Consider the following 54,985-nt stretch of genomic DNA (forward strand, 5'->3'; position numbering starts at 1 on the left):
CTTCGTAGCCATCTCGGCAACGGCGTCGGCCAGGAGCCGCTGCTGCCCCTCCCACTGGCCAGGGGAGTTCCAGCGGTCCAGGTCGTACCGGAACAACTCCTGCGTGCGGGCTTGGTCGGCGAGCCAGGCCAGCCAGTTCACTCCGACACGCTTCACGATGCCGAAGGTGGCGTGCAGACTGTAGCCGTTGCCCTGGTCGTCCCGGGTGGCCTGGTGCCAGAAGCCGCGGGGGATGTGCATCACGTCGCCGGGCTCCATGACGCCCTGCCACACGATCTCGTCGCTGGGCTCGGAGTTGGGGGCGGAGTCGCGGTACATCGGAGCCTTGCGCGAGGTGTCGCGGACTTCCCAGCTCTTGCGGCCGGCGAGCTGGACGATCACGACGTCGTGGTCGTCCCAGTGGAGCTTGAAGCCGCTAGCGTCCTGGGTGGTCAGGTAGGCGTTCACCTGCACCAGCTCACGGGCCCACCACTGGAGCGCACGGCAGGTGGCTTCCATGGCCGGGTCGAAGAAGTCGACCTCGTCCAGAACCATGGTGCAGCCCTCGCGCATCAGCGCGCCGACACGGTTCATGTCGGCCATGGGGATGGCTTGTCCCCGCCGAGTGACGGAGGGGTGGATGTAGCGGCCGGGGTGCAGTTCGGCTCCGTCCTGGAAGATGCGGAACTGGGGCGTGGTGACGCTGCGGCGCATCACCAGGTCCAGCAACTTCTTGGGGTTGAGCAGGCGATCGAGTAGATCGAGGTCCTCGATCGTTCCCCGGGCAAAAGCGGCTCCGAGTTCCCTGGGGCCGTCCCAGCCGAGGGCTTTCTCCATCGCGGTGACGAAGTGGTGGTCCACGTGTTCCTCCGGTCTGCGTCATGGGCGTGAGGCCGGGGGCCCGCCGTGGTTGACGAGCCCCCGGTTGGTGCTGTGGCGTGCTGGTGGTGCTACTCCTGCGGGAGGTTCAGGCCGTCACGGTTCTCGCCGTCGTCCCCCGCGGAGGTGCCGGTGGAGTCGGACTCCGCCGCCGCAGCGGTGAAGCGGTCCTGGACCTTGATCAGGCTCTTGACGCCGATCAGCAGGTCTTCCTTCTGCGCTGCCATGTGTGTCTCCGTTTCCTGGAAGTCCAGGGCCGACGGATGCCGGCCCAGCCCCGATGGGGCGTACCTCACCAGCCCTGTTGTTCGGGGCCAGCGAGGAGACGGGGGTGGCGCGAGGCCACGGATCGAGCGAACTCGGGATTCGTGCCGCAAGCCGGTCGCCAGTCAGCGGCCGGGATCACCGGCAATGGCCAGGGTGACCACCAGGACGATGACGGCGGCGGCGTAGAGGAGCACGGCGAGCTGTTGGCGCCAGCCCCGCGGAGCTCGGCCACGTACCCGGGAATCCCGTTCTAAGGGAGCTTTCAACGTCGGAAGGCGGCCACTACGCCGCCCCCGGCGCGATGGATGCCGGCTGAAGGGCACGGACCGACGACGAGGTCCCGCCACAGCGGGGGCACTCGCACGGGGGGTAGCGGCCGGGGTTGGAGAGGATGTCGAACGGGTCGCCTTCCAGGACCCGTGTGCTCGGCGACCACGTCCGGCCCGAGTCCCGCGATACCCGGATGCTCATCAGGACGCGGGGCTCTATGCCCAGGTCAGGGGTTGCCCCGAGGGCCGTTCGCTCTGTGTCAGGAGTGCCCGCCGAATCGTTCAAGGCGGTCGTCCTTGGTCGCTTCGCCATGTCCAGAAGGATCGCGATCAGGACGACGTGCCAGAAAGGCCCAGCGGATTACCCAACTTGGGTAACATCACGGTCGGTTGAGACCTTGAAGCGATCCGTAGTCTTCCTCCGGAGCGTGCCCGATGCCCGAGTCACGTCGCACGAAGGAACTACCGGCAAGTCTGCTCACCGATCCCGAGATGATCGACGCGTGCCGCGAGCGCGACTTCGCAAGGGTCTTTCGCCTGGTCAAGGCACGCGCAGGCATCTACCCATCGATGATCGCGCGCCAGTGTGAGCTGACACCGAGCCGAGTGGGGGAGGTAATCGCGGGCCAGCGGCAGCTGCTCCACATGGACGTGATCGAGCGGATTGCCGACGGGTTGCGCATCCCGGGGCACATGCTCGGGCTTGCCCGACGGGAGTGGGAAACGCCGGTCGCGCTTGCCGTAGAGGAGCGAGAGCCACCGGGGTCGGTGAACCCTCCTGCCGGGCTCAGGCCGCTTGCCGCCTTACCCGGGGTGGATGTGGACAGGATCCTTGCCTTGGCTGCCGGAACCAAGCCGAGCCCTGCCACTCTCCAGGCGCTCCGGTCCTCGATCGAGGACTACTGGCGACGCGACGACGAGCACGGAGGAGAGACCCTTCGACCGGCCGTCGTCGGCCAGCTGCGATACGTCGAAGGGCTGCTGAAGGACCAGCGGCCGACGCTGATACAGAACGGCCTCTACGGCATCGCGGCGGAGCTGGCGCGGCTGACGGGTTGGACGTACTTCGACGCCCGGCAGTACCAGCAGGCCCGCGCGTACTTCTCGGAGGCTCTGCAACTGGCCAGAGAGATTGACGACCATCCGTTCATGGCCAACGTGCTGGCCTGCATGAGCCTGCAAGCGACCTACCAGGACAAGCCGGCGGACGCGCTTGCACTGGTGTCTGCTGCCCAGGACCAAGCCCGTGCCGCCAGCGGGGCGACGCCGAGAGTACGGGCGATGCTGGCCATGCGCGAAGCCTTCGCCCACGCGACCTTGGGGGACCGGAAGGCGACGCATAACGCGATCTCCGAGGCTCACAGTCAGTTCGAGCGCATCCGCGAGGGCGACCCGGACCCGGCATGGGTGACGTACTTCGATGAGCTGAAGCTCATCGTGGACACCGGCATTGCGCACGGCCGTCTTGGGGAAGCTGCGATTGCCGAACCTCTGATCGCGGATGCGTTGGCGCGGGAGGATCCTGCGAACCAGCGCGGCCGGGCGTTCCATGCCTTCTGGCTGGCCCGGACGCAGCTCCAACGGGGCAAGCTCGACCAGGCGTGCCACACGGCGATAGAGGCCCTCGTGCCTGCCGCGGCGGTGTCGTCCGAGCGGGTGGCCGGGCACCTTCGCGAGTTCTACGAGCAGCTTGCGCCCTATCGCGAGATGCCGGCCGCGGTTGCCTTCGAGGCACGTCTACGAGCGATGCTTCCCCCGCAGGGTCAGCGAACCCCTTCGTCCATCAGGATGTAGAGGAGGCCGACCAGGGAGCCGCTGCTGACGATCTCGCGGCGGTCGATCATGCCCCGGATGTTCGCCAGTGGGATCCACTCGACGCGATCCGACTCGTTCTTCTCTGTCGGCGGCCCGTCGTACTTCGCACCGTCGGCGCGGAACAGGTGGTGTTGGGAATCGGTGATGCCGTTCGCCGGTTCGGCATAGATCAGAGGCTTCATCGGACCCGGACGCCAGCCGGTCTCTTCGAGGACTTCGCGGGCGGCAGCCTCGCCGGGGGTCTCGTCCGCCTCCACCAGGCCCATGGGTAGCTCCCACGCCCACGCGTCCGTGATGAAGCGGTGGCGCCACATCATCAGGACCTCTTGGCGGTCGTTGAGCACCGCGGCCACGGCCAGGTGGCGGAGCTTGACGACGTGGTGTTCCCAGCGGTGGCCGTCCGGCGTTTCGATGTCGGTGAGCCACAGGTTCACCCACTTGTTTTCGTAGATCGGACGTTCCCCGTGGATCTTCCACTGCATCGCTGCGGCCCCTCTCGATCGGCCTCCAGCATCGCAGAGTCAGGCTGAAGGACAGTCGGCTTCCGGCAAATTCATGTCACAGTGACGAATACCGCCCAGAGCCCGGGCAGCAGTGAAGCACTGAGTAGGACTGGTGTGTGTGGAGCCGGTGGTTCACGGAGTGCAGGAGCTGGCGGGATCGCGTGCCTAAGGGGTGGATGAATGCCGCTGCAGGGCGGATGGTGGGGTGCTAGCACCCGCTCCCCGCATGTAATCGGATTGTTTTAGAGTCCGGCGCGTCCCCGTGCCACCTCGTGGGCTGCGCGCAGCATCTCGCGTTGATCCTCGTCCAGGCTCTGCGGCTGAGTGGCGTGTGCGCTGATGGCGAAGAAGGAGATGGGCCCGTAGAACGGGCCGTCGTGGCAGTCGAGCAGGCGCAGAATCTCGTCAGCGACGGGATTGGAGCTCTCGGACGAAGCTGTGACCAGCTCTGCCACGTAGGCGTGGACGGAGGATGGGGAGGGCAACCAGATCCGGTCGACGACCCCGGCGCCGGCTGAACCGACCTTGTCACGCATGCCATCGACTGGGGCGGTGTGGAATTGCAGCTCCCCTTCCGGGGTGACCAGGGCGTAGGTGATCGCTGGACCACTCGGCTCTTGTTTACGGCCAGCCCTCAAGTCGTCGAGGAAGGACTCCATGTTGTGGTCGGTCTCGTTGCTCTGGAGGTCGGCCATGTCGCCATCGAATTCGGCGGTCTCCAGTGGCCGAGCTTCGGTGCGCTGCTTCAGGGTAAGAAAGCGGCTGAGTGCCTCGATCTCCGCGTCGTGCTGTTCCAGGAGTCGCAGGGCAGTGCCCAGAGTCGCTGGGCGCGCAACCCAGTTCGGCAGGTCGTACTCGTCGATGCGGCGGTCGTGCAGGAAACCGATACGTCGACCGACGTTGGTGACAGCAGCCGCCGACACGTTGCCGGGCTTCAGCCCGGGCGTGCGCTGACCCCATGCCACCGCTGCGGCCGCAGCGCTCCACGCAATGGCGATGAGCTGTCCGAGCGTGAAGCCCTCTCGCAGTGCTCCCAGAAGCGTCTCGTAGGCGTCAGGCAGACGATGTTCCGGGATGGGCTCCTCCTGATAGGTGCGGATCAGCAAGCCGTCGAGGTAGGTCACAGCCAAACCGGCCTGAAGTTTGTGCACCTGGTGCCGCACTTCGTCTGCCCGGCTGATCAACATGCGGCCCAGCAGGGACGTGATCTCACGGCGCGCCGCTGTCTTGCTGCCCAGGGCGGGCGCCAGACACCAAGGGATCTGCTTGATGTACACGCCGCGGACGGTGCCGTCGTCGTCAAACGCGAAGTCCCCAGTCGTAGCCGGCAGGGTCGGACAGATCCACCGCTCCTGGTGCAGGCTGCGGAATACCTCCACGTCGACCTCCGCAGACGCCGCCAGTGAGTAGTCCAAGCTCTGCAGCGGCCCGATCGTCTCGGTGTCCTTCCGCTGCATGATGTCCACCATGGAAACCAGTGTCAGTGCGTCCACGACGCTCGGATAACTACTGGGGAAGTCTCGTCCTGCCTGCTCCTGCAACCACGACGAGGCCGCATCGACACGTGCCTGGTTCTGCTGCCGATGCTCTTCTGCAACCCGCTGCGCTTCCTGGGCCGCATGCTCTGCCGCAGCTGTCTGACAGTCGTGGCATGAGCCGCCCGTGACGGTCTCCTCGCTCGGGAACACGTCCGGCGCCCACTTCCGAGTCGCGACCATGTCCGAGCGGCTGTGAATCCTCTTCGGTCCGGCGCAGTCGGGGCAGACGATGGTGAGCAGATCCGCGTGGCAGGACGCCTTCACCGTCCGCAGGATTGCAGTAGTGGCCCCGATCTCAGCGACCTTGTACGACCAGGTTCCGGGTTGGAAGAACGACCAGTAGTCCAGGCACACGGCCTTGTCTTCGTCGGACACGTCGGGCTTGAACACGACCTCGAGTAGCGGGTGATCCGTACTCGGGATGAGATGCCGGAGCTGTGACTGCTGCTTGGCGATGGTCTTGGGCTGCTTCTGCTGACGATTGCGTCGGCGCTGACGCTTCCCCATGGCGTCCCCTCCCTGGTGGATCGTCAGAATACGGCGGCCAATGACACCAGGAGACGAAATCCGGCACACCCGACCGCGACCCGGTTGGTCAGGTCTTTCTAGGGCCGTTCGGCTGGGCTCCCCAGAACGGTGCCGGGTGCGGCAGTCAGTGGACCAGGGGTGGACCGCAGGCACAACAGAACAGCCCAGGAACCCGTGAACGTGCAGGTCAGGCGTGAAGGAGTCGCCTCAACCAGGACTCTCTTGAAAACCGTCGTGGCGCGAGTCACCGTGGGTTCAAATCCCACACCCACCGCGGGAAGTAGCAGGTCAGAGGGCGGGTACCCGAACCGGGTACCCGCCCTCTGCACTCGTTTCCCGCTGTTGACCAGCGCGTATGGGCCATCTGTGGGCCAGGATCACGGCGCTAGACCTGCGCACTCCTGGCGTCGCGCCGCCGCGCCACGTAGCGCAACAGGGCCCAGATCGCCGCAGCGTTGACCAGGGCGCTGACCAGGACCGCGCCGTAGAAGCCGAATTCGGACCACATGTCGAGCTTGCTGTCGATGGATGTGTCCGGTGCCACCCAGTCCGCGGGGAGTGGGTCCGACTCCGAGGGGTAGTCCGTGGGCAGCTTCGTGGGCGGCTGAGAGCCGTACTGGGGATGGGGATCCATGGACGGGGCCGAGTCCGGGGCGGGTATGGAGGCGCTCAGCAGGAGGAGGCTGACCGGCGCGGTGGCGAGGATCGGCCAGACTCCGAAGAACCCGATGTCGCCTGTCCGGCTGCCGACCGCGACGTAGACCAGCATCGCGACCACCAGCGCCAGGTATCCACCGGGCACCCACATCTCAGGCTTCGACCAGCGCCGCACCATGACGATCCCCGTTCCGTTCCGCTTCGTTCGACCTGCGCCCAGTCTCGAAGCTGCCGAGGACCGCCACCTGAGTACGCCTACTCATCGTGCTCGGCCCTGAGTACCTGCTCAGAGTCGTGCACGGCAAGCACGCCGGGGACACCGCGCAACGTATCCCCCCATCTCCGGCACACGGCGCCAGAGGATTCCGCGACCAGCCGCCGCCCGGACCTGCTTCGGCGTTCATACGTCTTTCCGGGTGGTGTTTGTCGGAACATCGGCGCGGAGGGTGGGGGTGGTGCGGTTGCGAACACATCATGACGAATGTATGCAGATCCGCCCGTCGGAACATCGCGAATCGAGGCACCCGTCATGGCCCACCGCAGCGCCCTCTCGTCGATCTGGACCTCCCTCCTCACCGCCCTTGTGGCCCTCCTCAGCTCCCTCGGCCTCGGCGGGAAGGCGGCTCTGGCCGGCGCCACCGCCCCGGCCGCCGAAGCTCCGGCTGCCGGCCTTCCGGCCTCCGCGGCCGCGGTCCGCGTAGCCCGACCGGCCGTTGCGGCCCGGCGGACCTGGCGGGCGATGATGCGGGGCGGTTCGCTCCCGCCGACCATCAAGCAGCGGATCCGCGCCGAGGCCCACGGCAAGACCCCTTCCGTTCGCCGCTCGACCACTGCCGCGGCCATGGGTGCCGGACCGGGAACCGGAACCGCCGATCGGGTCCTGACCTCGGTCGCATCCCCTGCCGGAGTCGGAGTCGGAGTCGGAGCCGGAGTTCGAGTGGGCGCCCCCGCGGTCCCCGCCCGAGGAGCGCTCGCGCTCGCCGCGTGACCCCGTACCCGAACCGCAGTCCCAGAAGCAGCCGCAGTCGTAGGCGTAGAAGTAGACGTAGTCGTACGGCGCTGGAGCCCGGTCCGTCGTGACCGTGGATCGCGCCGCGTGGCGCCCCCGGAGCGGGGCGCTGATGGATCACCCCGGCGTGCGCCGGGGGTGTGCAGGGGCGTGGAGCTTGGCATTGCAGGGCCGCAGGCCCGGGAGACGGTGGGGTTCCCGGACGGCGCGGCCCTTTTCGGCATGTCCGGGACCAGGCGGTCTGGCGGAACGCTTCCTCTCTTGTGCGTCGCGGGCTGCGGCCGGTCCCAGGGTGCTGACCTGGGGCTTCGGGGGCGCGAATGAGGTTTATCCGATGTTGGTCATACTTGCGGGGGAATCGGGGACTCCGGGGTGGTTCGCCGGGGATTCGGTGGGCAACTCTGGTCTCGCGACGTCGTCACCACACGGAACGACCGAGGTGGTCGGCCAACTGCCTTGGAGCAAGTCCCACTTCGGTTTTCTGGAGGATAAAGACATGGCAAGCATCCGTACCGCCCGCGTCATCGCCGCCGTCGCCGCTCTCCCCCTCGCCGTCGCGCTCTTCGGCGGTGTGGCATCGGCCGACAACGGCTCCTTCGCGAACGACGGATCGAATGCGAGCGTCGCCAGCATCATCGGCAGCGGCGTGGGTGGCTCCAACAGCGGCAACTCGTCCACCTCGCAGCAGGTGGCCACCGGTTCCGGTGCCTCCAACCAGAACAACACCGCGCAGGTCAACGGCTCGGCTTTTACGGCGATTCACCAGGCCAACTCGAACGTAGAGGTCAATTTCTTCCCCTGGTCGTAGCCGCAGCCTGAGCCGCTCCGCAACCTGAGGGCGCCCGTGCGACCGGACCGGCTGGGGTCCGGTAGCGCGGGCGCCCTCGCGCGTGCCCGCGCTCTCCGGGGGCGTCCTGTGCCCTCACCTCCCTTCCCGACCTTGACACCACGGGTGAATCTGACGGACAGTCAGGTTCCCTCGATGATGTGATGCCGGGAGGCCAGCGCCGTGCACCTCGCCCCGACCGAAGGCCAGTTGCGGCTCCGTGCCGAACTGCGGGAGTACTTCCAGGATCTGCTGCCGGACGGAGCCCCCGAGGACCCGGTCCGCCAGCGCGCACTGCTGCGCCGCATCGGTGCCGACGGACTGCTCGGCCTCGGCTGGCCCGTCGAGTACGGCGGCCAGGGCCGCGGCGCCGAGGAACAGTTCGTCTTCTTCGACGAGGCCTACCGGGCCGGCGCCCCGGTCTCCATGGTCACGCTCAACACCGTTGGCCCGACCCTGATGAAGTACGGGACCCAGGAGCAGAAGGACTACTTCCTGCCCCGGATCCTCGCGGGTGACCTCGTCTTCGCCATCGGCTACTCGGAGCCCGAGGCCGGCACCGACCTGGCCTCCCTGCGCACCCGCGCGGTCCGGGACGGCGCGGACTGGCGGATCGACGGGCAGAAGATCTTCACATCCAACGCCCAGAACGCGGACTGGATCTGGCTCGCCTGCCGCACCGACCCCGAGGCCCCCAAGCACAAGGGCATATCGATCATCCTCGTGCCCACCGACGACCCCGGCTTCGCGTGGACCCCGATCGAGACGGTCGGCGGCCTCACGACCACCGCGACGTACTACGACTCCGTCCGCGTGCCCGCCGGCAACCTCGTCGGCCCCGAGCACGGCGGCTGGGGCCTGATCACCAACCAGCTCAACCACGAGCGCGTGGCGCTCGCCGCCATCGGCATGCAGGCCGAGGATTTCTACGGGTACGCGCTCGGCCACGCCCTGACCCCCGACCCGGTCACAGGCGACCGGCCCGCCGACCTCCCCTGGGTGCAGTCCCGGCTCGCCGAGGCGCACGCGCGACTGGCCGCCGTACGCCTCCTCAACTGGCGCCTCGTCCAGGACGTGGGCGGCGGCAGCCTGGCCCCGGGTGACGCCAGTGGCGTGAAGTTCCTCGGCACCGAGTCCACCGTCGAGGTGTACCGGATGTGCCAGGAGGTGGTGGGCGAGGAGGCCCTGATCCGGGGGCCGGGGCCCGGCGTCTTCGCGGGCGGCGAGCTGGAGCGGATGAACCGGGCCGCGCAGATCAACACCTTCGGCGGCGGGGTCAGCGAGGTCCAGCGGGAGATCGTCGCCATGATGCGGCTCGGCATGAAGGGGAGAAAGCGATGACGGCGGACGCCACGGGCACCCGTACGGGCCGCGACACCGGCACGGACGCGGGCTCCAGCACCAGTACCGGCACGGTCGAGGACGCAGCCCGGTTCCACGCGCTGCTGACGGCCTTCGAAGGCCGCCCGGCCGCCACCGGCGGCCGGGGCAAGGACCCGGTCAACGAGCCGATGATCCGCCACTGGTGCGAGGCGATGGGCGACGCCAACCCCGCCTACACCGGGCCGGACGCCATCGCTCCGCCCACCATGCTCCAGGCCTGGACGATGGGCGGGCTCTCCGGCCACTCCGACCGCTCCTCCGCCTACGACGAACTGTTCGCGCTCCTCGACGGCGCCGGCTTCACCTCCGTGGTCGCCACCGACTGCGAGCAGGAGTACCTCCGCCCGCTGCGCCCCGGCGACGCGATCACCTTCGACGCCGTGATCGAATCCGTGTCACCGCGCAAGACGACCAAGCTGGGCACCGGCCACTTCGTGACCACCCGCATGGACGTCCAGGCGGACGGGGAGCTCGCCGGCACCCACCGCTTCCGGATCCTCAAGTACGCCCCCGCGGTCAGACGGGAGAAGAAGCCCGAGGCCCGGCGCCCCCGCCCGGTGGTCAACCGCGACAACCAGGGCTTTTGGGACGGGGTGCGGGAGCACAAGCTGCTGATCCAGCGCTGCACCTCCTGCGCCACCCTGCGCTTCCCGTGGCTGCCCGGATGCAACGCCTGCGCGAGCCCCGACTGGGACACCGTCGAGGCCTGCGGAGCCGGCACGGTGTTCAGCTACGTCGTCATGCACCACCCGCCCTTCCCGGCGTTCGACCCGCCGTACGCCGTCGCACTCGTCGAACTCGCCGAGGGGGTCCGGATGATCAGCAACATCACCGGCGTGCCGTACGACAAGGTGCGCATCGGCCTGCCCGTCCAGCTGGAGTTCCTGCGCGTCGACGACGACCTCGAACTCCCCGTCTTCCGCGGGAGCGACGGCTGATGGACTTCCACCCCACCGAGGAGCAGGCCGCCGCGGCCGGTCTCGCCGCCCGGATCTTCGCCGATCTCGCCACCCACGAACGCCTCGCCGCCGCCGGCACCGGCAGCGACGCCGAGCTGTGGAAGGCCCTCACCGCGGCCGGACTGATCGCCGCCGTCGAGGAGATCGGCCTGCTCGGGCTGGTCCTGCTGCTGGAGGAACAGGGCCGCACCACCGCGCAGGTCCCCTACGCCGCCACCTGCGCGTACGGGATCCTCCCCGTGGCCGCGCACGGCAGTTTCGAGCAGCGCGCCCGGCTGCTGCCGGCCCTCGGCTCGGGCGAAGCCGTCGCCACCGGGGCCTTCCCGGCGCGCGGCCGGATCACCGCCTCGTCCGAAGGCCGCCTCACCGGCACCGCCCCCGCCGTGCCCTGGCTGCGCGACGCCACGCACGTACTGGTCCCGGACGCGGACCGGGCGCTGTGGCTCGTACGGACGGATGCACCCGGAGTGGAGACGGCGGCGGTGGAGACCACCGCCCCCTGGGCGGCGGGCCGGCTGACCCTGAGCGGAGTCGAGGCCGAGCGCATCGGGAGCGACGGCGCCTACGAGGACACCCTCGCCGCCGCCCGGACCGCCTTCGCCGGGCTCCAGGCGGGCGTCTGCGCGGGCTCGCTCGCCCGGGCCGTGGAACACACCTCCACCCGTGAACAGTTCGGCCGGCCGCTCTCCACCAACCAGGGCGTCATGCTCCGCGCGGCCGACGCCTACATGGACACCGAGGCGATCCGGGTGACCGCGTACGAGGCGGCCTGGCGCATCGACCAGGGCCTGCCGGCCCGCGAGCACGCGCTGACGACGGCCTGGTGGGCCTCGGAAGCGGGCAAGCGGGTCGTGCACGCGGGCCAGCACCTGCACGGCGGCATGGGCGCCGACCTGGACCATCCCGTCCACCGGCACTTCCTGTGGGGGCGCCAGCTGGACGCGTACCTGGGCTGCGGCAGCGAGCTGCTGGCCGAACTGGGAGCTTCGATCGCTTCGACAGCCGAGGGAGAACACGCATGAACATCGGCGACACGCTGCCGCCGCTGGAGATACCGGTCACCCGCACGCTGATCGTCGCGGGCGCGATCGCCTCCCGCGACTACCAGGACGTGCACCACGACGCGGCGCTCGCGCAGGAGAAGGGCTCCCCGGACGTCTTCATGAACATCCTGACCACGAACGGCCTGGTCGGCCGGTACGTCACCGACCACCTGGGGCCGCGGGCCGTCCTGCGCAAGGTGGCCATCCGCCTCGGCGCCCCCAACTACCCGGGCGACACGATGACCCTCACCGGGACGGTCACCGCCGTGGCCGGCAACACCGTGGAAATCCGGGTCGTCGGCGCCAACGGCATCGGCCACCACGTGTCGGGGACGGTCACCGCGGAGGTGCCGGCATGAGCGTCCGCACCCGGGACGAGCTCGGCGGCCGGGCCGCCATCGCCGGCATCGGCGCGACCGAGTTCTCCAAGAACTCCGGCCGCAGCGAGCTCAAGCTGGCCGTCGAGGCCGTGCACACCGCCCTCGACGACGCCGGGCTCACCCCCGCCGACGTCGACGGCATGGTCACCTTCACGATGGACGCCAACCCCGAGATCACCGTCGCCCAGGCGGCTGGCATCGGGGACCTGTCGTTCTTCTCCCGCATCCACTACGGCGGCGGCGCGGCCTGTGCCACCGTCCAGCAGGCCGCCCTCGCCGTCGCCACCGGGGTCGCGGAGGTCGTGGTCTGCTACCGGGCCTTCAACGAGCGCTCCGGGCGCCGCTTCGGCTCCGGCGTCCAGCAGCGGGAGCCCTCGGCGGAGGGGGCGGCGCTCGGCTGGTCGCTGCCCTGGGGGCTGCTGACCCCCGCCTCCTGGGTGGCCATGACCGCCCAGCGCTACCTGCACACCTACCACCTCACCCCCGAGGCCTTCGGGCACGTCGCGGTCACCGACCGCCGGCACGCCGCGAACAATCCGGCCGCCTACTTCCACGGCAAGCCCATCACCCTCGCCGACCACGCCGCCTCACGCTGGATCGTGGAGCCGCTGCGGCTGCTGGACTGCTGCCAGGAGACCGACGGCGGCCAGGCCCTCGTCGTCACCACGGCCGAGCGGGCCCGGGACCTGCGGCACGCGCCCGCCGTGATCACCGCGGCCGCGCAGGGCGCCGGCCGCCGACAGGAGGGCATGACCTCCTTCTACCGCGACGACCTCACCGGGCTGCCCGAGATGGACGTGGTCGCGCGCCAGCTCTGGCGCACCAGCGGGCTGCGGCCCTCGGACATCGACGTGGGCATCCTCTACGACCACTTCACCCCCTTCGTGCTGATGCAGCTGGAGGAGTTCGGCTTCTGCAAGCCCGGCGAGGCCGCCGATTTCGTCGCCGCGGACGCACTGCCGATCAACACCCACGGGGGCCAGCTCGGGGAGGCGTACCTGCACGGCATGAACGGCATCGCCGAGGCCGTCCGCCAGCTGCGCGGCACCTCCGTCAACCAGGTGGAGGGCGCGTCACACGCCCTCGTCACGGCGGGGACCGGGGTGCCGACCTCCGGGCTGATCCTCGGCGCCGACGGCTGAGACCCGTCCTCAGGGCCCCCACTCCCTCCACCTTCAGGGGGTGGGGCCTGCCCCACTCCTACAACCTGAGGTGGATCCACCATCGGCACCTGCGGCCGATCCCAGGACGGGCGGGCGCTCCTAGCGTGGAGACATGACCACGCCTGTGTGCACGCTCGCCTCGAATCCGACGCCGTACCCGTCGTTCTCGGCGTACGTACGGACCCGCGGCACGGTCCTGATGCGCACCGCGCGCTCCCTCACCGCCAACCCGTGCGATGCGGAGGACCTGCTCCAGACGGCCCTCGCCAAGACGTACGTGGCCTGGGACCGCATCGAGGACCACCGCGCCCTGGACGGCTACGTCCGGCGGACCCTCGTCAACACGCGCACCTCCCAGTGGCGCAAGCGCAAGGTCGACGAGTTCGCCTGCGACGAGCTCCCGGAGACCGAGGAGGTGCCGGCCTCCGACCCCGCCGAGACTCAGGCCCTGCGCGACGCGATGTGGCGCGCCGTGACCCGGCTGCCGGACCGGCAGCGGGCCATGGTCGTCCTGCGCTACTACGAGGACCTGAGCGAGGCGCAGACCGCGGAGCTGCTGGGCGTCTCGATCGGCACGGTCAAGAGCGCCGTCTCCCGCGCGCTGGGCAAGCTCCGCGAGGACCCGGAGCTCACCCCGGTCCGATGAGGCAGGGGATGTTTCACGTGAAACGAGAGGATGTTTCACGTGAAACACGAACTGGTTTCTACCCCCGGGTAGTGACATGCCGAGTGGTATGTGCGCAGAATCGGCAGCATCCGTAGCCGCCGCAGCGCCGCAGCGCTCATCGGGAGGACGCTTTGCTCAGCACCATGCAGGACGTACCGCTCCTCGTCACCCGCATACTCCGTCACGGGATGACCATCCACGGGAAGTCCCAGGTCACCACCTGGACCGGGGAAGCCGAGCCGCACCGCCGCAGTTTCGCCGAGATCGGCACCCGCGCCACCCGCCTCGCGAGCGCCCTGCGCGACGAGCTCGGAGTGCAGCAGGACGACCGGGTCGCCACCCTCATGTGGAACAACGCCGAGCACGTCGAGGCGTACTTCGCGATCCCCTCCATGGGCGCGGTCCTGCACACCCTCAACCTGCGGCTCCCTCCCGAGCAGCTGGTCTTCATCGTCAACCACGCGGCCGACCGGGTCGTGCTGGTCAACGGCACCCTGCTGCCGCTGCTCGCGCCCCTGCTGCCGCACCTGCCGACCATCGAGCACGTGGTCGTCTCCGGCATCGGCGACCGCTCGGCGCTCGACGGTCTGAACGTCCGCGTGCACGAGTACGAGGAGCTCCTGGAGGGCCGCCCCGACAGCTACGACTGGCCCGAGCTGGACGAGCGGCAGGCCGCCGCCATGTGCTACACCTCCGGCACCACCGGGGACCCCAAGGGCGTCGTCTTCTCCCACCGCTCGCTCTACCTGCACTCCATGCAGGTCAACATGACCGAGTCGATGGGGCTGACCGGCCGGGACACCTCCCTCGTCGTGGTCCCGCAGTTCCACGTGAACGCGTGGGGGCTGCCGCACGCCACCTTCATGACCGGCGTCAACATGCTGATGCCGGACCGCTTCCTGCAGCCCGCCCCCCTCGCCGAGATGATCGAGCGGGAGAAGCCCACGCACGCCGCGGCCGTCCCCACCATCTGGCAGGGTCTGCTGGCCGAGGTCACCGCCAACCCGCGCGACCTGACCTCGATGAAGAACGTCACCATCGGCGGATCGGCCTGTCCGCCCTCCCTGATGGAGGCCTACGACAAGCTCGGAGTCCGCCTCTGCCACGCCTGGGGCATGACCGAGACCTCCCCGCTGGGCACGATGGCCCACCCGCCGGCCGGACTGACCGCCGAGGAGGAGTGGCCCTACCGGATCACCCAGGGCCGCTTCCCCGCAGGCGTCGAGGCCCGGCTGGTCGGCCCCGGCGGCGGTGACTTCCTGCCCTGGGACGGCGAGTCGGCCGGCGAGCTGGAGGTGCGCGGCAACTGGATCGCGAGCTCCTACTACGGCGGCGTGTCCGGCGAACCCATCCGGCCCGAGGACAAGTTCAGCGCCGACGGCTGGCTCAAGACCGGGGACGTCGGCGTCATAAGCCCCGACGGCTTCCTCACCCTCACCGACCGCGCCAAGGACGTCATCAAGTCCGGCGGTGAGTGGATCTCCAGCGTGGAGCTGGAGAACGCGCTGATGGCGCACCCCGAGGTCGCCGAGGCCGCCGTCGTCGCCGTCCCGGACGAGAAGTGGGGCGAGCGTCCGCTGGCCACCGTCGTCCTCAGGGAGGGCGCGACCGTGAACTACACGGGCCTGCGGGAGTTCCTCGCGCAGTCCATCGCCAAGTGGCAGCTGCCGGAGCGCTGGACGCTCGTCGAGGCCGTGCCGAAGACCAGCGTCGGCAAGTTCGACAAGAAGGTGATCCGCCAGCGGTACGCGGAAGGCGCGCTGGACGTCACCAAGCTCGACTGACGCGACGACCCGACCCGACGTGACGGCCTGATGCGCCGACCCGACGTGACGACCGGGGCTAGCCCCGGGTGAGCCACGGCCGCAGCAGCCTGCTGACGGCGGGCATGGCCACGTAGGTCATTAGGGTGCTGAAGACGACGGCGAAGGCGGCCGTCCGCAGCACGAAGTGCAGATCCACCAGGTACGGCCCGAGCAGCGCGTTGCCGACGAGCGAGATCGGGAAGATGGCCAGCCCCGAGCTGATCGCCATCTTCCACCGCGGCGGCGCGGGCCGGGTCGTACCCGGTTTGGCGAACCAGGTCTCCATGCCGTGCAGTTCCCGGCGGGCTATCTCCGTGTGGTGGTGGCCGAGGCAGTTGGAGAACCACTGGGCCCGCTCCGGGGAGTCCTGCCAGCGCTGGAACGCCGCCTGGTTGCGGAACCGGTGGACCAGGAACCACGGCCCGCCTTCCGTCGCCGGCCGGAAGAGCCCATACCCGAGGTGGTCCGGGAAGCCGGCCGCCGTCTCCAGGATCCCGTGGGCCCAGGCCTCGAAGGTCTCCTCGTGCCCCGGGTCCACCTGGCGCGCGATGAGCAGGTTCACCTCCCCGTTGTCGGCGGGGACGGTGTGCTCGCTCGTGTGGGTGGTGGCCATCGGGCCAGGATGACTAGTTGGTGCCGATCTTGGCCAGCAGGTCCACGATGCGGCCCTGTACGTCCGCCGTGGTGGCCCGCTCGGCGAGGAAGAGCACGCTCTCGCCGGACGCCAGCCTCGGCAGGTCCGCCGGGTCGACGCCCGTCGTCGTGTAGACGACCAGCGGGGTGCGGTTCAGCTGCCCGTTGGCACGCAGCCAGTCCACGATCCCCGCCCGGCGGCGGCGCACCTGCATCAGGTCCATCACCACCAGGTTGGGACGCATCCGCGTCGCCAGCTCCACGGCGTCGGTGTCGGCGCCCGCCCGGGCGACCTGCAGGCCGCGCCTTTCCAGGGCCGCCGTCAGCGCGGTCGCGATCTCGTCGTGCTCCTCGATCAGCAGGACCCGGGAGGGGTGCTGTTCGCTGTCGCGCGGCGCCAGCGCCTTGAGCAGGACCGCCGGATCGGCGCCGTACGCCGCTTCGCGCGTGGCGTGCCCCAGCCCGGCCGTGACCAGCACGGGCACCTCGGCGGCCACCGCGGCCTGGCGCAGCGACTGCAGGGCGGTCCGGGTGATCGGCCCGGTCAGCGGGTCGACGAACAGCGCGGCGGGGAACGCGGCGATCTGCGCGTCCACCTCCTCGCGGGAGTGCACGATCACCGGGCGGTAGCCGCGGTCGCTGAGGGCCTGCTGCGTCTGCACATCGGGTGCGGGCCACACCAGCAGCCGGCGCGGGTTGTCCAGGGGCTCCGGCGGAAGTTCGTCGTCCACGGGCCGGGGTACGGGCCGGTTGACCACCTCGACGGCGCCGCCCGGGCCGTCGAGCGGCTCGGGGCCCTCGTCGGAGCCCGCTTCGGGGGCCCCTATGGCGAAGGCCCGTCCCTGCGCGGCGGGCTCGGCGAGCCGGCGGCGGCGGCCGGATCCGGAGGTGGCACCCGGGCCGGAGGCGGCGGGGTCCACGGAGATGCCCTGGCCGAGGGTGCCGAGGGCGCGCACGCTGATCGGCTGCGCGGCCTGACCCTCCGCCGGGGTGTCCTGCGGCCGGCGGGCTCCGGGCACGGCGGCCGGGCCGGGGGCCTCGTCGTCCTCGGAAGCGGTACGGGCCGCCGGCACCGGCCAGGCCGGGGTGCCGGGAAGCGCCCGGCGCCGCCCGGTCGGATTCTCGGCGGGCTCGGCGGGCTCGGCGGGCTGTGCGGCGGGTACTTCGGGCTCGGCGGCGGGAGCGCCCAGCACACGGCGGCCGCGCCGCCCGGCGGGAGCGTCGGCGTCCCCCTCGGCGGGAGCGGGGGCCGGGCCGGCCATCGCGGGGGCCTGCGGAGCGGAGGGAGCCGGGGTCGGCCCGGCGGGCAGTGCGAAGCCGCCCTCGGGGGCGATGGGCCGGGCGGGCGCGGGCGTCGGCCCGAGCCCGGTCGCCGGAACCGGGCTGCCGGGCTGCGCCGGACCGGCCGGACCCAGCGCCCGCCGTCGCCCGGCGGGATGCTCGGTCAGCGGAACCGGGGGCACCGCGGGCACGGGCGGGAGCGCGGGCACGGCGGTGCCCTGCGGGGGCACGGGCCGCCCGGGCCCGCTCTGGCCACCCGGTCCGCCGGGGCCTTCGGGACCGCCCGGTCCGCCGCTGCCGCCCGGGCCACCGGGGGCTCCCGGTCCACCGGTGCCGTCGGTCTCGCCGCTGCCGTCACCGGCCCGGCCGCGCCTGCGCCCGGTACCGAGTCCGGCCGGGTTCACCGGGGACTGGGCGAGCTCCGGGCCCGCGTCGGGAACGCCGGCCTCGCCCGCCCGCCGCCGTCCGGACGGCAGCGCCAGAGCGCTCCCGCCCTGGCCGGCCGGCGCGGGGGCCGGACCCGGGGCATCGTCGTCCAGGAAGGCGTCCACTCCGCGCCGGGCCCGCCGGCCGCCGGAGACCTTGCCGGCGGCGCCGGGAGCCGTTCCGGAGCCGTCCGTGGTCGGACCGGCCGGGGGCTCCTCCGCCGGCTCCGGCAAGGTGACCGTCCCGGCACCCGCGCCGAGCGGGAGCTCCAGCACGTACGCCCCGCCGGGCGCGCCCGGAACCTCGACCGTCTGCAGCACGCCTCCGTGCGCGGCCACGATCCCGCGCACGATCGGCTCGTGGACCGGGTTCCCGCCTTCGTAGGGCCCGCGCACCTCGATCCGTACGACATCGCCGCGCTGGGCGGCCGCCACCACGATCGTCGAGTCGCCGTACCCGCTGCCCTGGGCGGTCTTGCCGGTGGCGTCCACCCCGGCGACGTCCGCGACGAGGTGGGCGAGCGCGGTCGCGATCCGGGCCGAGTCCACCTCGGCCTCGATCGTCGGCGCGTGGACGGCGAACTGCGCGCGGCCCGGACCGATCAGTTCGACCGCGCCGTCGACGCCCGCCGAGACGACGGTGTTGATCAGGACCTTCTTCTTCGCGAGCCGGTCGCTGCCGGAGTCCAGGCGCTGGAAGCCGAGCACGTTGTCCACCAGCGTGGTCATCCGCGAGTACCCGGCGGCCAGGTGGTGCAGCAGCTGGTTGGCCTCGGGCCACAGCTGACCGGCGTCGTCTGCGGCCAGGGTGGCCAGCTCACCGCGCAGCTCGTCCAGCGGCCCGCGCAGCGAGTCCCCGAGGACGGCCAGCAGCTGCGCGTGCCGCGCGGCCAGGGCGTCGTAGGGCCGCCGGTCGGTGAAGGTCATGACGGCGCCGACGAGCTGCTCCCCGTCCCGTACGGGCGAGGTCGTCAGGTCGACGGCGACGGGCTGTCCGGCCTTGTTCCACAGCACCTGTCCGCGTACGCGGTGCTTGCGTCCGCTGCGCAGGGTGTCGGCGAGCGGGGACTCCTCGAAGGGGAAGGGCGAGCCGTCGGCGCGGGAGTGCTGGACGAGGCCGTGCAGTTCGCGGTTGCCGAGGTCGGTGGCGCGGTAGCCGAGGATCTGGGCGGCGGCCGGATTGACCAGCACCACCCGTCCGTCGGTGTCGGTGCCCACGACGCCCTCGGCGGCGGCGCGCAGGATCATCTCGGTCTGCCGCTGAGAGCGGGCCAGCTCGGCCTCGGTGTCCACGGTCTGCGAGAGGTCCCGGACCACGAGCATCAGCAGCTCGTCACCGGTGTACGAGGGTTGCGGCTCGCGGTAGGCGTCGCGGCCGTCGAGATGGGCGCTGGTGATCTCTACGGGGAACTCGGAGCCGTCGGTGCGGCGCGCGATCATCCGCTTCGGCTTGGTGCGGCCGCCTTCGTCCTCGCCGGGCCGGCGCATGGAGCCGGGGATCAGCTTGGAGTCGAACTCGGGCAGGAGGTCGAGCACGCCGCGGCCGACGAGCCCCGTGCCGGGGCTCTCCATGACCTCGAGCGCGATCGAATTGGCGTTGACGACCGTGCCGTTGGCGTTGACGAGCAACAGCGCGTCCGGAAGAGCGTCGAGTATTGCTGCGAGGCGAGCAGCGCCTCGGGATGGCCTGCTGCTCACGACGAGCTTCCTCCCTGACCACAACTACCGGCAAGTCACGGGAGGAGTCTAAGGCCACAGCCCCGCGGCGGGGTGGCCGAAGTGTGGTGGATACCGCCCATCCTGCGCATCCTCCCAGGTCAGGAACGCCCACTCGGAAGCAGAGGTTCCAACTCGTCCCAGCGGCTGATTTCGCATCCGTTCGTCCGCCGAAACGTGGCGTCCACCTTGTGGCCGTTCCAGGTTCCGGTGATCCGGGCGGTCGCGGGGCCGCCGTGCTGCATGGTGCAGATCTGCCGCTTGGAGACGGGAGCGAAGGGGTCCTTGCCCTCCTTGGCGAGCCGGTCCAGCCGGGCGCAGGCACCCGCGGCCTGGGGGTGGTCGCCGCCGACGGGGTCGCATTCGAGCCGGTACTCCCGGTCCAACTGTCGGTTCCCGGTGTCGGCCATGGTGATGGTGAGGCGGTCGGGCGGCGCCAGCAGCCCGCCCAGCGGCTCGGGCAGCGGGGGGAGGGGCCCGGCGGCCGCGGCGGCCAGGGCGGAGGTGACGGCGAAGGCGGCGAGACGCAGCATGGGGCACTCCAGGTCGTCCGTACGTCGTACGCCTGACCAACGACGGGGGCCCGCCGACGTTGCGTGCCGCGGCCGCTTTAAGGCTTTGCCCTCCGCCCGTCCCTCCTAGTACCGTGGGAGCGGATTGGTGAGGGGCCCTGCGCCTGTGTCATCATCTGCACGCACCCTCGTACGCGGGGGTGTGCTGGAGGCGTCGCCTAGTCCGGTCTATGGCGCCGCACTGCTAATGCGGTTTGGGGCTTACCCCCCATCGAGGGTTCAAATCCCTCCGCCTCCGCACCTCATCGAAGCCCCGGTCCTGACGGACCGGGGCTTCGATGCTTTCCGGGTCAATCCGGTCCGCTCCGACCTCTGTGCGAACCCATCCGGACGATCTTCGTCCGGGCTGTTTTCGCAGGTCAGCAGGGGTTTGGGTAATGGATTTCGCGTCCCGGCGAGGTCCATGTATTGTTGTTCTCGCAAGGCCAACGGGGCGCAAAACCCCGGGAAGCCCAAGCACTCGTAGCTTAACGGATAGAGCATCTGACTACGGATCAGAAGGTTGCAGGTTCGAATCCTGCCGAGTGCACAGCAGGACGAAGGCCCCCAGGAGAAATTCTGGGGGCCTTCGTCGTATGTCCCTGGCGGGGCGTCTCCTCCTTGATGGGGAGGGGGTCCCCCGGAGGTTGTCAGGGGTGGGATGGCTCTGGCGGGTGACGCCGACTACCCGCCGGCCTCGGTACGGTTTTTGAAGATCGTCCGAAGTCGGAAAACGGGGGCACTCAATGGGACTGTTCGGGAATGCGCACACCGTCGACCCCGTGTCGGCGCAGCGGGACTACGCGCGACTGCTGGGGCAGGGGGAGCAGGTGCACGCCGCCTTCCTGCTGATCAGGGACACGATCCTGTTCACTGACCGGCGGCTGGTGCTCGTCGACAAGCAGGGGCTCACGGGGAAGAAGGTGGAGTACCACTCGATCCCGTACCGGAGCATCACGCACTTCTCCGTGGAGACCGCCGGTCACTTCGATCTCGACGCCGAGCTCAAGATCTGGATATCCGGGAACCCGGCGCCGATCGAGAAGACCTTCACCAAGGGGGTCGACATCTACGAGGTGCAGGCGATCCTGACGCAGTTCGTCGCCCGGTAGCCCTCACCGGTAGCACTCAGAGGACGCGGGGGAGGCCGGTCACCGACATCACCAGGGAGTAGAGGGAGGTGGTGGCGGTGATGAAGAGGCGGTTGTTCTTGGCCCCGCCGAAGGTGATGTTCGAGACCGGCTCGGGGACGCGGACGCGGCCGATCAGGGTGCCGTCCGGGGCGTAGCAGTGGACGCCGTTCTCCATCGCGGCCGCCCACAGCCGGCCCTCGTCGTCGAAGCGGATGTTGTCGACCCCGGGGCAGGCGGTGAAGACCCGGCCGTCGGTGAGGGCGCCGTCGTCGGTGACCTTGAAGGCGCGGATGTGGCCCGCGCGGGTGTCCGCGGCGTACAGCTCGCTCTCGTCGGGGGAGAAGACGAGGCCGTTGGGGCCGAGGAAGCCGTCGGCGGCCAAGCGGACCTCGCCGGTCGAGGGGTCGGCCCGGTAGAGGTTGCAGGCGCCGATCTCGCCGGGGGCGCGGTGGCCCTCGTAGTCGCTGGTGATGCCGAAGTCCGGGTCGGAGAACCAGATGGAGCCGTCGGAGCGGACCACCGCGTCGTTCGGGCTGTTGAGCCGCTTGCCGTCGTAGCGGTCGGCGATGACGGTGAGGCTGCCGTCCGGTTCGGTGCGGGTGACGCGCCGGTTGCCCTGCTCACAGGTGATCAGGCGGCCTTCGCGGTCCAGGGTGTTGCCGTTGGGATGGCCGGCCGGGGATCGGAAGACCGAGACCGCACCGGTCTCCTCGTCCCAGCGGAGCATCCGGTCGTTGGGGATGTCGCTCCACACCAGCTGCCTCCAGGCGGGGAGGTACAGCGGGCCCTCCGCCCAGCGGCAGTCGTCGTAGAGGCGTTCCAGCCGGGCGTCGCCGTTGGTGCAGCGGCCGGTCCGGAAGCGCTCGTCCAGGATCTCGTACAAGGTGAGGTCGGCTATGGCAGACATGATTCCCCCCCGAGAGAGTTTCGCCGAATGATGTTCGGTCTGATGGTGAGATTGCAGGATCAGGTACCGTCTTCGCAAGGGTCGACAGGCCCAAGAGAGGAAGATTGCGTGGACGACATCGACCGTGCGCTCGTCCTGCGCCTGCAGCAGGACGCCGGCCAGTCGTACGCCGCTCTCGGCACGGCCGTCGGGCTCTCGGCCGGGGCCACCCACGAGCGCGTACGCAAACTGCGCGAGCGCGGGGTGATCCGGCGGACCACCATCGACGTCGACCCGGCCGCCGTCGGCAGTGGGGTCCTCGCCTACGTGATGGTCGACTCCAACGCCTGGATGGGCGAGTCCGGCGCCGACTTCGCCGCGATCCCCGAGATCCAGGAGGCGCACATCATCGCGGGCAGCGCTTCCGTGCTGGTCAAGGTGCGCACGCCCTCGACCGAGCAGCTGCAGGACGTGCTGCGCCGCCTCTACGCCATCGAAGGCGTCAGCGGTACGCATGCCACGGTCGTGCTGGACACCTTCTTCGAACGGCCGCTGCCGCTGTGACCTGGTGGTGCACCGGGATCCGGTGGAAGGACGGCCGACCGGTCATCGGGTGGTACGGGGAGGGGCGCGGCGAGCGGACGAGCGTGCTGGCGTACGGGCAGCGGCTGGCCTTCGCCGCGAGCGGCGAGCGGCACTGCCTCGGCGTGCGGCGCGCAGGGAAGCGGACGCCGTGTCCGACCGCCGCCCTCGTGCCCGCCCGCGCCGGGAACGCGCAGTGCCCCGAATGCGCCCGCCTCGACCGGTCGTTCTCCGTGGCGGCCGACACCAACGCCGCAGATCCGCGCACCTATCGGGTCTACCTGGCCTGGTTCGGGCCCGGCATGGTCAAGGTCGGGATCACCGCCGAGGAGCGCGGCTCCGCCCGGCTGCTGGAGCAGGGCGCGGTGACCTGGGCCTGGCTGGGCCGCGGTCCGCTGATGGCCACCCGGCGCGCCGAGGAGCTGCTGCGGGCGGCGCTCGGGGTGCCCGACCGGATCGCGTACGCCCGCAAGCGCGCCGTACGGGCCCAGCTGCCGCCGGGGCCGGACCGGGCCCGGGAGGTCGCCGAGCTGCACGCCCGGGCCGCGGCGCTGCCCGGGTGGCCGGAGTCGCTGGAGCGGGTGGGGTGCGAAGTCACCGACCATGCCGGGGCGTTCGGACTGGACGGGTTGCCGGAGCCCGCGCGGGTGCTCACCGGGATGGTCCCCGGCGGGGCCGTCGTGGGGAGGCTGGTGGGCGCGGCCGGTCCCGATCTGCACTTCGCGGACGGGCTCGTCGTGGACACCCGGCTGCTGGCCGGCTGGGAGCTCACCGCCCCGGGGGACGAGGCGGTGACGTCGGTCCCGGTGGCGGAGGTGCCGTCGGCCGCACCCGCGCCGGCGGAGCAGGACGGGCTGTTCTGAGGAGTGCACTCGGGACCCCGGTCAGCCCAGGTCGGCCCGGGGCGGCCCCGGTGAGCCCCTCGTCGGTCAAGGTCAAAACTTGGATCCCTTTGGCCTTCCGGGGCCGTTATCGGTGGACACGCCGGGGCGGTCCGCAGAGGCTGGAGGGCATGAGCATCCAGCCGGTGGCGGCCTTCGAACCGCCTTATGTCATGGCCGTTTTCAGCAATGTCCGGACCGACGACGACAGTGGATATCCCGAGACCCTCGCCCGGATGAAGGAGATCGTCCGGACGAATCCGGGGTACCTCGGGTACGAGTTCGCCCGCACCCCCGGCGGTCTCGGCATCACCGTCGCCTACTTCCGCGACCACGAGTCCCTCAGCGCGTGGCGGGAGGACCTGGAGCACCAGGCGGCCATGAAGCAGGGCCGCAACGACTGGTACGAGAGCTACACCCTGCACGTCGCGACCGTCGAGCGGAGCCACGGCTTTGTCCGCAACGGCTGAGGCGGTCCGCGCCTTCCGGGAGCGGCTAGGGCTGCCGGGACTGGTCGACGTCCACACGCACTTCATGCCCGAGCGGGTCCTGGACAAGGTCTGGGAGTACTTCGACGCGGTCGGCCCGCTGACCGGCGTCGAGTGGCCGATCACCTACCGGCACGAGGAGGAGCAGCGGGTCGCGCTGCTGCGGGAGTTCGGGGTCCGGGCCTTCACCGCCATGCTCTACCCGCACAAACCGGAGATGGCCGCCTGGCTCAACTCCTGGTCCGCCGATTTCGCCGCCCGCACCCCCGACTGCCTGCACACCGCGACCTTCTTCCCGGAGGAGAGCGCCGCCGCGTACGTCCGCCGGGCCGTCGACTCCGGGGCGCGGATCTTCAAGGCACACCTCCAGGTCGGCGGCTACGACCCCAATGACGACCGGCTGGATCCGGTGTGGGGGCTGCTCGCCGAGGCCGGCATCCCGATCGTGATCCACTGCGGGTCGGGTCCCGTCCCGGCCAAGTACACCGGACCCGAGCCGGTCGGCCGGCTGCTGGCCCGCCACCCGCGGCTGCCGCTGGTCATCGCGCACATGGGCATGCCCGAGTACGCCGACTTCCTCGACCTCGCCGACCGGTACGCCGCGGTGCGCCTGGACACCACCATGGTCTTCACCGACTTCTCCGAGCGGCTCAGCGGCTTCCCGCCCGGTGAGTTCGGACGGCTCGCGGACCTCGGCGACCGGATCCTGCTCGGCACCGACTTCCCGAACATCCCCTACCCCTACGAGCACCAGCTGGTCGCCCTCGAACGGCTCGGCCTCGGCGACGACTGGCTCCGCGCGGTCTGCCACGACAACGGGGCCCGGCTGTTCCGGCTCGACGGCTGAGGGCCGTTTCCCGTTTCTCAGGAAATTCACAGGCAGGCACAAGAACGCTCTCAGAGGTCCCGGAGAGCGTGTCCGGTATGACTGCGACGACCACCTCCCATGCGTCCACGTCCACCAGCAACCACACGGCCCTCGTGCGGCCCGACGGCGGGCCCTGCCGGGTGCTCGTCGTCGACGACGAGGCCGCGCTCTCCGAGCTGCTGTCCATGGCCCTGCGGTACGAGGGCTGCGAGGTCCGCAGCGCCGGCGACGGGGCCGGTGCGGTGCGGGCGGCGCGGGAGTTCCGGCCGGACGTGGTGATCCTCGACATCATGCTTCCCGACATGGACGGCCTCGCGGTTCTCGGGCGGCTGCGCCGGGAGATCCCCCAGGTCCCCGTGCTGTTCCTGACCGCCCGGGACTCCGTGGAGGACCGGATCGCCGGCCTCACGGCGGGCGGCGACGACTACGTCACCAAGCCCTTCAGCCTGGAGGAGGTCGTGGCCCGGCTGCGCGGCCTGGTCCGGCGCTCGGGAGCGGCGCAGGCCGCCCGCGGAGGTTCGGTGCTGGCCGTCGGCGATCTGCGGCTCGACGAGGACAGCCACGAGGTGGTGCGGGGCGACCGGGAGATCCACCTGACCGCGACCGAGTTCGAGCTGCTGCGCTACCTCATGCGCAACCCGCGGCGCGTGCTGAGCAAGGCGCAGATCCTGGACCGGGTGTGGTCGTACGACTTCGGCGGCCAGGCCAATGTGGTCGAGCTCTACATCTCCTACCTGCGCAGGAAGCTGGAGAGCGGCCCCGGGCTGGCTCCGATGATCCACACCCGGCGCGGCGCCGGATACCTGATCAAGCCGGCCGAGTAGTGCGCTTCCGCTTCCCCGCCCGCGGGGGACCGCGACCGCGACCGCGTGGCCGCCGGCCCTGGTCGCTGCGGACCCGGCTCGTCGTCTCGGCGGTGGCGCTGATCGCCGTGGTGGGCGCGGCCATCGGAACCGTCACCACCCTCGCCCTGCGTTCGTACCTGGTCGGTCAGCTCGACGAGCAGCTGACCACCTCCGTCGGCATGGCCGTCCGGATACCCGCCGGGAAGCCGGCCCGGCAGAACAGCACCGGCTTCGTCACGGCCCCCGGCAGTCCGCTGGACGCCACCGGGGTACGCCTGGATCCCGCCGGCACGGTGCTCGGGACCGCCCGCAACGTCCGCGTCGAGGGGGTTCCCGAGGACGCCCCGCCCCTCACCGAGCCCCAGAGCCGGGTCCTCGCCGCAGCCGCCCGGAAGGCGGCACAGGCGGCACAGGCCGCGCAGGCAGCACAGGCCGCGGCGGGCGGACAGGGCGGACAGGGCGCGCCGGGCACGCGGGCCCAGCCCCGGCCGGTTGACGCCGACCTCCCGGGCCTCGGCGCCTACCGGGTGCTGGCCGCGCCCGACGGGAGCCTGGCCCTCGCCTTCCCCCTGAGCGAGGTCGACTCCATCGTGCGCACCCTGGTCGGGGTCGAGGTCTGCGTCACCCTCGCCGGGCTGATCGCGGCCTCCCTCGCCGGGCAGGCCCTGGTCGGGGTCGCCCTGCGCCCGCTGCGCCGGGTGGCCGCCACCGCCACCCGGGTCTCCGAGCTCCCCCTGCACAAGGGCGAGCCCGCCCTCCACGAGCGGGTCCCCGACGCCGAGGCCGACCCCCGCACCGAAGTGGGCCAGGTCGGCGCGGCCATCAACCGGATGCTGGGCCACGTCTCCTCCGCCCTCACGGCCCGCCAGCAGAGCGAGATGCGCGTCCGGCAGTTCGTCGCCGACGCCAGCCACGAACTGCGCACCCCCCTGGCCTCCATCCGCGGCTATGCCGAACTGACCCGCCGGGGACGGGAGGAGCCCGGTCCCGACACCCGGCACGCCCTCGGCCGGATCGAGTCCGAGGCCACCCGGATGACCGGCCTCGTCGAGGACCTGCTGCTGCTCGCCCGGCTCGACGCGGGCCGCCCGCTCTCCAGCGCCGACACCGAGACCGACCTGGCCCCGCTCGTCGTCGACGCCGTCAGCGACGCCAGGGCCGCAGGGCCCGGGCACCACTGGCGCCTGAGTCTGCCCGAGGAGCCCGCGCCCGTCCGCGCGGACCCGGCCCGGATCCAGCAGGTCCTGGTGAACCTGCTCGCCAACGCCCGTACGCACACCCCGCCCGGCACCACCGTCACCGCGCATGTTTCACGTGAAACATCCGCCGTCCGGCTGATGGTCGAGGACGACGGGCCCGGCATTCCGCCCGAGCTGCTCCCCCGCGTCTTCGAGCGCTTCGCCCGCGGCGACGCCTCCCGCTCCCGCACGGCCGGCTCCACCGGGCTCGGGCTCGCCATCGTCCAGGCCGTGGTCACCGCGCACGGCGGGCGGGTCGGCGTACGGAGCGAGCCCGGGCGGACCCGGTTCGAGGTCGTGCTGCCGCTCGCCCGGCCGGCGGCCACGGAGCCGGAATCACAGACAGGGCACAGGCTCACCACACAGCGGTGACAGGCCGCTCCACGAGGGTCGGAGCATGCCAACCGACACCTCTCCCGGGGCCCTTCCGGTACGGGCGCCCCTCGCGCCCGTACCGGGTGAGCCCGTCCTCGACGTGGTGATCCCGGTCTTCAACGAGGAGAAGGACCTCGGCCCGTGCGTACGCCGGCTGCACGAGCACCTCACCCGGACCTTCCCCTACCCCTTCCGGATCACGGTCGCCGACAACGCGAGCACCGACCGCACCCCCGAGGTCGCGGCCGGGCTCGCCGCCGCACTGGACGGCGTACGCAGCACCCGGCTGGAGGAGAAGGGCCGGGGCAGGGCGCTGCGCACCGTCTGGTCCGACTCCGAAGCCCCCGTCCTCGCCTACATGGACGTGGACCTCTCCACCGACCTCAATGCCCTGCTGCCGCTGGTCGCACCGCTGATCTCCGGTCACTCCGACCTGGCGATCGGCACCCGGCTGGCGCGTTCCTCACGGGTGGTGCGGGGAGCCAAGCGGGAGTTCGTCTCCCGCGCCTACAACCTCCTGCTGCGGTCCTCGCTCGCCGCTCGGTTCAGCGATGCCCAGTGCGGTTTCAAGGCCATCCGGCGCGAGGTCGCCGAGCGGCTGCTGCCGCTGGTGGAGGACACGGGCTGGTTCTTCGACACCGAACTGCTCGTGCTCGCCGAGCGGGCCGGGCTGCGGATCCACGAGGTGCCGGTGGACTGGGTCGACGACCCCGACTCCACCGTCCACATCGTCCGGACCGCCACCGAGGACCTGAAGGGGATGTGGCGCGTGGGCCGGGCGCTGGCCGTCGGAGCGCTTCCGCTGGACCGGCTCGCCCGCCCCTTCGGCGACGATCCGCGCGATCGCACCGCGCTGCCCGGCGTGGAAGGGGGACTGGCCCGCCAGCTCCTCGGCTTCTGCGCCGTCGGAGCCCTGTCCACCCTGCTCTACCTGGTGCTGTACTCCGCCTTCCGCGGCGGGACCGGCCCGCAGACGGCCAACGGCGCCGCCCTGCTGCTCTCCGCCGTCGCGAACACCGCGGCCAACCGGCGGCTCACCTTCGGCGTCCGCGGCCGGGACCGGGCCGTGCGCCACCAGGCCCAGGGGCTGGTGGTCTTCGGCATCGGGCTGGCCCTGACGAGCGGTTCGCTCGCGGCGCTCGGAGCGGCCACCGCCCATCCCGCGCACGGCACCGAACTGGCCGTCCTGATCACCGCCAACCTCGCCGCCACCGTGCTGCGGTTCCTGCTCTTCCGCGCCTGGGTCTTCCCCGACCGGCGCGGCACTCCTGCGAAGGACGACATTCGATGACCACCGCGGCAACTCCGCTCTTCCCGGCCCCCGAGGCCCGGGCCCGTACCGGCCGGCGGGCCGCCGACCGGCCCCGCTGGGAACGGCCCGCCCTCGCCGGGCTGCTGATCGCCACCGCCGCCCTGCTCCTGTGGGACCTGGGCTCCTCCGGCTACGCCAACTCCTTCTACTCCGCCGCCGTGCAGGCGGGCAGCGAGAGCTGGAAGGCCTTCTTCTTCGGCTCTTCCGACGCCGGGAACTCCATCACCGTCGACAAGCCCCCGGCGGCCCTGTGGCCGATGATGCTGTCGGTCCGCCTGTTCGGGCTCGGCTCCTGGCAGATCCTCGTCCCGCAGGCCCTGATGGGCGTCGGCACGACGGCGGTGCTCTACGCGGCCGTACGCCGCCAGTTCGGGCCCGGGGCGGCGCTGCTGAGCGGTGCGGCCTTCGCGCTCACGCCCGTCGCCGCGCTGATGTTCCGCTTCAACAACCCCGACGCGCTGCTGACGCTGCTGCTGACCGTCACCGTGTACTGCGTGCTGCGCGCCCTCGACGGGGCCCGCACCACGTGGCTGGTCTGGGCCGGCGTCGCCGTCGGCTTCGCCTTCCTCACCAAGACCCTGCAGGCCTTCGTCATCCTGCCGCCGCTCGCGCTGCTGTACGCGGTCTGCGCGCCGACCCGGCTGCGCAGGCGCCTGGGCCAGCTGCTGCTGGCCGGGCTCGCGATGGTGGCGGCCGGCGGCTGGTGGGTGGCGATCGTCGAGCTGTGGCCCGCGTCCTCCCGCCCGTACATCGGCGGTTCGCAGACCAACTCGTTCCTGGAACTGACCCTCGGCTACAACGGCCTGGGCCGGATCAACGGCAACGAGACCGGCAGCGTCGGCGGCGGTGCCCGGACCGGCGGAGCCGCGGCCTACGGCCTGCCCGAGGGCGGCATGGGCGGCCCGGGCGGCAGGGCCGGGGGAGGCGGCTGGGGGGAGACCGGCTTCGACCGGCTGTTCTCGGGGAACATCGGCGGGCAGATCTCCTGGCTGCTGCCCGCGGCCCTGGTGCTGCTGGTGGCCGGTCTGGTGGTGACCTGGCGGGCCCGCCGGGCCACGGACTCGCTGGACGGCATGGCCCGGGCGGCCTTCCTGGCCTGGGGCGGCGCACTGCTGATCACCGCGATCGTCTTCAGCTACATGCAGGGCATCTTCCACGAGTACTACACCGTGGCCCTGGCTCCGTTCGTGGCCGCGCTGATCGGCATGGGCGTCGCGGTCCTGTGGGAGGAGCGGGGCACCGCGGCCGCCGCGATCACCCTCTCGGGCACGCTGGCCCTGACGGCCGTCTGGTCGTACGTGCTGCTCGGCCGCGCCACCGGCTATCTGCCGTGGCTGCGCTGGGCGGTGCTGGTGGGCGGGCTGCTCGCCGCGGCCGCGCTGCCGTTCGCCGCGCGGGCGGGCCGCCGGATGCTGCCGGCCGTGGCGGCGCTGGGAGTGGCCGCGGCCCTGGCCGGGCCGTTCGCGTACTGCCTGACCACCGTGAACACCGGGCACACCGGCTCCATCGTGACCGCCGGACCGGCGGTGGCGGGCGGCCGGGGCGGCCCCGGCGGCATGATGGGCGGCTTCCCGGGCGGCACCGGCGAGATGCCGCAGGGCGGCCCGGGCGGCCAGGTCGGCCAGGGCACCCAGGGTGGGCAGCCGGCCGGTGGCCGGCCGAGCGGCGGTCAGCCGGGTGGTACGCAGCCGCAGGGAGGCATGCCGCAGGGAGGCATGCCGCAGGGAGGCATGGCGCAAGGAGGCATGCCGCAAGGCGGTACGACGCCGGGCCAGGGCGCTGCGGGCGGACGCGGCGGTATGCGCACGGGCGGCGGTCCGGGCGGAGCGGGCGGTCTGCTGAACGGGGCCCAGGTCGGCGCCGAGGCCAGGGCGGCCCTCACCACGGACGCCGACAAGTACACCTGGGCGGCGGCCGCCATCGGCTCGCAGAACGCGGCCAGTTACCAGCTGGCCTCGGGTGCGCCCGTGATGGCGATCGGCGGCTTCAACGGCAGCGACCCCTCGCCGACCCTGGAGCAGTTCAAGGCGTACGTGCGGGAAGGGAAGATCCACTGGTTCATCGGCCAGGGCGGCACGACCGGCGGCGCCGGTGCCGCCGAGGGCGGCGCGCGCATGGGCGGCGGTCCGGGCGGCGGCACCAGCAGCGAGATCGAGAGCTGGGTCAAGGCCGCCTTCAAGGCGTCCACGGTCGGCGGAGCCACGTTCTACGACCTGACCGCTCCGACGTCATGATCCGGTCGTATCCGGTCCGATCGGGTCTCATCAGGCCCGATCGACAGGACACCCCCTAGCATCAAGAGGGCGGACCGGGCATTCCGGGCTGATCCACCTGTCGTGAGGAGGGTGCCTGCATGGTGACCACGGCCGATCCGGGCGAGCCCCGGACCAGTGTGTGGCTGACCGCCAGGCCCGCCGCTCCCGCCAGACGCCGCACCGAGGCACCCTCCGGGCTCGACCGGGAGCGGATCACCGCCGCGACCGTACGGCTGCTCGACGCCGAGGGGCTGGCCCGGTTCTCGATGCGGCGGCTCGCCGCCGGTCTCGGGGTCACCGCGATGTCCCTGTACTGGTACGTGGACACCAAGCACGATCTGCTCGAACTCGCCCTGGACAGCGCCCTGGGCGAGCTCGGGCTGCCGGCCGGCCCGCCGGACACCGGCGAGGCGGGCTGGCCGGGCCGGCTGCAGGCGCTGGCCCGCGGCTACCGGCGGGTGCTGGCGGACCATCCGTGGGTGGCTCCGCTCACCGCCGCCTACCCGAACATCGGCCCGCACGCGCGGGCCTTCGACGCCGCCCTCCAGCGGCTGCTCGACGCCACCGGCCTGGTGGACGCCGCACGGACCGGCGCCCACCTGGCCGTGTCGCAGTTCCTGCAGGGCTGCGGGGGCGCGGTCCGGCGGGCGCCCGAGGGCGACTTCTGCCTCGCGCTCGACGTCCTGATCGCGGGCATCGAGGCCAAGGCCAAAGCCACGGCCGGGGCCTGAGCCCAGGGCCTGAGCCCAGGGCCTCGAGTCCGCTCAGGCCTCGAGTCCGCTCAGGCCTTGACGACGGCCTCGGCGGAGGCAGCCGGCTCGGGCGAGGCCGCCACCGGGGCGTGTGCCGACGGCTTCGACTTCAGCGCGACCTCCTTGATGAACACCACCAGCACCAGGCCGAGGAGCGCGAACGGGGCGGCGTAGAGGAAGACGTCGCCGACGCCGTGCCCGTACGCGGACTCGATGACCTCGCGGACCGGTGCGGGCAGCTTGTCGAGGTCGGGGATCCCGCCCCCCGCGGTGCCGCTGCCCAGGGCCGCGGCCTTCGGCCCGAGTGCGGCCAGCCCGTCCTGGACGTAGTGCGTGACCCGGTTGGCCATGACCGCGCCGAGCGCTGAGACGCCCATGGCGCCGCCGAGGGAGCGGAAGAAGGTGACGACCGAGCTGGCCGCGCCCAGGTCCTCGGGGGCCACCTGGTTCTGGGTGGCGAGGACCAGGTTCTGCATCATCATGCCGAGACCGAGGCCGGTCAGGGCCATGTAGATCGCGATGTGCCAGTACGGGGTGTCGTACCGCAGGGTGCCCAGCAGCCCCAGACCGGCGGTCAGCAGCACGCCGCCGGAGACGAGCCAGGCCTTCCACTTACCGGTCTTGGTGATCACCTGACCGGAAACCGTGGAGGAGACGAAGAGCCCGGCGATCATCGGAATCGTGAGGATTCCGGACATCGTCGGGGACTCGCCCCGGGCCAACTGGAAGAACTGGCTGAAAAACACGGTCCCCGAGAACATCGCGATGCCCACGAACAGCGAGGCCGCCGAGGCCAGGCTGATCGTCTTGTTGCGGAAGAGCCGCAGCGGGATGATCGGGTCGCTCGCGCGGGACTCGACGAGGACGAAGAGCAGGCCGAGCAGGACCGCGCCGCCCGTCATGGCCCAGGTCTGCCAGGAGATCCACTCGTAGGAGTCGCCGGCCTGCGTGACCCAGATCAGCAGCAGCGAGACGGCCCCGCTGATCAGGAAGGCGCCCAGCCAGTCGACCTTGACGTCGCGGCGGACGACCGGGAGGTGCAGGGTCCGCTGGAGCACGATCAGGGCGATGAGCGCGAACGGCACGCCGACGTAGAAGCACCAGCGCCAGCCCAGCCACTCGGTGTCGGTGATGACGCCGCCCAGCAGCGGGCCGCCGACGGTGGCGACGGCGAAGACCGCGCCGAGGTAGCCGCTGTACCGGCCGCGCTCGCGCGGGGAGATCATCGCGGCCATGACGATCTGGGCGAGGGCCGACAGACCGCCGACGCCGATGCCCTGGACCACGCGGCAGGCGATCAGCGTGCCGGTGTTCTGGGACAGGCCCGCGACCACGGAGCCGAGGACGTAGATCACGAGGGAGATCTGGACCAGCAGCTTCTTGCTGAAGAGGTCGGACAGCTTGCCCCACAGGGGGGTGGCCGCCGTCATCGACAGCAGGGCGGCCGTGACCACCCAGGTGTACGAGGACTGGGTGCCGCCGAGGTCGCTGATGATCTGGGGCAGGGCGTTGGAGACGATCGTGGAGGACAGGATCGCCACGAACATGCCGAGCATCAGCCCGGACAGGGCCTTCATGATCTGCGGGTGGGTCATGGTCACGGCCGCGGAAGTGGATGCTCCCGCGGCCGCGGAGGTGGGTGTGTGGTCGGTCGTCGTCTCCGACGGGGCCATGTCTTTCCTTCGTCTAGAAGCTCGATCGGAGTCGGGCCAGCAGGGTGTTGAGCACGTCGATGTCCTGGGCGGACCAGCCGTGCAGGGCTCTCTCCAGCGCGGCCGTGTAGCGGGCGCCGAGCTGGGCGAGCAGCGCGCGGCCGGCCGGGGTGAGCCGCAGGATCCGGCAGCGCCCGTCGCCCGGGTCCGTCTCGCGCTCGATCCAGCCGCGGTCGGCGACATGCGTGACGTGCCGGCTGGTCACCGAGATGTCCACGGCCATGTACTCGGCCAGCCGGCTCAGCCGCATCTCCCCGTGCCGGTCGAGCACGGTGAGGACGGCGGCCGCGCCGGGCGGGCAGTCCGGGGGCAGGCTGCGGGCGAGCTCGCGCTTGACCGCGCCGATTCCGGTGAGCTGGCGGGCCAGCTCCTCGTGCGGAGTCGGAGTGGGCGGAGCGGCCGGAGGCGCCAGGGCCGTCGGAGCCGTCGGAGCGGTCATCGTCACCGGATCCCTCCATCTTGTTGCTTCAGGCAACCATAGAAGCGAATGGTTGCTACAGGCAAACGAATCTGGGGGGTGGGGCGGTAAAAGAATCGGAAAACCGGCTAGGGTCCTGCTCCATGGCTGAGAACCACAACTCACAGGTCCCCGAGGGCAACTACGACCCCGCGGGCAGCACGCAGATGTTCCGGGCCTTCGTCGAGGAGGCCGCACCGGCCCGCCAGGCGGCGCCGGGCTCCCGCCAGCAGCGCCGCGCCGCGGAGCAGGAGCGGTCCGGGTCCTCGGGCTCGACCGCCAAGGTGGCGCTGATCATCGCGCTCGTGCTCATGATCGGCGCGGCCGCCTGGGTGGTCCTGCACTGACGGACCCGGCGGGGGCCGGCCGCGCCGGCCCCGGCTCCGGGTGGTGGTGGCGCCTCAGCTCCAGGTGGCGGTGACGCTCCGGGTGTCCACGTGCATGCCCAGCGGCACCCGCCACGCCTCCACGCACACGGTGTAGGTCTGCGTCTTCGAGGCTCCGCCCGCGAGCGGCGCCGGCAGCGGCTGGGTCGTGGTGATCGTGGCCCAGTCGATGCCGAGGGCGCCGATGATGTGCGTCGCGAAGCTGACCGTGCCCGCACGGGCCGCCGTCGTGCCGGTGTTGGTGAAGGTCACCGTGACCCGCTCGCACCAGCGGTCGGCCGCGGCCGCCCTCGTCGGCGCGGACAGCGTCAGCTTCGCCGGGGTCACGGGCGGGGCCGGGGGCGTGGTGCCGGGCGTGGTGCCGGGCTTGGTGGTCGGGGCGCCCGGGCTCGTGGGTGAGCCCGACGGCGTCCCCGGAGTGTTCGGCGCGTTCGGCGTGCCCGCCGCCGGTGTGGTCCGCCCGGGGCCGGCCGGGGTACCGGGAGTGCCCGCGGAGCCGCCGGGGGCGGTGGCCGTGGCCGCGCCCGGAGCGGAGCCGCCCGGGGGCCCGGATCCCGGCGCATCGGCCGGCGTACCGGACGACGCGGAGGAGCCGCCCGCCGCGGACGGGCCGCCGAGCTGCTGGAACTCCACCGGGCCCTGGGGCGCCACGTTCTCCCCCGCGCCCCGTTCGGGGCCCGGGGCGGCAGCGCCCACGGCCAGGTAGCCGTCCCGTGCCCGACCGCCGCAGCCGGTGAGGCCGGCGGCCGCCGTGCAGCACAGGGCGAGGAGGGTGGTGGCCGCCCGCGATCCCTTTCGCATCGCGCCAGTTTTCCTGACGGATCGTCAATTGGGAAGCGGGCGGCGCCCGGTCACTCTCCGATGAGACCTGCGCGCAGCTGCGCGAGGGTGCGGGTCAGCAGCCGGGAGACGTGCATCTGGGAGATGCCGACCTCCTCGCCGATCTGCGACTGCGTCATGTTCGCGAAGAAGCGCAGCATGATGATCTGCCGTTCCCTGGGCGGGAGTTTGGCGAGCAGCGGCTTCAGGGACTCGCGGTACTCGACGCCTTCGAGCGCGGTGTCCTCGTAGCCGAGGCGGTCCGCGAGCGAGCCCTCGCCGCCCTCGTCCTCCGGGGAGGGCGAGTCGAGCGAGGAGGCGGTGTAGGCGTTGCCGACGGCGAGACCGTCGACGACGTCCTCCTCCGAGACCCCGAGCACCGCGGCGAGTTCCGGCACGGTCGGCGAGCGGTCCAGCTTCTGTGCGAGCTCGTCGCTGGCCTTGGTCAGCGCCAGGCGCAGCTCCTGGAGCCGGCGCGGGACGCGGACGGACCAGGAGGTGTCCCTAAAGAATCGTTTGATCTCGCCCACGACGGTCGGCATCGCGAACGTCGGGAACTCCACGCCGCGTTCGCAGTCGAAGCGGTCGATCGCCTTGATCAGGCCGATGGTGCCGACCTGGACGATGTCCTCCATCGGCTCGTTGCGGCTGCGGAACCGGGCCGCGGCGTACCGCACGAGGGGCAGGTTCAGCTCGATCAGGGTGTCGCGTACGTACGCCCGTTCGGGGCTGTCCGCGTCCAGGGCGGCGAGTCGCTGGAAGAGGGAGCGGGAGAGGGTGCGGGTGTCGATGGCTTCCGAGCGGTCGGACACGGCCGGCGCTGGCGCGCTCTTGACGAGCGTGAGCACCTTGGAGCTGCCCTGGTCTACGGACATGCCACCCCCTTGAGGTCGCGGACGGTCGCGTACGGCGCGCCCGTCGGAGGAACGCAGCCTCCACCTGAATACCGGAGGCGGGGCTGCGGCAAACGCGGTTCAAGCAGAATGTCACATGTCGGCAACGCGCTGTAGCGCCATGTCGACATATATCTCCAGCGACAGGAACGGCTGGAGGGCGATCAGCCCGATCTGTCGGGAAACGTGCGGATGATCTCCACTCGTTACGGTTACGCCTCGATCCTGTTTGCGGATCTCAGTCGGGCGAAGCTCCGGGCGAGCAGCCGCGAGACGTGCATCTGGGAGACCCCGAGCTCGGCACTGATCTGGGACTGCGTCAGGTTGTTGTAGTACCGCAGGAGCAGGATCCGCTGTTCGCGCTCGGGCAGTTGTACGAGGAGGTGGCGGACGAGGTCGCGGTGCTCGACCCCGGCCAGCTCCGGGTCCTCGTAGCCGAGGCGGTCCAGCAGCCCGGGCATGCCGTCGCCCTCCTGGGCGGCTTCCAGTGAGGTCGCGTGGTAGCTGCGCCCGGCCTCGATGCAGGACAGCACCTCGTCCTCGGTGATGCGCAGCCGCTCGGCGATCTCCGGGGTGGTCGGGGTGCGCCCGTGGAGCGTGGTGAGGTCCTCGGTGGCGGCGTTGACCTGGACCCACAGCTCGTGGAGGCGGCGCGGCACGTGGACGGTGCGGACGTTGTCGCGGAAGTACCGTTTGATCTCGCCCACGACGGTCGGCATCGCGAAGGTCGGGAACTGCACGCCGCGGTCCGGGTCGAACCGGTCGATGGCGTTGATCAGGCCGATGGTGCCGACCTGGACCACGTCCTCCATCGGCTCGTTGCGGCTGCGGAAGCGGGCGGCCGCGTACCGGACCAGCGGGAGGTTGGCCTCGATGAGGGCCCCGCGCACCCGCGCGTGTTCGACGGTGCCCGGCTCCAGGCCCTTCAGCTGGCCGAAGAGGACCTGGGTGAGGGCCCGGGTGTCCGCGCCCCGGCTCGGGGGTCTCGGCGCGGCCGGAGGCTCTCCGGGAGGCTCCGGGCGGGGTTCCTGGAGCGGTTCCTGGAGGGGCTCGCGAAGCGGCTCCCGAAGCGGCTCCTGAAGGGGCTTCTGGAGCGGCTCGGGGCGGGATTCCGGAGGCGGCTCCTGGCGGGGGTCCTGCCGGGACTCCTGCCGGGACTCCTGCCGGGGCTCTTGCTGGGTCGGCACCTGGGGGTCCTGTCGGGGTGGCACCTGAGGCGCAGTACTGGCCGGCACGGTCACGCCACCCCTTCAGTCAACTCATCCGTCAAAAGCGGTCATAGCATCACAAGAGATGTGCACTGTGTGCAAGCACCGTATAACGCCGTGTTGAGGGCAAGTTGGGCATATCAGGGCAATACGCCCAGCGATGGGTATGCAAAAAGCCCCCCACCCGTCGGAGTGGGGGGCCGGAATTCCGGGAACCGCTTCAGCGTACGGGGTCAGCGCACCAGTTCGGTCATGAACTCGCCGATGCCGGATGCGGCATCCGATATCCCCTGGAAGCCTATTTCCACCATCTCGGCCGCCCTCTTCGGCTGGGTGATGATCACGAAGAGGACGAACACGGTGAGGGCACCCGTGATGAGTTTCCTGGTGTCCACGAGCGGGCGGCCTCCCCAACCGGTCCTTGCAAGTCGGGTGAGTCTAACCGGTCAAGATTGGACACTGACGTGTCCTTTAAGGACCAATGACCCGGCACTCCGGGTCCTTTGCCGCTGGGTGCGGGGTTGCGGCGGGCGCAGGATGGGTGTGAGCCCACCGGTTCTGGCAGGAAACCGGTGGGTGAGGGACAGGGCCTCACTGCGGGGTCCGAGCCGCGAGCTTCCCCCTGATCGCGGCCCGGACCGGCAGGTCCGTCCTCGTCGGGGGAAGTGGCTTTGTCCCCCCGATGCCACTTCCCCCGTCCCACACGTCGAAGGCCCCGACCCCGGTCGGGGCCTTCTGCGCGTCATCCCGCGCCGTTCCGGTGCCTACGGGGCCGGTACGGGGCTATTCGAGACCGCCGGCCAGACCCAGCACGGGCTGCACGGGGTCGATCACGGGGGACAGCTTGTCCGGCAGCTCCATGAGGGCGTTGAGCTGGTTGGCGCCCTGGCTGAGCTTCGACCCGATCTCCTGGACGGAGGTGGGCTGGGCCCCCGCCGGCATCCCGGGGGCGGCCGCCGGCAGGTCCGGGAGGGCGAGGGGGGCGATCGGAGCGGCCGAGGCGGCGGGAGCGGCGAGGCCCGCGGCGGCCCCCGCGAGGGCGATGGCGGCGAGCATGCGCTGGGTCTTGGTCATGCCGTGACAACGGCCGAAGGGGCGGCCGGTCACGGGGCTGTCCGCCGGACGGGAGCGCCAGGAACGCCGAGAGCCCCGACCCTTGCGGGGCGGGGCTCTCGGATCAGAGCGGTAGCGGTGGGATTTGAACCCACGGATAGCTTGCACCATCACACGCTTTCGAGGCGTGCTCCTTCGGCCGCTCGGACACGCTACCGAGAGAGAGCTTAGCCCAAGGTGGCCCGTGCGCCGAAATCCGTATCCGAGGGCCCGCCGTCACAGCTCACGGAAGAAGTCCGTCAGCTGCTGGGCGCACTCCTCGGCGAGGACGCCGCGGACCACTTCGGGGCGGTGGTTGAGCCGGCGGTCCCGTACGAGGTCCCACAGGGACCCGGCCGCGCCCGCCTTCTCGTCGTCCGCGCCGTAGACGACCCGGGCGACGCGCGACTGCACGAGCGCGCCCGCGCACATCACGCACGGCTCCAGGGTCACCACGAGGGTGCACCCCGGAAGCCGCCATTCCCCGAGCGCGGAGGCGGCCCGGCGCAGCGCCACCACCTCGGCGTGCGCCGTGGGGTCGCCGGTCGCCTCGCGTTCGTTGTACCCGGTGGCGAGGATCTTCCCGTCCGGGCCCAGCACGACGGCGCCGACCGGCACATCGCCGGCCGGCACCGCCCGGGCGGCCTCCTGGAGCGCAAGGCGCATGAAAGCCCGCCACGGGTCCCGTACGGGATCGGTGGTGCTCGTGTCGTGCATGCGGATCACTAGCGGACGGCCTCCAGGACCTCGGTGGCGCCGAGGGACTCGGCGATCTCCGAGAGGGCGTCCCCGTCCAGGGTCATCAGTTGTTTGTTGGTCACCCCGAGGTCGTCCAGCAGCCGGGGGTCGCCGAGCGGACCGGCAGGCACCGGCTCCGCTCCGGTCCCGCCCGCCCCGTCCTCGTCGGCGTCCTCGTCCGTGTAGGCGGCGATGGCATCCTCCTCGCCGTCCTCGGTGCCGTCCAGGTCCAGCTCGTCGAGTTCGTCGTCCTCCTCGTCGCTGCCCAGCAGCTCTTTGGTCAGCATCGAGCCGTAGGAGCTGCGGGCGGCCGCGGCGGCGTTCGATACGAAGTACCGCGGGTCCTCCTCGCCGTCCACGCGGACGACGCCGAACCAGGCGTCCTCCTGCTCGATGAGGGCGACCACCGTGTCGTCGTCGACAGCGGCGGAACGGGCGAGATCGATCAGATCACTGAGGGACTCGACGTCGTCGAGTTCCATGTCGCTCGCTTCCCACCCGTCTTCGGTGCGCGCGAGCAGTGCGGCGAAATACACCGTGACTCTCCCACTGGTCTTAGGCGTGCCGGTTGGAGGTCCCCCCGGCCGGAGGTTGGGGCGGAACGGCCGTGTGCTCGCCGCCCGTGCCCCGCCCAATCGGCATCGTGGCAGAAACAGCGGCTTTGCGAGAGGTCTTCGACGCTTGCGTCGTGCCGTGCCGTGCCCCTGCGGGGGGCTTGCGGGGTTGTGGGGCCGGGCCGGCGGGGCCGTGGCGGGGGGTGTGCGGCGGGCGGTACGGCTTGGCCGTGTCGCGGCGTGCCGGGCCTGCGGCCGGCTTCCCGGGGCTCCGCCCCCGACCCCGCGCCTCAAACGCCGGCGGGGCTGAATGGGAGGCCGGCGGGGCTGGATAGGGGCCGGCGAGTGAATCGGCTACCAGCGGAAGGTGCGCATGCGCATTTGTTGGCGCATGCGGGCTGCGCGGGCGCGGCGGGGCTGGACACGGTCGCGCAGGGCGCGGGCTTCCATGAGGTCGCGCAGGAACTGCGCGCGGCGTGCTCGGCGCTGCGCGGGGGTCTCCGGCGCGTCGTCGCTCGGCTGCGTGTCGGGCATCGGCCACCACCCTGGGCTGGTCGGTCGTCCCCCCTGCACCCACCTTCCCCCGGACGGGCCGTTTGATGCCACCCCACCGCAGGTCAGGAGTCGTCCTTGAGGGTCGGGACCACCGCCACCGGGCCCTGCGCGTGCTGCAGCACCGCATGCGCCACCGAGCCCATGAACAGCGACCGGGGGCGGCGTCTCGGGTGGTGCCGGCCGACCACGACGAGGGCCGCCGACGCGGAGGCGGTGACCAGCCGGCCCGCCGGGTCGCCCGGGACCGCGGCCTGCTCGACCCGGACGTCCGGGTAGCGGGTACGGAACGGCGCCAGCCGGGCCGTCTGGGACCGCAGCATCTCCCGCTCGGCCGGTACGGCGTCCCCCTCGTCCGCCAGTCCCTCCGGCGGGATCACCTCGAAGGGGGCGTCGATGATCAGGTTCGGCGCCGGCGGGACGGCGTACGCGGAGACCACCTGGACGGTGGTCCCCCGCGCGGCGGCCTCCGCGAAGGCGAAGGTCAGCACGTCGTCGGGCGTCTCGGCGGCGTGCAGCCCGAGCACCACCCGCCCGGCGGACTCCTGCGCGGCCTCGGAGACCCCGGCGGTCCGCGCCGCGTGCGGGACCACCACCACCGGGCAGGGCGCCGTGGCCGCCACGGCCCGGCTGTTGGAGCCGAGCAGCAGGGTGGCGAAGCCGCCGCGGCCCCGGGAGCCCATCACCAGCACCAGGGCCTCCGCCCCGATCACCCGCAGCGCCTCGGGGACGGAGCCCTCCAGGGCCTCGTACCGGACCCCCTCGGGCAGCTCGGAGCCGCCGCCGAGCAGGGCCCGTACCCAGTCCTTCACGGGGTCGGCGAACTCCTCCGGCTCCGAGGCGTCGTGCAGCGACGACCGGCGGCCCGCATACAACTGGGCGTGGTCGGGAAGAACATGGGCGATCATCAGCCCGGTACCGTGCCGGACGGCTGCGGCCCTCGCCCACTCCAGGGCCTTGAGGCTGTGTTCGGATCCGTCGACGGCTGCGATCACCGGTGCGTTGCTCATCCGTCCAGCGTGCTGGGCGTCCGGGCGGGTCGCATCCGCAGGCCGCTGCGGGCGTGGCCGCCGCTCCGGACGCGAACGGGCCGCGTCACCGCGTAGCCTTTTGGGTGCAGGTCGCGTCGTGCGGCCGTTTTTGCTGGTCGCAGGCTGAGTTTTGGAGGATGTTGTGCGTTTGCAGGTCGTCGATCACCCCTTGGTGGCGCACAAACTCACCACCCTGCGCGACAAGCGCACCGACTCCGCCACCTTCCGGCGGCTCGCCGACGAGCTGGTCACCCTGCTCGCGTACGAGGCCACCCGCGACGTGCGCACCGAGCAGGCCGACATCGAGACGCCGGTCGCCCCGACCACCGGCGTGAAGCTCTCCCACCCGCGTCCGCTGGTCGTGCCGATCCTGCGCGCCGGCCTCGGCATGCTCGACGGCATGGTGCGGCTGCTGCCGACCGCCGAGGTGGGCTTCCTGGGCATGGTCCGCAACGAGGAGACCCTGGAGGCCTCCACGTACGCGACGCGCATGCCGGAGGACCTCTCCGGACGCCAGGTCTACGTCGTCGACCCGATGCTCGCCACCGGCGGCACGCTCGTCGCGGCGATCCAGGAGCTGATCAAGCGCGGCGCCGACGACGTCACGGCCGTGGTGCTGCTCGCGGCGCCCGAGGGCGTCGAGATCATGGAGCGCGAGCTGGCGGGCACGCCGGTGACCGTGGTGACGGCCGCGGTGGACGAGCGGCTCAACGAGCACGGCTACATCGTGCCGGGCCTGGGCGACGCGGGCGACCGGATGTACGGGTCGGCCGAATAGCCGTCCGGCGGCCGGCCGTCCGTCACCGGGCTCCAGCGGGAGAGCGGTGGAGCGGCCGGCCGGTACGCCGGTACGCAGGTCAGGCGTTCAGCATTTGGCGGGCGCGGGCACGGGGTTGGCCAGGACGGCCAGCGCCTTGTCCGCGTCCTCCTTCGTACTGAGCTCCTTGAAGGCGTCGCCCAGGATCAGGTCGATGTCCGCGCTCTCGCGGGTGTCGGTCTGCTGGGTGGTGCCGGCGAGCTGGGTGCCCAGTACGGAGAAGGCGGCCTTGTCCGTGGTGGGGGAGCCCAACAGTATCCCGGTGCCGGGGACCTTCTTGTCGAAGTCGGCCGGGGCGTTGCCGACGTGGCCGATGACGAAGCCGCGTTTGGCCAGTTCGTCGCCGACGGCCTTGGCCAGGCCCGCACGCGGGGTCGCGTTGTAGACGTTGACCGTGATCTCGCCGGGCGGCGGGAGCACGACCGCGGGCTTCGCGGCGGCCGAAGCGGTGGAGGCGGCGGCGGGGCCGCCCTTGGCAGCGCCCTTGGGAGGCGTCGTCGGGCAGTCCTTGGCACCCGCAGCCGTATTCCGCTTGGGGCTGTCGCCGCGGAACACGTCGATGAGCTGCATTGCCCCGTAGCCGACCAGGGCAAGCGCGAGGACCGAGCCGAGGATGGCGAGGACGATCCGAGGACGGCTCCGCTTGCGGCTCATACGGGGGTAGGCGGCTCCCGTGACGCGGTACTTTCCGCCCATGCCGGGGGGAGTGAGCATGCTCATGGGCGCAGCGTAGTGCGGCCCGGTGGCGATGCCTACTAAATGATCTGCTGATAGGTCAATGGTGACCCGAAAGGCGCAATCAGTCGCAATCTACGCGAACACGTCAATCCATCTCGAGGACGCGGGCGTGCAGCACCTGACGCTGCTGCAGGGCGGCGCGCACGGCGCGGTGCAGCCCGTCCTCCAGGTAGAGGTCGCCCCGCCACTTCACGACGTGGGCGAACAGGTCGCCGTAGAAGGTGGAGTCCTCGGCGAGCAGCGTTTCGAGGTCCAGCTGTCCCTTGGTCGTCACGAGCTGGTCGAGCCGGACCGGGCGCGGCGCGACGTCCGCCCACTGCCGGGTGGTTTCCCTGCCGTGGTCGGGGTACGGCCGCCCGCTTCCGATGCGCTTGAAGATCACACGGAAAGCCTACCGGGCCCGTGCCTGCGGGCGCAGCCTCGAAGCGGTGGTGCAAAAGTGACGAACAGTGCTATTTGGGGAGTGATCCATGAGCGAGAGCACCGACCCCGCCGTCCCGGCGGACCGGACGGGCCCGGCCGACAAGATCGCCGCCGGGTACGCGTTCACCGGCCCCGCGCTCGATCTCGGGGCCCTGCTCTGGGACGGCGGCTGCCTGCCCGACCGCCAGATCCGCATCCCGCTGTCGATGCTCAACCGCCACGGACTGGTCGCCGGGGCCACCGGCACGGGCAAGACCAAGACGCTCCAGCTCATCGCCGAGCAGCTGTCGGCGGGCGGCGTTCCCGTCTTCCTCGCGGACGTCAAAGGGGACGTCTCGGGGATCTCGGCGCCCGGCACGGCCGGCCCGAGGATCGACGAACGGGCCCGGGAGGTGGCCCAGAAGTGGGAGCCGGCCGGATACCCCGCCGAGTTCTACTCCCTCGGCGGGATCGGCCCCGGGATCCCGGTCCGCTCCACCGTCACCAGTTTCGGCCCGGTCCTGATGTCGAAGGTGCTCCAGCTCAACCAGACGCAGGAGCAGTCCCTCGGCCTGATCTTCCACTACGCCGACACCAAGGGCCTGGAGCTGATCGACCTCAAGGACCTGCGCGCGGTCGTCGCCTTCCTCGTCTCCGACCAGGGGAAACCCGAACTCAAGGGCATCGGCGGACTGTCCACGGTGACGGCCGGGGTGATCCTGCGGTCCCTGACCGCCTTCGAGCAGCAGGGCGCCGCCGAGTTCTTCGGCGAGCCCGAATTCGACACGGGCGAATTCCTGCGCACCGCCCCGGACGGCCGCGGCCTGGTCTCCGTACTCGAACTCCCGGCGGTCCAGGACAAGCCCCAGCTCTTCTCCACCTTCCTGATGTGGCTGCTGGCCGACCTCTACAACGACCTGCCGGAGGTCGGCGATCTGGAGCAGCCCAAGCTCGTGTTCTTCTTCGACGAGGCGCACCTGCTCTTCAGCGGGGCCTCGAAGGCCTTCCTCGCCTCCATCACCCAGACCGTGCGCCTCATCCGCTCCAAGGGCGTCGGCGTCTTCTTCGTGACGCAGACCCCGAAGGACGTTCCGGCGGACGTGCTCGCCCAGCTCGGCAACCGGGTGCAGCACGCACTGCGCGCCTTCACCCCCGACGACGCCAAGGCGCTGAAGGCGACCGTGAAGACCTTCCCCAACTCCCCTTACGACCTGGAGGAGCTGCTCACCGGGCTGGGAACCGGTGAGGCGGTCGTCACCGTGCTCAGCGAGAACGGCGCCCCGACCCCGGTCGCGGCGACCCGGCTGCGCGCCCCGCAATCGCTGATGGGGCCGGTCGAGCCGGCCGCGCTGGACCGGGCGGTGAAGTCCTCGCTGCTCTGGTCGCGCTATGCGGAGCCGGTCGACCGCGAGTCGGCGTACGAGAAGATCAGCGCCGAGCAGGCCGCCGCGGAGGCGCAGGCGGAGGCCGCGGCGGCCGCCGCCGAGGCCGAAAAACAGGCCAAGGAGGCGGCGAAGGCCACGCGCAGCGCCCCGAAGCCGGATCCCTCCCTGGCCGAGCAGGTGGTGGGGAGCGGACTGTTCCGCTCACTGGCCCGCTCGATCGGCACTCAACTCGGGAGGGAGATCTCCCGCTCGATCTTCGGGACGGCGCGCAAGCGGCGGTGACGCGGTGACAGACTCTGGCCCATGCGGACCGAACTCACCGACACCACGTCCAGCAAGGTCAACCGGGCCCTGCTCGATGCCCGCCGGGCGATAGGCAGCCCGACCATGGGGCTGGTGCTGACCCTTGTCATCGTCACCGACGAGGAGAACGCCTACGACGCCGTACGCGCGGCCTCCGAGGCCTCGCGCGAACACCCCTGCCGCATCATCGCGGTGATCAGGCGGACCTCGCGCGGCCCGCTCAAGCTCCGCGCGAACCGGGTCGACGCCGAGCTGCGGGTCGGCTCGGACGCCGGGACCGGCGAGATCGTGCTGCTGCGCCTGCACGGGGCGCTGACCGAGCACGCCGGCTCGGTCGTCCTGCCGCTGCTCCTGCCGGACGCGCCGGTGGTGGCCTGGTGGCCGGCCGACGCCCCCGTCGACCTGGCGGGCGACCCGTTGGGCGGGCTGGCGCAGCGCCGGATCACGGATGCGGCGGCCGCCTTCGACACGGTCGGCGTGCTCGACGAGCGGGCCGCCGGCTACCAGCCCGGCGACACGGACCTGGCCTGGACCCGCCTCACCCCGTGGCGGTCCCTGCTGGCCGCCGCCCTGGACCAGAAGCCGCTGCCGGTGACCGCCGCGACGGTGGAGAGCGAGCCCGACAACGTGAGCGCGGAGCTGCTGGCGCGCTGGCTGGAGGACCGGCTGGGGGTGCCGGTGTCCCGGGTGGCGAGCGAGGGCCCGGTGATCACCAGGGTCAGTCTGCAGACGACGGGCGGGGAGATCCGGGTGGACCGGCCCGCGGGAGTGCTGGCCACCTTGACCCTGCCGGGGAGCCCGGACCGCAAGGTGGCCCTGAAGATCCGCAGCGGCGCCGAACTGATCGCGGAGGAACTGCGCCGCCTCGACGCGGACGTGGTCTACGGCTCGGCGCTGCGGCGGCGGCCGCTCCAGACGGGGCTCTCCGCGTAGTGGTTGTCGTAGGTCGCCGAGCTGTCCTTGATGTCCTGCACGGTGGCCTCGCCCGCGTTGACCCGGCCGAGGAGCCGGTAGTAGTCGAAGCGGGCCATGCCGGGGGTGAAGCCGACGAAGACACTGGCGGTGTGACCGGCGGCGGGGGCGAAGGCGTGCTTGACGCCCGGCGGGACCGCGATGAAGTCGCCGGCGCCCAGGGTGTGGATCTCGTCGTCGACCAGGATGTCGAGCTGTCCGGCGGTGACGTGGAAGAACTCGGTCGCCTTGGTGTGGAAGTGCACCGGGGCGCCTGCGGCGCCCTCCTCGAAGGTGGCGGTGTTGCAGGTGAGTTCGGGGGTGTCGGTGAGCAGGGTGATGAGGCTGCCAGGGGCGTCCTGGATGGCTTCGGCAGTGGCGGCGCGGGTCGCGATCTCGGTCATGTCCCCCAATTTACGGCCCCCAGGGGGGAATTGGATCTTCCTTTTCCTGGCCGGTCCGCTGGTGCGCGGGGCCCGGCCGGGCCCCTGATCAGGAGCCCGGCCGACAGCCGGATCAGGAGCCGCCGGCGGCCTTCGCGGCCTTGGCGGCGGCCTTCATCTCCTGCTTGTGCGCCCGCACCTTGGCCAGCGACTCCGGGCCCGTGATGTCGGCCGCGGAACGGTAGACGTTCGCCTGGCCGTACCCGCCCGCGGCCTCCCGCCATCCCGCCGGCCGCACGCCGAACCGCTTGCCCAGCAGGGCGAGGAAGATCTGCGCCTTCTGCTCCCCGAAGCCCGGCAGCGCCTTGAGCCGCTTCAGCAGTTCCTGGCCCGTCGCGGCACCGGCCCAGACCGCCTCGGCGCTCCCGCCGTAGTGCTCCACCAGGTACGCGCACAGCTGCTGGATCCGCGTCGCCATCGACCCCGGATACCGGTGCACGGCGGGCTTCTCCGAGAGCAGGGCGGCGAAGGCCTCCGGGTCGTAGGCGGCGATGGCGTGCGCGTCCAGGTCGTCGGCGTCCATCCGCCGGGCGATCGTCCAGGGCCCCGAGAACGCCCACTCCATCGGTACCTGCTGGTCCAGCAGCATCCCGACGAGCGCGGCGAGCGGGCTCCGGCCGAGTAGCGCGTCGGCCTCCGGCTGCTGCGCCAGCCGGATGGTGATGTCCTTGTCCATGGCACCAGCGTCCCGCGTGGCCGCGTTCCCCGCGCGGTCGGCACACCGCGCGCCTAGCGTGAGTACGACAAAAGGCACGAGACAAAAGGTACGAGACGACAGGTACGAGCGAGGAGTCGATCGATCATGCTTGAGTTCTCCGAGGGCGCGCCGTGCTGGGTGGACGCGATGTTCACCGATGTGGAAGGTGCCAAGACCTTCTACGGCGACGTGCTGGGCTGGACCTTCGGTGAAGCCAGCAGCGAGTACGGCAACTACACGCAGGCCTATTCGGACGGCAAGGCCGTGGCGGCCGTCGTGCCGCCGATGCCGGGGGTCGACGCCCCCTCGCAGTGGTGTCTGTACTTCGCCTCTCCCGACGCGGCGGCCACGGCCGGGAAGATCACCTCGGCGGGCGGCGAGGTGCTGATGGGCCCGATGCAGGTGGGCGCCTTCGGCACGATGCTGATCGCGAAGGAGCCGAGCGGTGCCGTCTTCGGCGTCTGGCAGCCGGGCGAACACAAGGGCTTCGAGAAGATGGGCGAGGCCGGCTCGTACGCCTGGGCGGAGGTCTTCACCCGGGAGCCGGAGAAGCCGGACGCGTTCCTCCCGCAGGTCTTCCCGTACGGCGCCCAGCAGATGGACGCGGGCGACGACCCCGAGATGGCGAACATGGACTTCAAGGTCTTCAGCGTCGGCGGCGGAGCCGGGAACCCGGTGCTCGGCCGGATGAAGATGGACGACGACTTCCCGCCGGACCTTCCGCCGTACATCCAGATCTACTTCGGGGTCCCGAACTGCGACGAGGCGGTCGAGAAGACGAAGAAGCACGGCGGAAAGCTGCACTTCGGCCCGATGGACAGCCCGTTCGGCCGCTTCGCCGCGGTCACCGACCCGCAGGGCGCCGCCTTCGCGGTCATCGACATGTCGACCACGGTCGGGGAGATGCCCTCCTTCGGCTGAGCCGAGGCCGGGTGCCGGCGCGGGTGCGGGAACGGCGGCGGGTCGCGCAGGGCGCGGCCCGCCGGACCGTGCCGCCGCACGACCCGGCAGACTTCGCCCCCAAGACGTACGTTCGAGCGGTGCGGGGGCGGAATTCATGAGACGTGCAACGGTCGTGGCGGCGGCGGGATGCGGGCTGGCGATGCTGGCAGCGGTCTCGTGCACGCCGCCCCCGGCGCCGCCGTTGGCGCCGAAGGCACTGCCCTCACCTGCGTCTTCGCCGATGCTCGCCCCCTCGCCGGCGCCCTCGTCGCCCGGGACGCCGTCGCCGTCGTCGTCACCCGTGACGCCTTCGCCCGCGCCGTCGACGCCCGAGGCGCCCTCGACGTCCGGGCCGGCCGCGGCGGTTGGGGAGGGGAAGGTCATACCCGCCGACACCCCGCTGCTGGAGGCGGTCCGCCGGCACCCCGAAGCCGGGTCCCAGAGCGACGACTCGATCATCGTGATCCACCGTGAGCCCGCGATCGGCGCGGGCGAGTTCGCCTGGATGCCGGACGACCGCACCTACTGCCTGGCCGTGGTCCGTGAGGGGCGGGCGGACCTCACCTGCAAGCCGCTGCCCACGTTCTGGGCGCGGCTCGGGATCCGGCTGGTGACCAAGGGCGGGCCGTACCCCGGCGGGACCGGCACCCGTACGGTCTACTTCGCCGTCGTGGACGGCGGTCACGGCCCGTACCACTACACCGGATCCGCGACGCCGGTCCCCGACGCCGGGCCGGTCCGCGACGCCACGGCCGTCTTCGCCTCGGGCCGGACGCTGAGCCTGCTGACGTACGAGCGCCCCACCGCGGATGTCCCGCCGCGCGGCGGCCCCGACATCTGCAGCAGGGACACCGCCGTCTGCTTCCCGGCGCTCGACGCCTACGTCGGCTAGCCGAAGGCGCCCGCCGGCACCCGCTTCTCCTCCTCCGCCACCACTGTCAGCGGGCTGTCAGCCCGGTGTCAGGCGGTGCGGACATCGTCCTCTCCATCGAGACCGGCGACACCGAGGAGAGACCACCATGAGCAGCACCGAGAACGCGAACACGCAGGCCGCACTGTCCGAGTTCGTCGCGGCGAAGGCCGCGGAGTTCGGGATTCCGGGCGCGGCCGTCGGCGTACGGATCGACGGCCGGGAGTTCTACGCCTGCCACGGCGTCACCAGCGTGGCGCATCCGCTGCCCGTGGACGAGCGGACGCTGTTCGTCCTGGGCTCGGTCACCAAGGCCCACACGGCGACGGCCCTGATGCGCCTGGTCGCGGAGGGCAGGGTCGAGCTGGAGGCGCCGGTGCGCCGGTACGTGCCCGAGCTCGTGCTCGCCGACGAGCGGGTGGCGGCGGAGATCACCGTGATGCAGCTGCTCAACCACACCGCCGGGCTGGACTGGAACCTCGTCACCGACACCGGTGAGGGGGACGACGCCCTGGAGGGCTTCGTGGCGGAGCTGGCCGCGCTGCCGCTGATCGGGGAGCCGGGCGCGCGGGCCTCGTACAGCCAGGCCGGCTTCAACGTGGTCGGGCGGATCATCGAGAACGCCACCGGGCTGACCTACGAGCAGGCGCTCACCCGGCTCGTGCTCCAGCCGATGGGACTGTCGGACAGCCTCTTCTTCGCCGGTGACGTCGTCACCCGGCGGTTCGCCGTGGGCCACAACCCGGACGAGGACGGTACGCCGGCGGTCGCCGGGATGTGGAAGGGGAAGCGCTGCGACAACCCGGGCGGCGGCCTCGTGTCCTCGGTCGCCGACCAGCTGCGCGCGGCGCGGTTCCACCTCGGCGACGGCCTCGGGGAGGGCGGCGAGCGGATCCTGCCGGCGGAGCTGCTCGCGCGGATGCAGGAGCCCTCGGTCGAGCTGCGGGGCAGCACGCTCGGCGACGCCTTCGGCATCGGCTGGTTCCTGCGCGATGTGGACGGCGTGCGCACCGTGGGGCACGGCGGATCGGTCGACGGCCAGTTCTCCGAGCTGCTGATCGCGCCCGGGCGCGACTTCGCGGTGGTCTCGCTGGCCAACCACGCGTACGGATACCTCTTCAACCAGGCGGTGGCCCGGTGGGCCCTGGAGCACTGCCTCGGCGTGGTCGACCGGGACCCGGAGCCGCTGCCGTACGACCCGGCGCGCGCCCCGGAGCTGGCCGGGAGGTACGACAACGACGCCATGACGCTCGTGATCGCCGCGGACGGGGAGGGTCTGACGCTGGCGGTCGCCATCAAGCCGGAGATCCGCGCGGCCTCGGACAGCGAGATGCCCGCGGACTATCCGGCGGAGTCCATGGGCCTGCTGCCGGGCGAGGGCGACGAGTACATCGTCACCAGCGGCGGTCTGAAGGGCCAGCGCGGGTTCTTCACCCGCGACGCGGGCGGCGCGGTCGTCGGCATCGACCTGGCCGGCCGGTTCTTCGGACGGGTCCCGGCCGCCTCCATGTGATCCGGCCAAGGGCCGACGGGTGGGGCAGGACTACCACTTGCGAACACTGTACGCATCGGCGTACGTTGTTCTCACGCAAGCGAACGCTGTACGCAGCGAAGCGAGGAAAAGGGGAAGGGATCACCATGGACGAGGCTCGCAATCCGCGACGCTGGCTCATCCTGATCGTGCTCTGCCTCAGCACCCTGGTGCTGGTCGTCGACAACATGGTGCTGACCGTGTCGATCCCGCCGATCGCGGAGGACCTCGGCGCCGGCGCCGAGGCCATCCAGTGGATCATCGAGTCGTACATCCTGGTCTTCGCCGGACTGCTGCTCACGGCGGGCAGCCTGTCCGACCGGTTCGGCCGCCGCCGTGTGATGATCATCGGACTGGCCCTCTTCGGAGTCGCCTCGCTCCTCGCGGCCTACGCCGACTCCCCCGCCCAGCTCATCGCCGGCCGCGTGGTGATGGGCATCGGCGGCGCCCTGGTGATGCCGAGCACCCTCTCGATCCTGATCACCGTCTTCGACGAGGAGGAGCGCCGCAAGGCCATCTCCGCCTGGGGCGCGGTGGCCGTGCTCGGCCTCGTCGGCGGCCCGGGGCTGGGCGGCGTCCTCATCGCCCACTTCTGGTGGGGCGCGGTCTTCCTGATGAACGTGCCGATCGCCCTGCTCGCCATCGCCGCCGCGCTGATCCTGATGCCGGAGTCCAAGGGCCCCTGGCGCAAGCCCGACTTCGCCGGCATGGCCCTGTCCGTCACCGGTATGACCGCCCTGATCTGGACGATCATCGCCCTCCCGAAGGACGGCCTCACCGCCGCCTCCACCCTCACCACGCTGGGCATCGCCGTGGCGGCCCTGACCGGCTTCGCCGTCCACGAGGTCCGCACCGACTCCCCGATGGTCCCGCTGGCCCTCTTCCGCGACCGGATGTTCAGCGGCGCCAGCTTCTCCCTCGTCCTGCTGACCTTCGCCAACGGCGGCCTGATGCTGGTCCTGACCCAGTACCTGCAGTTCGTCGGCGGCTACACCCCGACCGAGACCGGGCTGGCCTTCACCCCGCTGGCCGTCGCCACGCTCCTCTTCAACGGCCTCGGCGCCACCCTCGGACAGAAGATCGGCAACCGCGTCATGACCGCCGTCGGCCTGGCGGTCATCGCCTCCGGCTTCGGCGTCCTGTCCACCCTGGAGGCGGGCGACGGCTTCGGGCCCCTGGCCACCGCCATGGTCCTGATGGGCATCGGCAGCGGGCTGGCCATGCCGGCCGCCACCGCCGCCCTCATGGGCGCCGTCCCCGAGGAGCACGCCGGCGTCGGCTCCGCCCTCAACGACACCGTCCAGCAGGCCGGGGCCGCCCTGGGCGTGGCCGTCCTGGGAGCCGTGCTCTCCACCACCTACGCCGCCGGGATGCCCGGCTCGGCCCCGGCCGCCGCCCGCCACTCCGTCGCCGCGGCGCTGACCGACCCGGCCCTGGCGGCCGCCGCCCGCGAAGCCTTCACCTCGGCGATGGCTGCGACCTTCACGGCAGCGGCGGCCGGAGTCCTGGCCGCGGCCGCCCTGGCCCTGATCCTGATGCGCGACCGGCCCCGGACCGAAGCCCCCGAGACGCACCCCGAAGCCCTCGAACCGGCGCAGCCCGTCGCGCACTGACGGAGTGCGGGGAGGCGGAACGCAGCAGCGGGGGAAGCCGGCCGACGGCTTCCCCCGCTGCTGCGTTCCCCGCGTACGCGTGCCTTGCGGCCGCCGGTCGCCGGTCGCCGCCGGCGGCGTCAGCGGCCCGACCCGGGGCGGGGCGCCGTGCTCACTTGCCGGCCTCCGGGCCGTACCACTGCATGGCCTGGCCCGTGACGGCGGCGATGCATGCGAAGTCGTGGTCACGGTGCAGGAGGGTCAGCCCCTGCAGCTCCGCGGCGGCGGCCACGACGAGGTCGACCGCGCCCGCACTGCGGTGTTGCCCGCGCTGGGTCAGCAACTCCTGGACCTGCCAGGCGCGGTCGTACGCCCGATCGTCGACAGGTACCCAGCCGAACACCGACCGCATGTCCTCGATGCCCCGCGCGCGGTCCGCGGCGGAGCGTGCGCTGTAGAAGAACTCCAGCTCGGTGATCGGGCAGGTCGCGATGAGCCCGGCCGCCGCTGCCTGGTCCCAGCCGTACTGTTCGGCGTCGCCCCGCAGGAACCGCGCGAGTGCGCTGGTGTCGATCAGGAACTGCGCTGCGCTCACCGCCGGTAGTTCCTCTTGTCCTCGAAGAGGTCCAGATCGAATCCGCCTTCTTCGGCGACAGCCCGCAGTCGGGTGAGCGCGAGCGCGCGTCGACGGTTCTCCAACACCTCACGCAGGGCGGTGTTGACCGTCTCCTTCTTGGTGCTCGTCCCGAGCGCCTGTGCCACGGCGGCCAGCAGTTCGTCGTCGAGGTCGATCACGGTCCGACTCATCCGGACACCTCCTCTGATATCAAGTCGCGTACTGAGTATATCTCGCCTGATGTCCATCGGTGGGGTGAGAAGTCGGTGGACTGTCGAAGCGAGGTGCGAGGCCGCCCGGATCCCGGGAACGCAGAAGGCCCCGGCCGGTTTCCCGGTCGGGGCCTTCAAGTGCCCGGTGAGGCACTGGCGGAGGATACGAGATTCGAACTCGTGAGGGGTTGCCCCCAACACGCTTTCCAAGCGTGCGCCCTAGGCCACTAGGCGAATCCTCCGCCGCAAACAATACAAGACGTTGAGGGGTGCTCGCGAACGTGATCGTCGGCGGGAGAGCTGGTCGGGGTCCGGCTCGATTCCGGGGGCCTTCATCCGCTAGGGTGGGGCCAGCCCCTCACGTGGCGCTATCTCACCCAACTCCCCCAGGGCCGGAAGGCAGCAAGGGTAAGTGGGCTCTGGCGGGTGCGTGGGGGGCGCTTTGCGTTCCCGGGGGCCTTCGTGGCGCCGGCGGGCCGCTGTTGTCGGTGGGCCCGGATAACCTCGTAGACGTGTCGTCCCTTGCGCTGTACCGCCGCTACCGCCCCGAGTCGTTCGCCGAGGTCATCGGGCAGGAGCATGTCACTGCCCCGCTGATGCAGGCCCTGCGGAACAACCGGGTCAATCACGCGTACCTGTTCAGCGGGCCGCGCGGGTGTGGAAAGACCACCAGCGCGCGCATCCTCGCCCGGTGCCTGAACTGTGAGCAGGGTCCCACTCCGACCCCCTGCGGGGAGTGCCAGTCCTGCCGGGACCTCGCCAGGAACGGGCCGGGGTCCCTCGACGTCATCGAGATCGACGCCGCCTCGCACGGTGGTGTGGACGACGCCCGTGACCTGCGCGAGAAGGCCTTCTTCGGCCCGGCCTCCAGCCGCTACAAGATCTACATCATCGACGAGGCCCACATGGTCACCCCGCAGGGCTTCAACGCCCTGCTGAAGGTGGTCGAGGAGCCGCCGGAGCACCTCAAGTTCATCTTCGCCACCACCGAGCCGGAGAAGGTGATCGGGACCATCCGGTCCCGGACGCACCACTACCCCTTCCGGCTGGTGCCGCCCGGCACCCTGCGGGACTACCTGGGCGAGGTCTGCGGGCGGGAGGGCGCCACGGTCGAGGAGGGCGTGCTGCCGCTCGTCGTGCGCGCCGGCGCCGGGTCCGTGCGTGACTCGATGTCCGTCATGGACCAGCTGCTCGCCGGTGCGGGTGATGCCGGTGTGACGTACGCCATGGCGACCTCCCTGCTCGGCTACACCGAGGGGTCCCTGATCGACTCCGTCATCGACGCCTTCGCCGCCGGGGACGGGGCCGCCGCCTTCGAGGTCGTCGGCCGGGTGGTCGAGGGCGGGAACGACCCGCGCCGGTTCGTCACCGACCTGCTGGAGCGGCTGCGCGACCTCGTGATCCTGGCCGCCGTGCCCGAGGCCGCGGAGAAGGGGCTGATCGACGCCCCCGCCGATGTCGTGGAGCGGATGCAGGCCCAGGCCTCCGTGTTCGGGGCCGCCGAGCTGTCCCGCGCCGCCGATCTGGTCAACAGCGGGCTCACCGAGATGCGCGGCGCGACCTCGCCACGGCTGCAGCTGGAGCTGATCTGCGCCCGCGTGCTGCTGCCCGCCGCCTTCGACGACGAGCGGTCCTTCCAGGCCCGGCTCGACCGGCTGGAGCGCAGCGGGGCCGCCGCCTTCGCGGCCGCGCCCGCCATGGGTTACGTACCCGGGCCCGAGGCGCACGCCATGGCGCCCGCCGGCCCCGGCGGGGGCGGGGCCGCCGCGCGCGCCGCCGCTGCCGCCGTCCAGCCGGCCGCGCAGGTGCCGGCTCCCGCGCCGGTACGGGCTCCCGCGCAGCCGGAGGCTCCGGTGCAGGCCGCGCCGGCCGCCCAGGCGCCCGCCGCCCAGGCCCCCGCAGCCCAGGCCCCCGCCGCCCCCGCGCCCGGGGCATGGCCCGGAGCCGCACAGCCCGGCAGCGGCGCCCCCGGTGCCTGGCCCGGAGCCGCGGCCCCGGCGACCCCCGCGGCGCCGGCCGCTCCCGTGGCTCCGGCCGCCGGTGCCTGGCCCAGCGCGGCCGCCCCCGGCCAGGGCGCGCCCGCGCCCGTCGCCCCGGCCCCGGTCTCCGCTCC

Annotated in this window: 55 protein-coding genes, 4 tRNA genes and 1 other RNA gene (2 of these 60 cut by a window edge); 32 read left to right on the top strand and 28 right to left on the bottom strand. The window is 71.6% G+C overall.

The window, feature by feature from the left end; translation table 11 throughout:
* Both ACIPYQ_RS19215 and ACIPYQ_RS19220 read right to left on the bottom strand, forming a co-directional pair.
* Positions 1-840: the 5' portion of a JmjC domain-containing protein gene (locus tag ACIPYQ_RS19215; RefSeq protein WP_401252523.1), read on the bottom strand. Its footprint begins 372 nt before the window's first position; the window shows 840 of its 1,212 coding nt (coding positions 1-840); its start codon is at positions 838-840; the stop codon falls past the left edge of the window.
* A gap of 89 nt (positions 841-929) precedes the next feature.
* On the bottom strand, positions 930-1,085 hold the full coding sequence (locus tag ACIPYQ_RS19220; RefSeq protein WP_327414573.1) for a hypothetical protein: 156 nt from the start codon (positions 1,083-1,085) through the stop codon (positions 930-932).
* 744 nt (positions 1,086-1,829) lie between these two features.
* Between ACIPYQ_RS19220 and ACIPYQ_RS19225 the strand changes: the two genes are divergently transcribed.
* Positions 1,830-3,188: a hypothetical protein gene (locus ACIPYQ_RS19225; protein WP_401252527.1), complete on the top strand. Its 1,359-nt coding sequence runs from the start codon at positions 1,830-1,832 to the stop codon at positions 3,186-3,188.
* Here the strand turns inward: ACIPYQ_RS19225 and ACIPYQ_RS19230 are convergent.
* From ACIPYQ_RS19230 to ACIPYQ_RS19240, 3 genes are all read right to left on the bottom strand, one after another.
* Positions 3,158-3,691, bottom strand: coding sequence for an NUDIX hydrolase (locus ACIPYQ_RS19230; RefSeq protein ID WP_401252530.1), 534 nt, complete (start codon positions 3,689-3,691; stop codon positions 3,158-3,160). The genes ACIPYQ_RS19225 and ACIPYQ_RS19230 overlap by 31 nt on opposite strands.
* A gap of 263 nt (positions 3,692-3,954) precedes the next feature.
* A complete protein-coding gene (locus ACIPYQ_RS19235; protein ID WP_401252533.1) occupies positions 3,955-5,757 on the bottom strand; it encodes a hypothetical protein in 1,803 nt (600 codons plus the stop codon).
* Between the two features lie 406 nt (positions 5,758-6,163).
* Positions 6,164-6,613: an SCO4225 family membrane protein gene (locus ACIPYQ_RS19240; RefSeq protein WP_401252536.1), complete on the bottom strand. Its 450-nt coding sequence runs from the start codon at positions 6,611-6,613 to the stop codon at positions 6,164-6,166.
* 351 nt (positions 6,614-6,964) lie between these two features.
* Between ACIPYQ_RS19240 and ACIPYQ_RS19245 the strand changes: the two genes are divergently transcribed.
* The 9 genes from ACIPYQ_RS19245 to ACIPYQ_RS19285 all read left to right on the top strand — a co-directional run bounded on the left by ACIPYQ_RS19245 (position 6,965) and on the right by ACIPYQ_RS19285 (position 15,649).
* Complete coding sequence (locus tag ACIPYQ_RS19245; RefSeq protein WP_401252540.1) at positions 6,965-7,423, top strand: DUF6344 domain-containing protein; 459 nt, start codon at positions 6,965-6,967, stop codon at positions 7,421-7,423.
* A 517-nt stretch (positions 7,424-7,940) separates the two neighbouring features.
* Positions 7,941-8,252, top strand: coding sequence for a hypothetical protein (locus ACIPYQ_RS19250; RefSeq protein WP_401252543.1), 312 nt, complete (start codon positions 7,941-7,943; stop codon positions 8,250-8,252).
* Positions 8,253-8,453: 201 nt separating this feature from the next.
* Positions 8,454-9,611 carry an acyl-CoA dehydrogenase family protein gene (locus ACIPYQ_RS19255; RefSeq protein ID WP_401252546.1) on the top strand — a complete coding sequence of 386 codons (1,158 nt, stop codon included), beginning with the start codon at positions 8,454-8,456 and terminating at the stop codon, positions 9,609-9,611.
* Positions 9,608-10,591 carry a bifunctional MaoC family dehydratase N-terminal/OB-fold nucleic acid binding domain-containing protein gene (locus ACIPYQ_RS19260; RefSeq protein ID WP_401252549.1) on the top strand — a complete coding sequence of 328 codons (984 nt, stop codon included), beginning with the start codon at positions 9,608-9,610 and terminating at the stop codon, positions 10,589-10,591. Before ACIPYQ_RS19255 ends, ACIPYQ_RS19260 begins: the two co-directional genes overlap by 4 nt.
* The gene (locus ACIPYQ_RS19265) at positions 10,591-11,634 is read left to right on the top strand and encodes an acyl-CoA dehydrogenase family protein (RefSeq protein WP_401252552.1); all 1,044 of its coding nucleotides are present in this window, start codon (positions 10,591-10,593) and stop codon (positions 11,632-11,634) included. The genes ACIPYQ_RS19260 and ACIPYQ_RS19265 overlap by 1 nt, the downstream gene beginning before the upstream one ends.
* Entirely contained in the window at positions 11,631-12,014 is a 384-nt protein-coding gene (locus ACIPYQ_RS19270) for a MaoC family dehydratase (RefSeq protein WP_319723668.1), read from the top strand. The genes ACIPYQ_RS19265 and ACIPYQ_RS19270 overlap by 4 nt, the downstream gene beginning before the upstream one ends.
* Positions 12,011-13,177: a lipid-transfer protein gene (locus ACIPYQ_RS19275; protein ID WP_361753345.1), complete on the top strand. Its 1,167-nt coding sequence runs from the start codon at positions 12,011-12,013 to the stop codon at positions 13,175-13,177. The genes ACIPYQ_RS19270 and ACIPYQ_RS19275 overlap by 4 nt, the downstream gene beginning before the upstream one ends.
* Positions 13,178-13,310: 133 nt before the next feature.
* On the top strand, positions 13,311-13,844 hold the full coding sequence (locus tag ACIPYQ_RS19280) for a SigE family RNA polymerase sigma factor (protein WP_361753347.1): 534 nt from the start codon (positions 13,311-13,313) through the stop codon (positions 13,842-13,844).
* A 152-nt stretch (positions 13,845-13,996) separates the two neighbouring features.
* Positions 13,997-15,649, top strand: coding sequence for a long-chain fatty acid--CoA ligase (locus tag ACIPYQ_RS19285; RefSeq protein WP_401252557.1), 1,653 nt, complete (start codon positions 13,997-13,999; stop codon positions 15,647-15,649).
* Positions 15,650-15,707: 58 nt separating this feature from the next.
* On the opposite strand, the gene ACIPYQ_RS19290 is transcribed toward ACIPYQ_RS19285, so the two are convergent.
* The 3 genes from ACIPYQ_RS19290 to ACIPYQ_RS19300 all read right to left on the bottom strand — a co-directional run bounded on the left by ACIPYQ_RS19290 (position 15,708) and on the right by ACIPYQ_RS19300 (position 20,258).
* Complete coding sequence (locus tag ACIPYQ_RS19290) at positions 15,708-16,283, bottom strand: antibiotic biosynthesis monooxygenase (RefSeq protein ID WP_401252560.1); 576 nt, start codon at positions 16,281-16,283, stop codon at positions 15,708-15,710.
* 13 nt (positions 16,284-16,296) lie between these two features.
* Complete coding sequence (locus ACIPYQ_RS19295) at positions 16,297-19,707, bottom strand: PAS domain-containing protein (protein WP_401252563.1); 3,411 nt, start codon at positions 19,705-19,707, stop codon at positions 16,297-16,299.
* 119 nt (positions 19,708-19,826) lie between these two features.
* Complete coding sequence (locus tag ACIPYQ_RS19300; protein WP_361753357.1) at positions 19,827-20,258, bottom strand: SSI family serine proteinase inhibitor; 432 nt, start codon at positions 20,256-20,258, stop codon at positions 19,827-19,829.
* Between the two features lie 186 nt (positions 20,259-20,444).
* Between ACIPYQ_RS19300 and ACIPYQ_RS19305 the strand changes: the two genes are divergently transcribed.
* The 3 genes from ACIPYQ_RS19305 (at position 20,445) to ACIPYQ_RS19315 (ending at position 21,388) form a co-directional block, all read left to right on the top strand.
* Positions 20,445-20,535 (top strand) — tRNA-Ser (locus ACIPYQ_RS19305).
* A 218-nt stretch (positions 20,536-20,753) separates the two neighbouring features.
* Positions 20,754-20,826: transfer RNA gene (locus tag ACIPYQ_RS19310), tRNA-Arg, on the top strand.
* Positions 20,827-21,022: 196 nt separating this feature from the next.
* Complete coding sequence (locus tag ACIPYQ_RS19315; RefSeq protein WP_361753381.1) at positions 21,023-21,388, top strand: PH domain-containing protein; 366 nt, start codon at positions 21,023-21,025, stop codon at positions 21,386-21,388.
* A gap of 16 nt (positions 21,389-21,404) precedes the next feature.
* Here ACIPYQ_RS19315 and ACIPYQ_RS19320 read toward each other — a convergent pair whose 3' ends face one another.
* Positions 21,405-22,316: an SMP-30/gluconolactonase/LRE family protein gene (locus ACIPYQ_RS19320; RefSeq protein ID WP_401252567.1), complete on the bottom strand. Its 912-nt coding sequence runs from the start codon at positions 22,314-22,316 to the stop codon at positions 21,405-21,407.
* A gap of 108 nt (positions 22,317-22,424) precedes the next feature.
* On the opposite strand from ACIPYQ_RS19320, the gene ACIPYQ_RS19325 reads away from it, so the two are divergent.
* The 9 genes from ACIPYQ_RS19325 (at position 22,425) to ACIPYQ_RS19365 (ending at position 31,870) form a co-directional block, all read left to right on the top strand.
* Entirely contained in the window at positions 22,425-22,859 is a 435-nt protein-coding gene (locus ACIPYQ_RS19325; RefSeq protein WP_361753385.1) for an Lrp/AsnC family transcriptional regulator, read from the top strand.
* Positions 22,856-23,740: a DUF2797 domain-containing protein gene (locus ACIPYQ_RS19330; protein WP_401252570.1), complete on the top strand. Its 885-nt coding sequence runs from the start codon at positions 22,856-22,858 to the stop codon at positions 23,738-23,740. The genes ACIPYQ_RS19325 and ACIPYQ_RS19330 overlap by 4 nt, the downstream gene beginning before the upstream one ends.
* Positions 23,741-23,889: 149 nt before the next feature.
* A complete protein-coding gene (locus ACIPYQ_RS19335; protein ID WP_401252573.1) occupies positions 23,890-24,228 on the top strand; it encodes an antibiotic biosynthesis monooxygenase family protein in 339 nt (112 codons plus the stop codon).
* Positions 24,212-25,093: an amidohydrolase family protein gene (locus ACIPYQ_RS19340; protein ID WP_401252576.1), complete on the top strand. Its 882-nt coding sequence runs from the start codon at positions 24,212-24,214 to the stop codon at positions 25,091-25,093. The genes ACIPYQ_RS19335 and ACIPYQ_RS19340 overlap by 17 nt, the downstream gene beginning before the upstream one ends.
* A gap of 77 nt (positions 25,094-25,170) precedes the next feature.
* Positions 25,171-25,938: a response regulator transcription factor gene (locus ACIPYQ_RS19345; RefSeq protein WP_361753393.1), complete on the top strand. Its 768-nt coding sequence runs from the start codon at positions 25,171-25,173 to the stop codon at positions 25,936-25,938.
* Positions 25,939-26,030: 92 nt separating this feature from the next.
* Positions 26,031-27,569 carry a sensor histidine kinase gene (locus tag ACIPYQ_RS19350; RefSeq protein WP_401252579.1) on the top strand — a complete coding sequence of 513 codons (1,539 nt, stop codon included), beginning with the start codon at positions 26,031-26,033 and terminating at the stop codon, positions 27,567-27,569.
* A 25-nt stretch (positions 27,570-27,594) separates the two neighbouring features.
* Positions 27,595-28,863, top strand: coding sequence for a glycosyltransferase (locus tag ACIPYQ_RS19355; protein ID WP_401252582.1), 1,269 nt, complete (start codon positions 27,595-27,597; stop codon positions 28,861-28,863).
* Positions 28,860-31,118 (top strand): ArnT family glycosyltransferase, encoded by a 2,259-nt coding sequence (locus tag ACIPYQ_RS19360; protein ID WP_401252585.1) that lies wholly within the window; start codon positions 28,860-28,862, stop codon positions 31,116-31,118. Before ACIPYQ_RS19355 ends, ACIPYQ_RS19360 begins: the two co-directional genes overlap by 4 nt.
* A 119-nt stretch (positions 31,119-31,237) precedes the next feature.
* Positions 31,238-31,870, top strand: coding sequence for a TetR/AcrR family transcriptional regulator (locus ACIPYQ_RS19365; RefSeq protein ID WP_401252588.1), 633 nt, complete (start codon positions 31,238-31,240; stop codon positions 31,868-31,870).
* 50 nt (positions 31,871-31,920) lie between these two features.
* Here the strand turns inward: ACIPYQ_RS19365 and ACIPYQ_RS19370 are convergent, their stop codons facing one another.
* Together ACIPYQ_RS19370 and ACIPYQ_RS19375 are read right to left on the bottom strand one after the other, a co-directional pair.
* Entirely contained in the window at positions 31,921-33,486 is a 1,566-nt protein-coding gene (locus ACIPYQ_RS19370; RefSeq protein WP_361753549.1) for an MDR family MFS transporter, read from the bottom strand.
* Positions 33,487-33,577: 91 nt separating this feature from the next.
* Positions 33,578-34,042, bottom strand: a complete 465-nt coding sequence (locus ACIPYQ_RS19375) for a MarR family winged helix-turn-helix transcriptional regulator (RefSeq protein ID WP_401252591.1) — start codon at positions 34,040-34,042, stop codon at positions 33,578-33,580.
* 122 nt (positions 34,043-34,164) lie between these two features.
* Here ACIPYQ_RS19375 and ACIPYQ_RS19380 point away from each other — a divergent pair, with 122 nt between their 5' ends.
* Entirely contained in the window at positions 34,165-34,407 is a 243-nt protein-coding gene (locus tag ACIPYQ_RS19380; RefSeq protein ID WP_401252594.1) for a hypothetical protein, read from the top strand.
* A gap of 54 nt (positions 34,408-34,461) precedes the next feature.
* Here the strand turns inward: ACIPYQ_RS19380 and ACIPYQ_RS19385 are convergent, their stop codons facing one another.
* The 10 genes from ACIPYQ_RS19385 to ACIPYQ_RS19430 form a co-directional block, all read right to left on the bottom strand.
* Positions 34,462-35,247 (bottom strand): hypothetical protein, encoded by a 786-nt coding sequence (locus ACIPYQ_RS19385; protein WP_401252597.1) that lies wholly within the window; start codon positions 35,245-35,247, stop codon positions 34,462-34,464.
* Positions 35,248-35,297: 50 nt separating this feature from the next.
* On the bottom strand, positions 35,298-36,140 hold the full coding sequence (locus tag ACIPYQ_RS19390; protein ID WP_361753407.1) for an RNA polymerase sigma factor SigF: 843 nt from the start codon (positions 36,138-36,140) through the stop codon (positions 35,298-35,300).
* Between the two features lie 230 nt (positions 36,141-36,370).
* The gene (locus tag ACIPYQ_RS19395; protein WP_401252600.1) at positions 36,371-37,345 is read right to left on the bottom strand and encodes an RNA polymerase sigma factor SigF; all 975 of its coding nucleotides are present in this window, start codon (positions 37,343-37,345) and stop codon (positions 36,371-36,373) included.
* A gap of 254 nt (positions 37,346-37,599) precedes the next feature.
* A complete protein-coding gene (locus tag ACIPYQ_RS19400) occupies positions 37,600-37,761 on the bottom strand; it encodes a hypothetical protein (protein ID WP_199808029.1) in 162 nt (53 codons plus the stop codon).
* A gap of 388 nt (positions 37,762-38,149) precedes the next feature.
* Positions 38,150-38,440, bottom strand: coding sequence for a hypothetical protein (locus ACIPYQ_RS19405; RefSeq protein WP_401252603.1), 291 nt, complete (start codon positions 38,438-38,440; stop codon positions 38,150-38,152).
* Positions 38,441-38,549: 109 nt separating this feature from the next.
* Positions 38,550-38,636, bottom strand: a tRNA-Ser gene (locus ACIPYQ_RS19410).
* A gap of 59 nt (positions 38,637-38,695) precedes the next feature.
* A complete protein-coding gene (gene tadA / locus ACIPYQ_RS19415; RefSeq protein ID WP_401252606.1) occupies positions 38,696-39,175 on the bottom strand; it encodes a tRNA adenosine(34) deaminase TadA in 480 nt (159 codons plus the stop codon).
* Positions 39,176-39,183: 8 nt separating this feature from the next.
* Positions 39,184-39,732: a hypothetical protein gene (locus tag ACIPYQ_RS19420; RefSeq protein ID WP_361753415.1), complete on the bottom strand. Its 549-nt coding sequence runs from the start codon at positions 39,730-39,732 to the stop codon at positions 39,184-39,186.
* 372 nt (positions 39,733-40,104) lie between these two features.
* On the bottom strand, positions 40,105-40,284 hold the full coding sequence (locus tag ACIPYQ_RS19425; protein ID WP_401252609.1) for a hypothetical protein: 180 nt from the start codon (positions 40,282-40,284) through the stop codon (positions 40,105-40,107).
* An 83-nt stretch (positions 40,285-40,367) separates the two neighbouring features.
* Positions 40,368-41,312: a universal stress protein gene (locus tag ACIPYQ_RS19430; RefSeq protein WP_401252612.1), complete on the bottom strand. Its 945-nt coding sequence runs from the start codon at positions 41,310-41,312 to the stop codon at positions 40,368-40,370.
* Positions 41,313-41,475: 163 nt separating this feature from the next.
* Between ACIPYQ_RS19430 and upp the strand changes: the two genes are divergently transcribed.
* Positions 41,476-42,111 carry a uracil phosphoribosyltransferase gene (gene upp, locus ACIPYQ_RS19435; protein ID WP_030010426.1) on the top strand — a complete coding sequence of 212 codons (636 nt, stop codon included), beginning with the start codon at positions 41,476-41,478 and terminating at the stop codon, positions 42,109-42,111.
* 87 nt (positions 42,112-42,198) lie between these two features.
* Here the strand turns inward: upp and ACIPYQ_RS19440 are convergent, their stop codons facing one another.
* Together ACIPYQ_RS19440 and ACIPYQ_RS19445 are read right to left on the bottom strand one after the other, a co-directional pair.
* Complete coding sequence (locus ACIPYQ_RS19440) at positions 42,199-42,870, bottom strand: LytR C-terminal domain-containing protein (protein ID WP_361753419.1); 672 nt, start codon at positions 42,868-42,870, stop codon at positions 42,199-42,201.
* A 103-nt stretch (positions 42,871-42,973) separates the two neighbouring features.
* Positions 42,974-43,270, bottom strand: a complete 297-nt coding sequence (locus ACIPYQ_RS19445) for a type II toxin-antitoxin system VapB family antitoxin (RefSeq protein ID WP_030010424.1) — start codon at positions 43,268-43,270, stop codon at positions 42,974-42,976.
* Between the two features lie 88 nt (positions 43,271-43,358).
* On the opposite strand from ACIPYQ_RS19445, the gene ACIPYQ_RS19450 reads away from it, so the two are divergent.
* Positions 43,359-44,957: a helicase HerA-like domain-containing protein gene (locus tag ACIPYQ_RS19450; protein WP_401252616.1), complete on the top strand. Its 1,599-nt coding sequence runs from the start codon at positions 43,359-43,361 to the stop codon at positions 44,955-44,957.
* A 21-nt stretch (positions 44,958-44,978) separates the two neighbouring features.
* Entirely contained in the window at positions 44,979-45,911 is a 933-nt protein-coding gene (gene opcA, locus ACIPYQ_RS19455) for a glucose-6-phosphate dehydrogenase assembly protein OpcA (protein ID WP_401252619.1), read from the top strand.
* Here opcA and ACIPYQ_RS19460 read toward each other — a convergent pair.
* Both ACIPYQ_RS19460 and ACIPYQ_RS19465 read right to left on the bottom strand, forming a co-directional pair.
* A complete protein-coding gene (locus ACIPYQ_RS19460; protein ID WP_401252622.1) occupies positions 45,860-46,333 on the bottom strand; it encodes a cupin domain-containing protein in 474 nt (157 codons plus the stop codon). The genes opcA and ACIPYQ_RS19460 overlap by 52 nt on opposite strands.
* A 112-nt stretch (positions 46,334-46,445) precedes the next feature.
* Positions 46,446-47,048 carry an HhH-GPD-type base excision DNA repair protein gene (locus ACIPYQ_RS19465; RefSeq protein WP_401252625.1) on the bottom strand — a complete coding sequence of 201 codons (603 nt, stop codon included), beginning with the start codon at positions 47,046-47,048 and terminating at the stop codon, positions 46,446-46,448.
* A 126-nt stretch (positions 47,049-47,174) separates the two neighbouring features.
* Between ACIPYQ_RS19465 and ACIPYQ_RS19470 the strand changes: the two genes are divergently transcribed.
* The 4 genes from ACIPYQ_RS19470 to ACIPYQ_RS19485 all read left to right on the top strand — a co-directional run bounded on the left by ACIPYQ_RS19470 (position 47,175) and on the right by ACIPYQ_RS19485 (position 52,065).
* Complete coding sequence (locus ACIPYQ_RS19470; RefSeq protein WP_361753429.1) at positions 47,175-47,990, top strand: VOC family protein; 816 nt, start codon at positions 47,175-47,177, stop codon at positions 47,988-47,990.
* Between the two features lie 322 nt (positions 47,991-48,312).
* Positions 48,313-48,903, top strand: coding sequence for a hypothetical protein (locus ACIPYQ_RS19475; protein WP_362234530.1), 591 nt, complete (start codon positions 48,313-48,315; stop codon positions 48,901-48,903).
* Between the two features lie 127 nt (positions 48,904-49,030).
* The gene (locus ACIPYQ_RS19480; protein ID WP_401252629.1) at positions 49,031-50,434 is read left to right on the top strand and encodes a serine hydrolase domain-containing protein; all 1,404 of its coding nucleotides are present in this window, start codon (positions 49,031-49,033) and stop codon (positions 50,432-50,434) included.
* A gap of 125 nt (positions 50,435-50,559) precedes the next feature.
* Positions 50,560-52,065 (top strand): MFS transporter, encoded by a 1,506-nt coding sequence (locus ACIPYQ_RS19485; protein WP_401252632.1) that lies wholly within the window; start codon positions 50,560-50,562, stop codon positions 52,063-52,065.
* A gap of 151 nt (positions 52,066-52,216) precedes the next feature.
* Here ACIPYQ_RS19485 and ACIPYQ_RS19490 read toward each other — a convergent pair whose 3' ends face one another.
* From ACIPYQ_RS19490 to ACIPYQ_RS19500, 3 genes are all read right to left on the bottom strand, one after another.
* Positions 52,217-52,639 (bottom strand): PIN domain nuclease, encoded by a 423-nt coding sequence (locus tag ACIPYQ_RS19490; protein WP_401252635.1) that lies wholly within the window; start codon positions 52,637-52,639, stop codon positions 52,217-52,219.
* Positions 52,636-52,851 (bottom strand): type II toxin-antitoxin system VapB family antitoxin, encoded by a 216-nt coding sequence (locus tag ACIPYQ_RS19495; protein ID WP_401252638.1) that lies wholly within the window; start codon positions 52,849-52,851, stop codon positions 52,636-52,638. Before ACIPYQ_RS19495 ends, ACIPYQ_RS19490 begins: the two co-directional genes overlap by 4 nt.
* A gap of 175 nt (positions 52,852-53,026) precedes the next feature.
* A tRNA-Ser gene (locus tag ACIPYQ_RS19500) sits at positions 53,027-53,114 on the bottom strand.
* A gap of 107 nt (positions 53,115-53,221) precedes the next feature.
* Here ACIPYQ_RS19500 and ffs point away from each other — a divergent pair.
* Both ffs and ACIPYQ_RS19510 read left to right on the top strand, forming a co-directional pair.
* An RNA gene (gene ffs, locus ACIPYQ_RS19505) (signal recognition particle sRNA small type) lies at positions 53,222-53,320 on the top strand.
* 64 nt (positions 53,321-53,384) lie between these two features.
* Positions 53,385-54,985, top strand: partial view of a DNA polymerase III subunit gamma and tau gene (locus ACIPYQ_RS19510; RefSeq protein WP_401252641.1) — the 5' portion only. The gene runs 619 nt beyond the window's last position; only the first 1,601 of its 2,220 coding nucleotides appear in the window; its start codon is at positions 53,385-53,387; its stop codon lies beyond the right edge, outside the window.

Origin of the sequence: Streptomyces sp. NPDC090045 (genome assembly GCF_044747975.1) — a bacterium.
GTDB lineage: Bacteria > Actinomycetota > Actinomycetes > Streptomycetales > Streptomycetaceae > Streptomyces.

Coding starts and splice junctions, on each gene's coding strand:
- ACIPYQ_RS19280 (WP_361753347.1), top strand. CDS start 13,311: ATGACCACGCCTGTGTGCACGCTCGCCTCGAATCCGACGCCGTACCCG.
- ACIPYQ_RS19465 (WP_401252625.1), bottom strand. CDS start 47,048: ATGGACAAGGACATCACCATCCGGCTGGCGCAGCAGCCGGAGGCCGAC.
- ACIPYQ_RS19460 (WP_401252622.1), bottom strand. CDS start 46,333: ATGACCGAGATCGCGACCCGCGCCGCCACTGCCGAAGCCATCCAGGAC.
- ACIPYQ_RS19220 (WP_327414573.1), bottom strand. CDS start 1,085: ATGGCAGCGCAGAAGGAAGACCTGCTGATCGGCGTCAAGAGCCTGATC.
- ACIPYQ_RS19265 (WP_401252552.1), top strand. CDS start 10,591: ATGGACTTCCACCCCACCGAGGAGCAGGCCGCCGCGGCCGGTCTCGCC.
- ACIPYQ_RS19470 (WP_361753429.1), top strand. CDS start 47,175: ATGCTTGAGTTCTCCGAGGGCGCGCCGTGCTGGGTGGACGCGATGTTC.
- ACIPYQ_RS19430 (WP_401252612.1), bottom strand. CDS start 41,312: ATGAGCAACGCACCGGTGATCGCAGCCGTCGACGGATCCGAACACAGC.
- ACIPYQ_RS19485 (WP_401252632.1), top strand. CDS start 50,560: ATGGACGAGGCTCGCAATCCGCGACGCTGGCTCATCCTGATCGTGCTC.
- ACIPYQ_RS19225 (WP_401252527.1), top strand. CDS start 1,830: ATGCCCGAGTCACGTCGCACGAAGGAACTACCGGCAAGTCTGCTCACC.
- ACIPYQ_RS19355 (WP_401252582.1), top strand. CDS start 27,595: ATGCCAACCGACACCTCTCCCGGGGCCCTTCCGGTACGGGCGCCCCTC.
- ACIPYQ_RS19495 (WP_401252638.1), bottom strand. CDS start 52,851: ATGAGTCGGACCGTGATCGACCTCGACGACGAACTGCTGGCCGCCGTG.
- ACIPYQ_RS19315 (WP_361753381.1), top strand. CDS start 21,023: ATGGGACTGTTCGGGAATGCGCACACCGTCGACCCCGTGTCGGCGCAG.
- ACIPYQ_RS19275 (WP_361753345.1), top strand. CDS start 12,011: ATGAGCGTCCGCACCCGGGACGAGCTCGGCGGCCGGGCCGCCATCGCC.
- ACIPYQ_RS19365 (WP_401252588.1), top strand. CDS start 31,238: ATGGTGACCACGGCCGATCCGGGCGAGCCCCGGACCAGTGTGTGGCTG.
- ACIPYQ_RS19425 (WP_401252609.1), bottom strand. CDS start 40,284: ATGCCCGACACGCAGCCGAGCGACGACGCGCCGGAGACCCCCGCGCAG.
- ACIPYQ_RS19375 (WP_401252591.1), bottom strand. CDS start 34,042: ATGACCGCTCCGACGGCTCCGACGGCCCTGGCGCCTCCGGCCGCTCCG.
- ACIPYQ_RS19345 (WP_361753393.1), top strand. CDS start 25,171: ATGACTGCGACGACCACCTCCCATGCGTCCACGTCCACCAGCAACCAC.
- ACIPYQ_RS19360 (WP_401252585.1), top strand. CDS start 28,860: ATGACCACCGCGGCAACTCCGCTCTTCCCGGCCCCCGAGGCCCGGGCC.
- ACIPYQ_RS19290 (WP_401252560.1), bottom strand. CDS start 16,283: ATGGCCACCACCCACACGAGCGAGCACACCGTCCCCGCCGACAACGGG.
- ACIPYQ_RS19390 (WP_361753407.1), bottom strand. CDS start 36,140: ATGTCCGTAGACCAGGGCAGCTCCAAGGTGCTCACGCTCGTCAAGAGC.
- ACIPYQ_RS19440 (WP_361753419.1), bottom strand. CDS start 42,870: ATGAGCATGCTCACTCCCCCCGGCATGGGCGGAAAGTACCGCGTCACG.
- ACIPYQ_RS19335 (WP_401252573.1), top strand. CDS start 23,890: ATGAGCATCCAGCCGGTGGCGGCCTTCGAACCGCCTTATGTCATGGCC.
- ACIPYQ_RS19385 (WP_401252597.1), bottom strand. CDS start 35,247: ATGCGAAAGGGATCGCGGGCGGCCACCACCCTCCTCGCCCTGTGCTGC.
- ACIPYQ_RS19480 (WP_401252629.1), top strand. CDS start 49,031: ATGAGCAGCACCGAGAACGCGAACACGCAGGCCGCACTGTCCGAGTTC.
- ACIPYQ_RS19450 (WP_401252616.1), top strand. CDS start 43,359: ATGAGCGAGAGCACCGACCCCGCCGTCCCGGCGGACCGGACGGGCCCG.
- ACIPYQ_RS19260 (WP_401252549.1), top strand. CDS start 9,608: ATGACGGCGGACGCCACGGGCACCCGTACGGGCCGCGACACCGGCACG.
- ACIPYQ_RS19380 (WP_401252594.1), top strand. CDS start 34,165: ATGGCTGAGAACCACAACTCACAGGTCCCCGAGGGCAACTACGACCCC.
- ACIPYQ_RS19230 (WP_401252530.1), bottom strand. CDS start 3,691: ATGCAGTGGAAGATCCACGGGGAACGTCCGATCTACGAAAACAAGTGG.
- ACIPYQ_RS19405 (WP_401252603.1), bottom strand. CDS start 38,440: ATGACCAAGACCCAGCGCATGCTCGCCGCCATCGCCCTCGCGGGGGCC.
- ACIPYQ_RS19270 (WP_319723668.1), top strand. CDS start 11,631: ATGAACATCGGCGACACGCTGCCGCCGCTGGAGATACCGGTCACCCGC.
- ACIPYQ_RS19250 (WP_401252543.1), top strand. CDS start 7,941: ATGGCAAGCATCCGTACCGCCCGCGTCATCGCCGCCGTCGCCGCTCTC.
- ACIPYQ_RS19300 (WP_361753357.1), bottom strand. CDS start 20,258: ATGCTGCGTCTCGCCGCCTTCGCCGTCACCTCCGCCCTGGCCGCCGCG.
- tadA (WP_401252606.1), bottom strand. CDS start 39,175: ATGCACGACACGAGCACCACCGATCCCGTACGGGACCCGTGGCGGGCT.
- ACIPYQ_RS19320 (WP_401252567.1), bottom strand. CDS start 22,316: ATGTCTGCCATAGCCGACCTCACCTTGTACGAGATCCTGGACGAGCGC.
- ACIPYQ_RS19235 (WP_401252533.1), bottom strand. CDS start 5,757: ATGGGGAAGCGTCAGCGCCGACGCAATCGTCAGCAGAAGCAGCCCAAG.
- ACIPYQ_RS19245 (WP_401252540.1), top strand. CDS start 6,965: ATGGCCCACCGCAGCGCCCTCTCGTCGATCTGGACCTCCCTCCTCACC.
- ACIPYQ_RS19370 (WP_361753549.1), bottom strand. CDS start 33,486: ATGACCCACCCGCAGATCATGAAGGCCCTGTCCGGGCTGATGCTCGGC.
- opcA (WP_401252619.1), top strand. CDS start 44,979: ATGCGGACCGAACTCACCGACACCACGTCCAGCAAGGTCAACCGGGCC.
- ACIPYQ_RS19240 (WP_401252536.1), bottom strand. CDS start 6,613: ATGGTGCGGCGCTGGTCGAAGCCTGAGATGTGGGTGCCCGGTGGATAC.